Here is a 43239-nt window from a genome sequence, read left to right on the forward strand (position 1 = left end):
TCCAGGGCCACAATAGGGATCTTTGCAAGCCAGCTCGGCCTGATTGCAAAATACGGCCCGGAATACAAGGACATCAATTACATTGTCAAGCTCAATTCAAAATCACATATGGTGAAAACTGACCAGAAGGACCCAAGAAGCATGTCAATGTGGACTGTGCAGGATGCGGTTGACCTAAGGGAAAATGCCGGGCTGAAAATTGTCGGCATTGGCTACACCATCTACCTGGGCAGCGAATATGAAGGCGAAATGCTCAGGGAGGCAGCGCAGGCAATCAAGGCTGCGCATGAAAACGGCATGTTCTCAGTCATATGGATGTACCCGCGCGGCAAGGCCGTGAAGGATGAAAAGGACCCGCACCTTATTGCAGGTGCAACAGGAGTGGCTGCATGCATTGGCGCTGATTTTGTCAAGGTCAATCCTCCAAAAAAAGATGGTGCTGATTCTGCGGAGCTGCTAAAGGAGGCAACACTTTCAGCAGGAAACAGGACAAGGGTTATCTGTGCAGGCGGAAGCAGCGTTGACCCCACCAAATTCCTGGAAACACTTCACAGGCAGATACATATAGGCGGCGTTATGGGCAATGCAACCGGCCGGAACATCCACCAAAAGCCCTTACTGGAGGCAATCCGGCTTTGCAATGCAATCTCGTCAATAACCCTTGGCAATTTCACAGTGGAAAAAGCAATCCAAGTTTATGAAGGCAAGGAAAAATTCGCAATTAAATAGCACAACAAGTGCAACACTGCAGCGCGCAACACTGCAGCGAAAAATTCCAAACCTAGCCTGGCCATGCCGGGATTTCTTTTTAACCATGAGGGCACAATGAGAATCGGCGTAATAAAGGAAATCAAGGACAATGAGAACAGGGTAGGCCTGTCTCCCGAGGGAGCAGCCAGGCTTGTTGCAGAAAATCATGAAGTCCTTGTCCAAGGAAGCGCTGGCGAGGGAAGCGGCTTCTCCGATGAGGATTACGAAAAGGCAGGCGCCAGGATTGCCACAGCTGACGAAGCCTGGTCTTCGGACATTATTGTCAAGGTAAAGGAGCCGATGAATTCGGAATACAAATTTTTCAGGGATGGGCTTGTAATCTACACCTATTTCCATCTTGCGGGCGTTGACCATGGGCTGAGCAACCACCTGCTCGAAAAAAAAGTCACAGCTGTTGCCTATGAGACTGTTGAAGACCACAATGGAAAATTGCCGCTGCTGGCCCCAATGAGCTCAGTCGCTGGCAGGGTCGCTGTCCAGACTGCCGCATACTATCTTGCAAAATTCAACAATGGCTCAGGAAAGCTGATTGGCGGAGTCCCTGGCGTAGACCCTGCGACTGTTGTCATAATTGGAGGCGGCGTTGTTGGCTATAATGCCGCACAAATCGCCATTGGCATGGGCGCTGAAACAATCCTGCTCGATGTCAGTGATGAAAAACTGTATCACCTGAAGCATTCACTGCAAGGCAAGCCGCACATCCTCATCTCCAACAGGCATAACATTTCAGAGGCTGTGAAAAAGGCTGACATCCTGGTTGGGGCGGTTTTGCTTGCTGGCGCAAAGGCTCCGTTCCTGGTGACCGAGGAAATGGTCAAGTCCATGCGGCCAGGCAGTGTTATTGTCGATGTCGCAATTGACCAGGGCGGGTGCATCGAGACAATGAAGCCAACAAGCCACAGCCACCCTGTTTTCATGAAGCATGGCGTCATACACTATGGCGTCACAAACATGCCTGGCGCATTTCCAAGGACTGCGACACAGGCACTGACACATGCAACCTTGCCTTATCTTCTCAAGATAGCCAAGCACGGCCTTGCGGAAACAGCAAGGCATGACCCCGGGTTTGCAAAAGGCATAAACACTTACCGGGGCTATTTTACTTGCAAGCCTGTGGCTGAATCCCTGGGGCAAATGGACAAATTTATGGAGCTCAAGGACTTGCTGGAATAATCCACTCCATCCATTAATGATAAGCTCCCGAAAGAGACAAGTGAGTTAAGATATTCTAAAAGAAATAAAATAATAAAAACATAATAAAAATATTTAGCCTACAATGTCCAATTCCTGCAATGAATCGTCCAGGCCAGTGTCGTCACTAAGTTCGGGAGGCGGAGTTGATGTGTCCCCTGTCTGGTCACTTGCTGTATCTTCAGCATTGCCAGTTGTTTGTTCCTGTGCTGAGTCTGTTGCCTGTTTTGCGCAGGCGCCCATTACAAGCAATCCCACCAATATGGCAATCAAGATTATCCTTTTCATTGTGCGCTCACCTGTGTTCTGGCCTGTTCCTTGAATGCTTCCCATTCATCCTTGACATCCATGATAACCTGCCTTCTTGCTGCCAAAGATGCGGCATTGTTGAACTCCAGCTTTTTCTGCTCCAAAACAGCTATGAAATCTATCACAAGATCTTCACTGACACCCATTTCCTTGAGCCTTTCAGCCCTCTCTTCCAAATTATAGAACCTGAATTTTATCACGCCATAGGCCTTGGCCTTCAAATTGTTAAGGCATGCATCCTTTTCGCTGTCGAGCTTTTCATCGCACGACACTTTTTCTTTTTGCAGGTCTTCAGGAGCTCCCAGGTTCTGCCGCACACAGGCAACCCTGTCCCTGGTTCCCCTCAGGTCCCAGCATGACCTGACTTTCCTGTAGTCCTCAACGCAATGGCCCCTGTCATCCCCTTCCATGGCCCTGCATTCTTCAGGCAGGTAATCATTCTCATTTTCAGCAGCAAGCCTTGTCCTGCATCTAACCCTGTCTCTCATTGTCGCTTCTTCGCTGCACATGAAACCTGCGGGGTTTGCAGAGATAAGCATGGGCTCGCCTGGGCTGTCCCCTTGGGACGATTCCATTTCACCAGTGCCTGTGGATTCTGCACCGCCTTCTGTTGTGCCAGTGCCCCTGGTTGATGCTGTTGCTGTGTCCTCTCTTGGTCCAACTGCTGCCAAAGCCGCGCCAATAATGGCAAATGTTATTAACATTATCAAGAAATAATTTTTCGCTTTCATGCATCATGTCAATTGAGCTGTGTATAAATATTTTTCCCCATATTTTCCCCTTATAATCAGGCCATTTCTCCGATAAGATAAAAGGTAGAAGCCCCAACAATCCTGACTTTAATCCTGCTGCCCATCTTGAAACTATCATGCTTCTTGATTATGATTTGCCTGTAAGCATAATTTCTTCCCACAAGGTCATTGTTTTTCCCGATGCTGTCAACAAGAATCTCACCTTTCCATCCAATCCATCGGTTGTTGTTTTCCCGCGCAATCCTCCTGAACAGCCTTGTCAGCTCTGTTGTCCTGGCTTTCTTTTCATTGCCGTGCACCTGCCCTTCCATCCTGAAGGCAGATGTGCCATCCCTTGCAACAAATCTTGCAATATTCACAATATCCGGCCTTGTCTGGCGCACCAGTTCCAGAGTATCATTGAACTGTCCCCTCGTTTCCCCGGGAAAGCCGCATATGATGTCAGTGCTCAAGGTAATGTCCGGGATTGCTTTCCTGAATTTTTCAACCAACTCCACATAATCCTCGACTTTGTACCTTCGCGCCATCCTCCTAAGCACGTCATTGTTTCCCGCCTGCACTGGAATGTGTATGAATTTGTACACCTTTTCAGACTTGAAGGCTTCAACAAGCTCATCAGCGCACTTCATTACGCCGATTGGATTGGTCATGCCCACCCTGACAAAAAAATCACCGGGAATTTCAGCAATGCGGTTTATCAGCTCGGGCAAATGGCTTTTTTTGTCCCATTCAAACCCATAGTCCCCATTGTCCTGGCTCGTCAGCCAGATTTCCTTGCATCCTTCTTCAACGCTTTGCCTGGCTTCCAGCAGGATTTTTTCCAGGGGATAGGAGAAGATATTGCCTTTCACAAGCTTGGTTGAGCAGTATGTGCAGAATGAGGTGCAGCCCTGGCTTATTGGAATAATGCTGATTATGGATTTGTGCCTGATTTTTGGCAGACTCACCTTAATCTCTTTCTTCCTGTCCATTATCTCAAGGTAAGCCGGGCTTTCCACTGCCTGAGCAACATTTTTGATATTGTCAGTGTTGATTATCGATGTATCCGGGCTTATTTGCCCAATCTTCGGCACCATGGCTTTTGTGACGCACCCGCCGACCACAATCTTCTTTCCCGGGTTATCCCTGCTCACCCTGCTTATTTCAGCCAAGGCCTTTTTTTCACCCTTGACTGTGCAGACATTTACCAGGATCACATCTGATTCGGTTTCGCGGCTGGCTATGCTGTTTCCCGACTCTGCCAGTATGCCGGCCATTATCTCGCTTTCTGCCAGGTTTGCCGAGCATCCAAATGTCTTGATATAGACTGATTTCATGCAGATGAGCCAAATCCTGCGCTATAAAAAACTTGACATAAATTTTATATATCCAGCCAACTGATTCCAGCCTAAAAGAGGTTGCGCATGGAACAGATTTTTCTTGAATTGGCTGTAGCCATTATCATAGCAACGCTTCTTGCAATCCTGCTATCGCTGATAAAGCAGCCGACCATCATCAGCTATCTCATTGCCGGAATAGTGGTGGGCCCTTTCATCCTGGATTTTGTCCATGAAAGCGCAACATTGGATGCCCTGGCAGAGATAGGCATTGCATTCCTTTTGTTTATAGTTGGCCTGAACCTGAACATGAACACGCTGCGGGAAGTGGGCACAGTCTCGCTTATCACGGGAATTGGGCAGATTTTTTTGACTACTGCCTTTGGCTTTTTGATTTGCCATTTCCTTTTCGGATTCTCCGTCATTGTTTCCCTCTATGTGGCGCTGGCCATATCGTTCAGCTCAACAATCATCATTGTAAAACTGCTTTCAGACAAGAAAGACCTTGACACACTGTATGGCAAGGTGGCAGTAGGATTCCTGATAGTCCAGGACATTGTGGCGATTTTTGCCCTTATGGCAGTATCATCCCTTGGAGGGGAAGGAGCACCGGCTCAGGTGATTGTCGCAACAATATTGAAATTGGCAGGCGTTATCTTCCTGCTTTATGTCATCAGCCAATATGTCTTTCCAAAGCTTATACACTTCCTTGCCAGGACGCAGGAATTGCTGTTCCTTTTCAGCATCAGCTGGGCCTTTCTCCTCTCGCTTCTGACTGCTGCGGCTGGATTTTCCATTGAAATCGGCGCATTGTTCGCAGGAATAACCCTCGCGAGCACCAATTTCCATCACGAAATTTCGGGAAAGATACGCAGCCTAAGGGACTTTTTTATTGTCCTTTTTTTCATTTCGCTCGGCGCAAAGCTCACATTTTCGTCCCTGGGCACAGCCATCTTCCCTGCCTTGACGCTTTCAGCATTCATTCTGGTAGGCAATCCCCTCATAGTCATGGCACTCATGGGATTTCTGGGATATAAAAAAAGGACTGGCTTCCTGGCAGGCACTGCAGTGGCCCAAATCAGCGAATTTTCCCTTATCCTCGTAGTGCTTGGGGCAAAAGTGGGGCACCTTTCCCATGACACAATATCATTTATTACACTGGTCGGCATCTTAACCTTGGCCGGCTCAACCTATTTTATCATCTATAACCACCAGATTTACAACTTCCTCAGGAAGCACCTGGGGTCCTTTGAAAAAAAGCTGGCTTTCAGGGAGGAGCAATACAAGTTCCATGACAAGGCAACCAACTACGAAGTAATACTTTTTGGCTATAACCGGATCGGCTACAGCCTTTTGAACTCGCTTCATAAGATGCAGAAAAAATACCTTATAGTTGATTTTGACCCCGACACTATCAAGGCACTGGCCAAGCAGGGAGTCAACAGCATCTATGGCGATGCATCTGACGCTGAATTCCTGGATGACCTTGGGCTGGACCGGGCCCAGCTTGTCATCTCAACCATCCCTGACATGGAAACAAACATGATTATCCTGGAAAAGGCCAAAAACCTCAATCCGAAAATAGGGGTTATTGCCACTGCACACCAGATTGACGAAGCATTAAAGCTGTATGAGTCAGGCGCAGATTACATCATCATGCCCCATTTCCTTGGCGGCCAGCATGCTTCAATGATAATTGAGCAATCGGGTGTGGATGTCGAGAACTTTGTTGAACACAAAATCAGGCACCTGAATGAGCTGCAGCAAAGAAGGGAGCAAGGCCATGAGCATCCTGCCATGCACAGCCATGGGAGATGATTGGATACCCAAGCAAGCGCAAATTTTATATTGTTGGCAAAACAAGGTTTCTGGATGCTTTATATTGAAAAAAAATTCGAGTACGAGTTTGGGAAACGAAAACTGCTCATAACCTTTGACAGTGGCATGTACGGATTCATCTCCGGCATTATTGAACCAACCAACTTTCTTGAGTTCCTTCACGCTGCCTGGAGGAAATGCAAAGCTGCTGGCATGTTCCCCGCAATGGAATTTATGATAAGACGGAAAAGAAAAACGTTTATTGGCCGCGGCTCAAAAGCCGACATGAAGCCCAGTGAAACGTTCCGCGGAATTTACAGGATTTACCTTTACCCTGAGTCCATTTTTCCACTTGAGCAAAATCCAGGATTTGCATGGGCAGTTTCAAGCACACTCAACAAGTTGAGCCGATTCAAGGCCATTGGCGCATTGCTAAGGAAAACAGTGGAGCATGAAATTGCGCATGTGAAGCATTATGCGACGGGCAAGGCCGTGAGGGCAAGAATTCTTGTGCTGGACCGGCAACGGGAAAAAATGAACAAATTCCACGAGCATCTAAATCAGCTTGCTTACAGTGGCACGGGGATATCTTGGAAGCAATCTGGATTGGCTGATGAATTCATATCCTTGAGGATGGATTTGTTTTTCTTCATTGAAAATTTTCAAGCCGAGGGCATTGCCATGTATGCAGAGCTCTGCGTTGAAAAAAGCTCATTTGACATGTACTCAGAAGTGAAAAAGACATATCGCAAAGGCAAAAGATACGTTAAGTCCCTGAAGCTTCGCTTTGAGCCAACCAGTTCCCTTACAGAAGACAGGAAATTCATTCAGGAAATCAAGGAAGGCAGGTCAAGGAGCGCCCCCTACAGAATAGGCCTGCACATGGTTCTGGCAGTCATGCAGCATTTCCGCCTGGACATCGACAGAATAATGCAGCTTTCACCAATTGCATTCATAAAACACTATGAAACTGCTGCCATGGCATTGGATTTGAAGCCATTGGTCAGCGTCAATGGCGGGGCCGGGATTTTTGATTATGCAGAGACTCTCAGGAAAATCATGAAATATTACAAGTCACAGGGCCTGGATGATGTTTATGAGGTATACAGGAAATGGAAACTGGATGACGGATTATCCTGACTCCTTGCTAAATCTTTTTAATGCCATAACAGATTCACCTTATCATGTGCGGCCTTATTGGGATATTCAACATTGAGAATGCAGCTGGCCTGGCAGCCAAAGCCCTGGAAGCCATAAGGAACAGGGGCACAGAGGCCTATGGCATTGCAACAGAGTCATGGATTGAAGTGAAAAAAAGGCCCGAGGACCTTGTCCCTATCAAATCCAGGAACGCAGTTGCCCACTGCCTGCATTCTGTTGTCTCCTATCTCCCCCAGCCACTGAAAGGCAAGGGAATTCTCATTGCCAATTGCGAGATTTACAATTGGAGGGAACTTTCGGCAAGGCACAGGATAAATGCCCAAAACGATGCAGACCTGCTCCTCCAGATGCTTGACAAGCTTGGCGTCGCCAAAACTGTGCCAGAGATTGACGGGGTATTTGCATTCGCATACTGGCGGAATGGCAAGGTCATCCTGGCGCGGGACATTATAGGTGAAAAGCCATTGTGGTACCATTTTGGGGATTCATTCTCATTTTGCTCTGAGAAAAAGGCCCTGGAAAGCCTTGGCTTCTTGGCTTGCTTTGAGCTGAACCCAAGGCAAATCCTGACATATGACATCGGGCAAAACAGAATCTCATTTGCACAGCGAAAATTCTTTTCAATCAAGCCTGAGTCAAGGCTCAAGCCTGGCCGGATTGAAAAAGAAGTCTGCGGGCTGCTGATTAATTCTGTGGCCAAGAGGCTGCCTGACAAGAAATTCGGGCTGCTTTTTTCAGGCGGGGTTGATTCCTCGGCAATTGCGCAAATCCTGAAAAGCCTTGGCATGGACTTTACATGCTATCTGGCAGTCCTGGACGAGCCGGGCCTGAAAACAGGAGATGACCTTGCGTCAGCAGAATATGCTGCCAAGAAAATTGGGCTCAGGCTAAAGGTCAGGCGCCTTTCACTTGATGATGTGCAAAAATACCTTAAAAAAGTTGTTCCGCTGATTGAGGACACCAATGTGACAAAAGCCGGAGTGGCTGTAACTTTTTTCGCAGCCTGTGAAATGGCAAAGGCAGATGGCATCAAGGTCATTTTTTCCGGATTAGGAAGCGAGGAAATATTTGCAGGCTATGACAGGCACAGGAAAAGCCAGAATGTGAACAATGAATGCCTTTCCGGGCTCCTCAAAATGTATGAACGGGACACTTACAGGGATGATGTCATAACCATGGCCAACAGCCTTGAGCTGAGGCTGCCGTTCCTTGACAAAAGGCTGGTTGAATATTCATTGAAGATTCCCGGCCATCTTAAGCTGAATGAGCAGGCGAACAAGATAATTCTGAGAAGAGCGATGATCAGCCTGGGAATGCCGCAGGAAATCGCTTCCAGGAAAAAAAGGGCTGCCCAGTACGGCAGCAGGGTTGATTCCGCAATTGAAAAGCTGGCAAGGAGAAACAGAATAAAGACAAAATCAGAATACCTCCGGCAATTCTATCCACAGAAAAACCTCAGGCTGGGAGTCCTGTTTTCCTCGGGCAAGGACAGCTGCTTTGCAATGCATACAATGCAGAAGCAAAATTATGGAATTTCCTGCCTTATTACAATGAAAAGCGAAAACAAGGATTCATACATGTTCCACACGCCGAATGTGCACATGGCAAGAATGCAGGCAGAGGCAATTGGGCTTCCACTGGTCGAGACGGTGACCTATGGAGAAAAAGAGGCTGAGCTTGAGGACCTTGAAAAAGCGCTTAAAATTGCGCAAAAAAACCATGCCATAGAAGGGGTTGTCACAGGCGCATTGTTCTCCAATTACCAGCGGGAAAGGATTGAGAGGGTGGCTGATTCGCTGGGGCTGAAGATTTTTTCGCCATTATGGCACATGGACCAGGAACTGGAAATGGGCGTCCTGCTGGATGCAGGATTCAAGTTCATATTCAGCAGCGTCGCCGCATTTGGCCTGGACAAGTCTTGGCTCGGCAGGGAAATAGGCCATAAGGACATCAAGAGGCTCGTGGAACTGAACAAAAGGACAGGCCTGAACATCGCCGGAGAAGGGGGAGAATTCGAGTCACTTGTCCTGGACGGCCCGATGTTTCGCAAGGCAATCCAGGTAACCGATTCTGAAATAATTGTGGAAGGGGAGCACAATGCCAGATTTATCGTGAAGGATGCTGTGCTGGCTGAGAAATAGCATGGCCTGGCCTTTCAGGCTGGTCAAACATGAACATCCTCTGAAGGGCAAAAACAAGCTGCTCGCTGGTGAGGCTGCGGGGCAAGGTCTTTGCGGCAAGGCTGGCTATTGCGGGTGACAAATCCTGGAGCGCATGGATTTTAATATCCACTTTGCCTCCATATTTGGGGTCCGGGAAATTCATTTCTGCTGTAACGCCATATGGCAAAATCAATTCGAAATCAGCATCGCCAAAATACCCGTTCTTAGACGGGTCCCATCCCATCTCAGCTATCTTGTCAAGCGGATGGTGGCTTTTTACCTTTCGCCGCCAGTATCCGCCTTCATCCTCAAGCACAGTGTAGCTCAGGCCAGGCCTTCTGTCCCTGTCATACTTTTCCATGGCGTCTCCAAGCCACTGGTGCTCGTAAATCAGTCCAACGCTCATCTCTGAGGGCTCCAGGCTGCGCACCTCATTTGCAAATGCAAGCAACTGCTGCAGCATTCCCTGCTTTTCCCTATTTTCAGCTTCCCATTCTAAAATAACCAGTTTTTGGCCAGGCCCTCTCCAGGCATTAATCAGGACTGCCTGGTCCCCGGGAGAATCTGCATATCTTCCGCTGGAAATCCTGACATCTTCGGCACTGCCTGGCCTGCTGTTGTAGAAGGTCATAAGATAAATCCCATTGTCGATATCCCTTTCCCACCTGGCAATTTCATTGCTATGGTCAGTCACTATTGGCATTTTGCCTTGTTAAATCCCGATATTATTATAGCTTTGCATGAGAAATTGGAAGATTTTACTGAGAATCAGCAAACATTCGTACCAATGCCCAGCGCCTTTCTTCCCAGGATAATCAGCTCATTGGATTTCTCCTCTGATTTTGAGTCTGCTATTATTCTTACGACGCCAGGCTCTGTCTTTGAGTCCCTGAACCATATCCATGAAGAATCATCGGCCCACACTTTTATTCCGCCTGTCTCGTCGCCGGTTTCTGTAACCTTGTAGCCCTTGAAATATTCCCTTATTGAATGTTTCAGGTCCTGCATCCGCTCCTTTGACAGCAGGGCCTTTGTCTGCAGGGTATAGTATTGCGGCAACTTTTCAATTATCTTTGACAGGCTTTTCTTTCCTGTTGCCATTATGCCCAATAGCATGGCCATGCCAAGAATGCCGTCCCTGGATGTCGACGGCGGCACAATCCCGCCTGAGGAGCTTCCCTCCCCTCCGAGGCAGGCCTTTCTTTTTTTCATCTCTTCCATAACATTGGCCTCTCCAACCTCGACCTCATAAATCCTGCCTTTGTGCTTTTTGACGATTTCGCCGACAACCTGGCTTGTCGCGTCATTTGTCACAACAACCCTGTTCTTTGCGCCCGGCAGCATGTAATCAGCCAAAATTGCAAGAAGGTAGTGCCCGGAAATGACCTTCCCTATATTTTCCCCGAATGGGAGCACAAATTCAGCCCTGTCCGCATCGCAGTCAAAGCCAATGCCAAAATCCGCCTTTTCCTCCCTCACAATTTTTCCCATGTACGAAAGCGAATTTTCATTTGGCTCGATTCTCCTGTGGAACTCGCCTGGCTTTGCAGCCACAAGCCTGCCAGTGATTTTCAGGTCAGAGAGGACATCCGCTATGATTTTCCAGGAGCTTCCGCCATTGGGGTCAACAACAAGCCTGAATCCCGCCGACCTTATCCTTTTTACCATCTCCTTGCCAAGCGTGCCGAGAACAAATTCCCTGTATTTCTGCCCAATGTCCATGCTTTTGTTGACGAAATTGCAATTTCCGGCTTTTTTTGCCGGAACTTTTGCCTTTTTTGCTTTTTTGATAATCGCATGCATGGATTCAGCTTTCAGCGCAGCGCCATTGCTGCCCAGGAATTTCCAGCCATTGAACTCAGGCTCATTGTGCGAGGCAGTAATTATGATTCCCCCGTCAGCCTTGTACTTCCGCACGGCCAGCTGTATCATGGGCGTTGTGGCAATCTCCACATCAATTATTTCCTTTGCTGTTTTGCAGCAAACCTCAATCATTGCTTTTTTCAGCGCAGGCCCTGATGCCCTCGTATCCATGCCCACAACAATCCGCGGAGCGTGCTTTGACTGCTTTTTCAGCCAGCTTGCATATGCATGGGCATATCTCCTTGCAATTTCCTCTGTCAAGGCAGCGCCATAAATCCCCCTTATCCCTGAGAATGATTCAACCAGATAGCTCATGGGGCTAATCCTTGTTTCGGGCTTTATATAATTTATCCTCTCCATTGTCTTGATCTGCCTTATTACTGGCATCACTGCAAAATTTATCTCTCATGGCTCGTAGCAAAGCTTTTTATACATAGAAAACAAAAGAATAAGCAGCCATATTTGCCTTTAGGTTTAAGGGCAGGCATATCGCATATCAATTGAGAGGGGTGGGCGCATTGCAGGAAGAAACACAGGAACTTGGCGGCAGCATTGAGCTTACTGGCTTTAAGGACATGGATGGAGCAACCATGGTGGTTCTGAAGAAGATTGTTGGCACATATGCAAGGAAATTCAGCGAACTGTGCAGGAACTTCGAGAAGCTTTCCGTCACCATGAAAAAGGTGCACGAGAGGGAAAAATCTGAAAAGTATGAAGTCCATGCCAAGGTGCTGGACAACGGCAAGCCGATTGTATCGGCGGTAACGGATTTCAACCTCTTTTTTGCAATTGACAGCGCCCTCAAGAAGGTCGAAAAGGAAATCCACAGCTCATGAAGAGACAATCCCCTCATCATGGAATCAAAATGGACTTTTTGCAGGATAAGGCAATCAGTGTAATAGTGCACCCGAATTCTCCAAGGAATGAGATCAAGGCCCAGGACCCTGAAACCGGAGCTTACAGGGTCAATATATCAGCGCCGGCAGAGAAAGGCAGGGCCAACAAAGAGCTGCTGAAATTCCTCAAGAAGGAGACAGGGAGGGAATGCAGGATAATCTCCGGGGCAGGCTCGCGGAAAAAACTACTTAGATTTCTTTAGCTTCCAGAATTTCAATTTCGCCTTGAATGCCACGTATTCACCTGCAAACCAGCCTACACTCCTTTTTATGAATTCGAACAAAAAGGCAAATGCCTTGGGCATAACGGACATGAAAAAGTCATAGACCCCTGTAAATAAAGTTGTAAAAAGCTTTGCAATGCCTGCCCAAAGCACGGATATCAGCTCAATTGCCATATGGCGATGTGATTCAATGGAATTTTTAAAGCTATCCCCTTGCCAATCTTTCAGGAATTTCCTGGCTGGCAAGTGGGTCCCAGCAAAACATATTTAAAGGAGAAGAAATGAGGCTTATTCATGGCTTTGTCAGATCCTGTCCCAATGTCAAAGGTTGTGCTTTATGTGCTAGTCTACGGCACATTGATTGGCCTGGTCGGGTTTTTTGGAGGCTGGATAGCGGGCAACCTGAATGCAGAAAAGCCACTTGAATGCGCTGCCAACAATGCATCCTCAATTTCAGATGCACTGAACGGTGCGCAAACAGCCGAATCCAGCTGCCCCCGATATGGCTGCTATCAGGTGACAAGAGAGGCTGTGTTTGAATTATTGTCAAATGAGTCATCCGGCACTGGCAATTTATTTGGCGGCGATGCCAGCATCAGCATCCCGGTCAAAAACATGGATCCTGAAGGGGGATATTTTATTATAACCATAGGCTGCCAGACCCTGAACAAGCAAAGCGCAGACATTACATCGGAACCGATTTACATTGGGCCAAACCAGACTGGCACCTTCAGCCTTGTGTATGGCATTGAGGCAAGGGAAAACTGGAAATGCGATAATTACAGGGTAAACTCAAGCGTTGTAAAAACGTGCGAACTGACGCAGTTGCCATAATCGCTTCTTATCATACTGGCCGGGGTTTTGACCTTCTCCATCCCTGCATTTGCGGCTCTGCTGCGTTATATCCAAAGCCACGCCAGAAGATACAACCCAAGAATTGCAAGTGCAGAAACCATGGCAGAAACCTTTTCAAGTGCATTCAGCTCAACCTTCAAAATTATCTCATTCCCTGCCCTGGCTTTCATCAATATCAGGTACTCTGTGGATGACAGCACAGGAATCTCTTCCCCTCCCATGTACGCATGCCACCTCGGGAAATAATGTTCCTTAAACACAACCCAGTCCCCATCCTTAAAGTTGCCGGTGATTACAATTTCGTCCTGCTTAATGCGCTTCCATGGCAATGGTTCATATGCAAAGCTTTCCGGCATTTGCTGATAGCCTCCTATGTCATACCACCCCTCTTTTGGCAGCAGGCTCACAGCCACAAAGCCGCCTTCCAGTTTTCTTAAGTCTTCAAGCATTGCCTCAGGCGCCACAATGACTTTTTCAGAATAAAAACTGTAGTTCATCTTAAGTATGACATCACAAAGGTATTCCTTGTTCTGGTAAATCGGATAGGCCTGGCCCTGCATAAGAACCTGGACAACAGACCTGCCAAGCGGCTCGCAGGCATTGACAAAGACGTACTGGTAGCCTCCTGCCCGGAGATAATTCCCGAACTCTATGCTTGTCAAATTTTGCAGGGCAGGGGTAAACCCCCATGAATGGGAGCTGTGAATTTTCGTGTAAACTGTTTTTGACTCATCGAACTGGTTGAATTCGTACCTGGCAGTATACCTGTCTGTCAGTATGTGCACAGCTGGGTCAAAGGCGTTTGAGAATATTGCATAAGTAATCATCCTGCCATCCATCGACAGCTTGCTGATAAAATCCAGCTCAGATGAATACCTTTCACCATTTATGACACTTTCCTTATGTATCCCCGTGAAATTCTCAATCTCAAATGGCACAGTGGCAATGATTCCAATGAGCAGGATGGCCGCAAGCAAAATCCTCAGCCATTTTGATTCCTCATTGATTACAATGGCAATGACTGCTGCAAAAAATACCAGCTGGTGGAACATCAGTATCCTGTCCCCATACTCAATATTGCCAACTGTCGGGAACAGGTTTGCAAATGATGAGACAACCATGGCAATCACGAAGGTTGCCGCCAGGATGCGCGCCATTGTGAAGGAGCCTTTTTTCCAGCGCAGCAATGCCCAGAGAATCGCAAGGGCGCCAAGGGCTGACAGGAATGGCCCCATCTTCTTGTCATCATTTCTCAGCGGGTCAGGGTGCCTGAATGAGAACGGCGTGTCGTCGACGAAAAAATGCCTGAAATATTCCACTATTTCATGGGTGTCAAACCTGACGCTCTGCCCCGCTCCCCTGTTGAAATCACGATAATACAGATTTGGCGCAAGATAGAACAGCAGGACCATGAAAGCAATCACAACCAAAAAAATTTTGATGCGCTCTTGTTTTATATGCCTGGCAAGCTCCTTTCTTCGTGACCATAAGCTGTCTTTCTGCGTCTGCAGCAGCAGCAAAATTGTCCCGGAAAAAATAATAATGCCGAGCGTATTCGCAGGGTGCGTGACTATCATAAGTGCGCCATAAAGAAACATGAGCCCGAACTCATCAAGGCCCCTTGGATTATCCAATGCCATTGACAAGATAAGAAGGCCGATTGGCACAGAAAACATCATCTTATAGCTTTCCAGGAACTGCAGGGACACGAAATTAATGCCAACAGCAGCCGAGGCAAGGCCGAAAATGTATGGCGTGGCAAAAGATTCCTTTTTTGTGCAGCTTGCAATGATGAGGTAAGTGCCCAGCATGATCATGAAAAGGATGAACAGCTGGAATGAATTCCAGAAAAGCACTGGCTCAATCCCGCCAAGGAACATGTACACCAGCCCGATATGGCTGTAAGATGCAGGGGAATCTGCCAAATACGCAAACTCCCCATTTGCCATGTAAGGCTGGTAATGCGGAAATTCGCCAAACTTGCCAATGTCCTTCGGGATAACATAAAATTTCGAATACAGCCAGGTCCCGTTCGAATTGAACAGGTTTCCATCTTCAAGTATGTAGTGGCCGACTGTGAAAATTGCCAGGAAACATATTATCAGGGCCTTTGCTTCCTTCCCATCAACCTTTATGAGGGTTGAATATTTTTTCTGGAAAATGGCCTTGCTAAGCAGCAATGCAGCTGGAAAGAAAAATGTGGCCAGGATAGTCCAGGATGTCAGGGGGATGCGCGCAAAAATTGTAGTAATGTAAACCAGCAGGGTCGCGAACACGGCCAAGCCCCATCCCATCAAGTACCTCTTTATGAATCCAGACTTATTCAGCAAAAGCCCAATGGCAGAAAAGGGAAGGTAGATGGCAAAAAATACAAAGAAGCTGAACACTGCTGAGCCCGCTGCCAGAACATAAAGGAAGTTGCTGATTTCCCTGTCGAGCCTGTTCCTCAAAAAAAATAATACAACCCAAGCTATTGTGGCAGGGATCAATACCGTCTTCAGAACAAAAGACAAAACAACAATATATATGGCCAATAGCCACAATGTTGCATGCTCTGTTGCCCGAATCTTGATAACTTTCATTTTTTAGCAGCAGCCTTCAATTTTATCCTAAGCTATCCCCTGAAAAGCCTTTGCGCAGCTAATTTTTATATCTATTCTTTTGGCGGGCTGCGAATTCAGGCAGTTTAGGCCAATTTTCGAAATATATATAAATTCGTTGCACAACCTGTCAATATTGGTTGGTGGGTTTAATGAAAGTTTTAGTGACCGGTGGCCTTGGACTTATTGGAAGCGCATGCGCAAGCCTATTCCTCTCAAAAAAATGGGAGGTTGTGATTGTGGACAATGACATGCGCGGAAACATTTTCGGCAAGGACGGGAGCACCGCGAAAAACAGGCAGGAGGAATTCTCATCCGGCAAGACGCCCAGAATTGTAAGCGGTGACATCAGGGACAAGGAACTGATGTCCAAGATAATACCTGAAGTGGATGCAATTGCGCACTGCGCGGCCCAGCCATCCCACCCGAAAAGCCTGGAGATGCCTTTGGACGACTTCAGCATCAATGCCTTTGGCACTTTGCAGCTTCTTGAACTGGCAAGGCAGCTTAATCCCAAAATACCCTTTGCATTCCTGTCCTCAAACAAGGTCTACGGGGACCAGCCCAATAATTTCAAGTACAAGGTGTGGAACAAGCGCTTTGAAAACACTGCCTTGAAAAGCTTTGATGAGACATTGTCAATAGACCACTGCGGGCACACGCCCTTTGGCGTCTCCAAAGTTGCAGCTGACCTGTACTGCCAGGAATATGCGCACAATTACGGCCTGAAAACTGCCACTTTCCGGGGCGGCTGCCTGACCGGGAAAAATTCAAGGGCAGTTGAGATGCACGGCTATCTTCCTTACATCATAAAATGCATTCTCTCTGGCCAGAAATACACAATCTATGGAGGGGGGCACAGGGTAAGGGACCAGATACATTCATCAGATGTCGCCAAGGCTGTTTTCCAGTTCATCGACAGCCCAAAAAAAGGCAAGAACGGCAAATACGGCCAGGCCTACAATCTTGGAGGCTGCCGGGAAAACTCAATCTCAATCTTTGAAACAATAGATGCTGTTGAGGCAAAAACAGGCAAGAAGGCAATAACAGCTGAAGGGCCTGAAAGGGAATCTGACCATATCTGGTGGATTTCAGACATGTCCAAGTTCAGGTCGCATTATCCAGGCTGGAAACTGACAAAGGGCCTGGATTTTATTTTCGGGGAGATAATTGACTATTATGCTGATGCGCTTGGCATAAAGAACAAGATCAAGCCAGGTGAGCCTGATTTTTTCAAGAGCAATTTTACTGATGAAAGGTTTCTCGCGTGAAAAGGCAATGCTTTAAATATTTCAGCCCGTGGACGCATATAATCAAATAATACTTGGGTCGGGGAATGAAAATACTTGTGACAGGCGGTGCAGGATTCATTGGCTCATTTCTTGTAGATTCCCTTGTCAATGCAGGCCATGATGTTGTGATTGTTGACAGCCTTGAGCCCCAGGTGCACAATGGCAAGGCACCAGAGTACCTGAACAAAAAAGCAAAATTCATGCAGGGCAATGTCAAGGACAGGAAATTCATGCTAAAGGCAATGGAAGGCGTGGAATTCATCTATCACCACGCGTCTGTTGTTGGAATAGGGCAGTCCAATTATGAGATTGCCAGGTTTGTCAATGACAATAGCCACGGCACAGCTGTAATCCTGGATATCCTGGCAAATGAGAGGCACAATGTCAAAAAAATGGTGATACCAAGCTCGAATACATGCTATGGCGAAGGCATGTACAAATGCGAAAAATGCGGGGAGTTCAAAGGAAGGCTGAGAGCGCAGGAAGACATTACCGGCAATTCCTGGGATGTAAAATGCCCCTCGTGCCATGAGGCCGCTGGCCCAATCCCTGTGCAGGAGGACACGCCTCTTGACTGCAATTCCATCTACTCATACACCAAGCGCGACCAGGAGAACATGGCAATGCACATCGGCAGGATGTACGGCATTCCAATAACAGTTTTCCGGTACTTCAATGTCTATGGGCCAAGGCAAAGCCTGTCCAATCCATACACTGGCGTGAGCGCAATTTTTATCTCGAGGCTCATGGCTGGAAAAGCCCCGGTCATTTATGAGGATGGATTGCAGACGCGGGATTTCATCAGCGTCCATGATGTTGTTGATGCAAGCATGCTGGCAATGAATTCCAGGGCTTCTGACTATGGGATTTTCAATGTGGGGACAGGACAGCCAATCACAATAACCCAGGTCGCCCTTGAGGCTGCAAAGCTGCTGGGGAAAAAAATCAAGCCGGAAATAAGCGGCAAGTTCAGGAAGGGGGATATCAGGCACTGCATCGCAGATATCTCGAAAATCAAGGCCAGGCTGGGCTGGTCGCCTAAAACAGGATTCTCAAGAGGATTTGCGAGCCTGGTCAAGGGCAGTTCCGAAGCAGGGCACCATGACAATTTCGACAAGGCAAGCAGTGAGCTTGAAAAGCGCGGGTTGGCATGATGGCTGGAAAAATCCAATTGTCGATTGTAATCCCTGCGCACAATGAGCACAGCAATCTCCCATTCCTTCTTGAGGACCTGGTAAATCTCAGGGCAAAACTGCCTGAAGCTGAAATAATAGTTGTGGATGACAATAGCCAGGACACCACGCTGAAAATCGCAACGGCATTCTCCCGCAAGCATGATTTCATCAGGGCAATACACCGTGGCAAGGGCGACAATGGCATGGGCGCTGCGCTTAAGGAAGGGACGAAAGCAGCAAAAGGAAAATACGTTGTCTGGCTCATGGGCGACAGGTCGGACAACCTTTCCGCGCTGCCGCAATTTGTAAAAAAGCTTGAGTCAGGCTTTGACATGGTTTTTGGCTCAAGGCACATGAAAGGCGGCTCAAGGGGCGACCTTGCGGTATCCAAGGCAATCCTAAGCCATGGCTACACACTCTGCACCAGGATTTTATTCGGGATAAGGGTGCATGACATCACAAATGCTTTCAGGGCGTTCAGGAAAGAATTATTTGACAGGATTGCGCTGGAATCAGACAACTTTGCGATATCTCCTGAATTTGCAATCAAGGCGCAGCTTGCGGGGTATAAGCTGTGCGAGGTGCCTACAGGTTACAGGGACAGGCAGTCAGGGGTCAGCAAGTTCAAGCTGGTAAGGATGGGAGTGGATTATGTCAGCCTGTTCAAGTACAGGATAACCGGGTACAAGGCTGGAAAGGGAAAAATCAGGGTTAGGTAAACTTTAGGGCAATAGCAGCATTCTGGCTTTATTGTCCTGGAAGATATTTGGCACGGAAGGCAGGGAGACGCTCGCTTTGCTCGGTCTCCCGAACTGCATTTCTTAGGTAAGATTTATAATGCGTCATTAAATCCAATATACTGTGCCGCGGTCGCTTAGCCACAACTGGCCTCAGTTGGCACGGAAGGCAGGGAGACGCTCGCTTTGCTCGGTCTCCCGAACTGCGACTATCGGCAATAGGGACGGGAATCAATAGCGATTATAACTTTAAAATTACATCGCGTCGGGGAATTTTATGTTCCCCCCGTTTTTACCAGATTTTTGTTAAAAATCTGCCGCGGTCGCTTAGCCCGGTATAGCGCTGGATTGCTAGATACTGTATAACTAGTGTCTTAGAAACCTACTATACCATGCAGACATCCAGTGTCCGCAAGGACTCGGGAGTTCAAATCTCCCCCGCGGCGCTTTTCTTATTTTATAAGGAAGTGAAACGCCAAAAAATTAGTCCTTTCCCATAAATTTACCAATATACTCCATTATTTTCTCTTTCTTTTCAATATTTATTGAAACATGCTTTCCATAGCCTGTCTTTTTCAAGTACAAAATCCCCTCTTTAATCAATTCTTCAGAGATTTCCTTAACTCTCCCTTTCAAATCGGGAGGAAAGCTCTTTGCAAGATTCTCAAAGGCAGTGTGGCTATGTTCAAACTTCCCTTTGCGCGTAAGCTTGTGCAAAATCTTTCCTTTAATCTGTGAATCATTCCACGTCATAAGTCCACCAGAATAGACTTTGAAAGGTTAAATTTATATACTTTTCTGTTTATTCAATATCAAGGTAAAAAAATGGAAGAAAAATCGTTATTGCTTAATTTGACGGGAGACTTGCCTTTATTTAGAATAATTGATTTTCTGCTTGAAAACAAAGGGATGGACTACAGCAAGACAGACATCGCCAAGGGTGCAGGGATTTCAAGGGCATCTTTGTTCAATTACTGGATAGAATTGGAAAAACACAGGCTGATAAAAACAACAAGAAGCTTTGGCAAGACAAAGCTGTATACCCTAAACGTTAGCAATCCAATTACACAAAGGATTATTGAGCTTGAGAAAACATTGATAAGCGAAGCCATGAACAAAGCTGTGAAGAAAAAAGAAATTTTGGTTGAAAATTGAGTTATTTTTCTGAAACCTTTATTTTTATATATCTCTATTCTTGTTTGTCAATTTCCCATTCAATTTCTGGATAATGCCTTGGCTTAATTTTCTTGATATTTTTTAATACATACTTTTTGAGTTCTTCCCCATTTTCCTTTGAATAAGCCCGTACGTTTCCATAAAAGAAATAACTTCCTTTTTGACTCTTGACAATAAGTGCACTGATATAATCATTTACCTTCAGCAAGTTTGGAAAATCAATTGTTTTAATTAAGTACTTTTTACTATCTATTACATTCTTAATTAGATAATCTTTTCTGTTAATATGCACAACTTGAAAAAGCGAGTCATTGTATTCAACAAAGTTTCTTATAATCTTTCGGTCATTTTTTGTAAAGAAGTCAAGAGGGAATAGCAGTGCATATTCCATTGGCGTTGCGCCCTTAATTTTTCTTTGAAGCAGAAAATATGATAAGAATCCACTATAATAGGTTGTATCATCTTTTGCTGACTGTGCCTCTTGTGTTGCCTGAAACTCTTTGTTCGCTTTTTGTAACTCTTTAGGGTGCAGATTGTTTATGAAACCAAGCACTTTTCTAATCACTTTTGTTTCTGGCTGTATTTTACCCCTTGTCATAATCAAAGCCCATTTTCTCCAAATCTATTCTCAAATACTTTTCCTGCAGGTCATAAACAGTATTATACAAATAATCATTATCCCATTTTGTAAAAATCCCGATATTTTTATGAATACTTTCTATTAGTTCCATTGGTTTGAGTGATGGCATTGTCATAAAGAAAAAGAAGAAAATTTTATCGTATATCTTTATTGTCACATCAATAAGCTTATATTTTACAGAAATAGCTTTTAAAGCATTTCTTAGCCCTTCTTTTTCCTGTATTGTTTCATCATTCATAGTTTTATGACAGTAGAAATATCCTCCTTGGTGCACTGAGTGGCTGAATTTGTATAATTTTCTTCCTCTTTTATCAACTTCAATCTTCATCTTACATCCAGCCCTTTCATTTTCTTCAGCTTGCTCTGGGGGTTAAATGTCCAGAGCACTTTATCATCGGAGAAGACTATTTTTCCGCTATATGCCAGATAATCCAATATTGCAATCACTGTCTGATGCATCACCTGCTTTGGCAGCTTTCTTTTCAATTCAGCAACCGATATCAGACTATCAGCTTTTTGCAGAGTATCCTCTACCATAAGAACTGTATTTAAGGTGGGGCTTCTTTGTTCTGCATAGTTCCTTGTCTTTAAGGTTATTGTTTGCATATCAACTGATATAATATCAACTGATATATAAACTTTTCTATTTTTATGTTAATTAAATCAGTGAGTTTAATAAACAACTAGGCATTCTCAAGTAAAAAAGTGGTAAGAAAAGGGGGGGGGGCGTTATCATTGTTTATAAAGGAAAAAGATGATACCCCCCCGGCGTTCTAACTCCAAGTCAGAAGACTACCACACTGCCTTTTCATCTTGAAATATGCAAAAATATATAAATTCATGAGCTATTTGGGTGACCATGCCAAAAACATTTCACGTCCTTATCGAGCAAGACGAAGATGGAGTTTACACAGGCAAGGTGCCAGAGCTCCGGGGCTGCCTCAGCCAGGGAGACACCCTAGATGAGCTCATGAAAAACATCAAGGAAGCGATTGAGCTATGCCTCGAGGTCCAATCTGAGAAAAACCAGAAGCTTAGCCAGGACAATATCAGATTTGTGGGTGTGCAGCAGCTCGAGGTGTGAGCCTTGAAGCTGCCGCTGCTTTCTTCCAGGGAACTCTGCAAATTCCTTGAAAAAGAAGGATTCAAGGCGGAAAGACAGAAGGGCAGCCACAGATTTTACAAGCATGCGGACGGAAGAAGCACAGTTGTCCCTGTTCATGCAAACAAGGATATCAGCAGGGGATTGCTTAAGGCAATCCTTGAAGAAATTGGGATGGAAAGGGAAGAATTCTTCAGAAAACTAAAATAGGAATCTGCGCCTTCATGGCCTGATGTCCCCCCCTGGCGCTTTTATTTCTTCTTTTTGCCATAGGGATTGCTTTTCCAAAATTGGGCTGTTGTTTTTGGTTATAGGAGCCTTTATATAAGATGTTCACTTGGGTTTTATCATGGACATGCCCGACCCAAACTTCCCAAAATTGACAAGGAATGAGAAAACAGTCCTAAAAAAAATCATAGAGCAGGCCAAGGTGCCGGATATGGAAATCGCCCAGAAAATGGGGCTCTCGCAGCAGGCGATCTTTAGGATAAGGCACAAGCTCGAAAAGGTCGGGATAATAAAGGGTTATATGCCAATAATAGATTTCAAGAAAATAGGTATTGAGACATTGGTTGTTCTCGGCATAAAATTCAAGGATCCCGTCTGGGAAAAATACTCCGAAGAGCAAATTGCAGAGAAGATACGAAAGATCCCGCAAGTGATAATATGCTACAGGATTCCAGAGTCGGGCGTATCACACCTTCTTATCATGGGGTTCAGGAACATGGACCACAAGGACAGGTACCTCATGTCCTTGCAGACAAAATACTCCAAGGAAATTGAAATAGTAAGCGTCTATCCATTCTCAGTGGACAGAATCATCAAGACAAACAACGTCGGGCTATTGAACATAATCCTTGACAAGGACGAGTTCGGCAGGAATGATTTTTTCTAGGGTAATCAACAATCACCTGACCTGTTGAAGTTGATTTTTACTACCACAGTATATTATACCTTCCCTACTTAATACTGCTATGGTTAAGCCAATTAAGGCATTCAGGTGTAGGCACTGCATGAGGCAGAGCAAGGGCAAGGTCAAACTTGTCGGGCTTACAATGGTATGCCCTTATTGCGGAAAACCAAGTGAGGAGATCAGTTTGGTGAGCAAACTTAGAGCAGCTGAAATCAAAAAGCCGCACAAGGCGGCCGAAATCAAAGAGCTGCTTGTAGATAATCTCGGGGCAGGGATGGATTATCAGAAATCTGCCCTGAGGCTCTACTTTGAGGTGAATTGAGATGTGGCAGACAGATCTGGATTTTATGTACGAAAGTGAGGATGAGACAAAGAGGCGAAGCACGGCTTAGCCCCGGTAAAAGATGACCTGAGCTTGAAACACAAGAAAAATCACAGTGGATGGAAAAATATCGCAATTGTAATGGAGGAATGAAAATGGAAACGACATATCTACATGGAGCACAGGATTATTCACTCGACACTTTTGACGAAAGCATTGATTTTTTTAATGACCGCTATCTGGTCTATTTCGGGGCGAATAACAATACATTTTGAATCAATACTCAGCTAAGAACAGGAGATGAAAAAAATGGAGCAAAAAATGTTTGGCAATAAGGCGCACCGCTTCGGGGTCGAAGCCGTTGGAAACAGCTTCGATGCCCTGTTTGAGCCTGGCAATACAGTGGACTCCAGGAACCGCGAGCAAAAAGAGAATATAATGGGATACTCTTCATCGCCAATTTTCACTCTCAAACAACATTTCTATGGCACAGAGCCTACCCTTAAGAAGGAATCTGGGATACCCCCCAATTTAACTCCTGGGCCAGATGAAACCATAACCAGGAAAGAGGCATCTGTTTCCTGACATTAAACCTTACACACCCACTTCCATAAACCCTGAACTGCCATATCATTATGATTTATTTTTTGGCAATGCCAGTTTTACAAATTCTTTGAAGAAGCATCAACTGATTTATTCACCTGAACATATCCCTTATCCTGATTTTGTGGTGCCGGAAGACCAGGTCATGTATCTCCTCGGAGATTGGCAGGTTGCACAGAACAAAGGGCATTTCCAAACTTGTTCTCACTTGTACACAAATTCTATCGGGAGCGCTTTCAGCCGCCCATATGTCTTCCTGTCCTCCTGGAGCGGGATCCATTCATACAGAAGAAGGTGAACAGGATGCCACAATGCCACCCAGGAGCCGACAAACAGGCTTTCCGAGACAATATGCCAGATAACATGGTTGGGAAAATAATGCTCAACAATGTATGATGCAGCAATAAGCGACATGAATATTACAATCGCAACGCCCAGGATTTTCCTTGCCTTGTAGACGCGCCTGGCCAAATGCACGCCGCTGTCCATGTACTCAAATTCAAAATAATGCCTGAATGCATTCCTGATCTCAGACTCATATTTTTGCAATTTCCTTGGCAGATGGAATACAACATGAACCGGGTCGGTGCTTTGGAAAAAAATAATCTCCTCCTTCAGCCTTTTCGTGATTATTCCATGCAAATCCCTCTGGTGGATTGGCGAGGGATCATGTGTGGCGAGCAATTCGTCCAAGGCAGAGACCGCTATGTCAATGCAATATGTGCCGTTGACTTTCCTGTAATGGCTCAGAAGTTCGTTATCCATGATGTTATAGCACAAACAGCACTATAAATATTTTTCCACAGCAATAGACAAGCTATTCTTGGCGGTTTGACCCCTGCCTTCCCGAACATCCGCCATTTAACGATTAGATATACCACTCACAACGCACCACCCATCTTACCACTCGCTTACGCAACACAGCCTCCCGTGCCACAAGCTTTATTAATCACTCAATGTCGCATTTCCAACACCATGGCAGGCAAAAAAGCGGAAAACAAAAAATCGGGCAGCATAATCCTGGCCAGGGGCCTGACAAAGAAATTCAATGGCCTCACAGCTGTCAACAGCATCAGCTTTTCTGTAAGGAAAGGCGAGATGTTTGCATTTCTCGGGCCGAACGGGGCAGGCAAGACAACCACTATCAAGATGCTGACAACCCTGCTAAAGCCGACAAGTGGCTCAGTGCTTTTGGATGGAAATGACGCGGCAAGGCAGAAAAACCTGGTAAGGAAATCATTTGGCATTGTCTTCCAGGACCCGAGCCTGGATGATGAACTCACAGCCTATGAAAACATGGAGTTCCATGGAATCCTCTATGGCGTTGCAAAAGCATCGAGAAGGCAAAGGATTGAGGATTTGCTCAAGCTGGTTGGCTTATGGGACAGGAAAGATGACCTTGTCAAGAATTCTCCGGCGGAATGAAGCGGAGGCTCGAGATTGCGCGCGGCCTGGTCCATCACCCAAAAATACTTTTCCTTGACGAGCCAACAGTCGGCCTTGACCCGCAGACAAGAAACAGCATGTGGGATTACATTAAGAAACTGAGCAGAAAAGAAAATATGACAGTTTTCTTCACAACCCATTACATGGAAGAGGCAGAAAAGATGGCAGAGACAGTGGCTGTCATAGACAAGGGGGAGATTGTTGCAAAAGGAACTCCTAATGACCTGAAAAACCAGACAAAATCAAAATCCCTTGAAGACGCGTTTCTCATCCTGACTGGCCGCACAATCAGGGAAGAGCAGGCATCTGGCGCAGACAGCATGAGGCAGCATAGGAGGATATGGGGCAGATGAGAGCAATCTACGTGCTTTGGATACGGCAGCTGAAGCGATACTGGCGCTCAAAGCCAAGGATGATAGGCTCCTTGGGCCAGCCAATATTGTTCCTTGTAGCCCTTGGCTTTGGCTTTGGCCCAATCTACCAGAAGGCAGGGGGCGGCAATTATCTTGATTTCCTTGCGCCAGGCATTATCACAATGAGCATACTTTTTGCTGCGATGTTTGCCGGGATTGAGCTTATTTGGGACAGGCAATTTGGGTTCCTTAAAGAAACACTTGTTGCCCCGGTTTCAAGGCTGAGCATTTTCATGGGCAGGACATTCGGCGGAGCGACTGTTGCATTTGCGCAGGGGTTGCTTGTATTCTTGATATCATTGGCAATTGGCTATAAGCCAACAAGCTATGGCATGCTGCCAATAGCCATGCTATTCATGCTCCTGATAGGCCTGCTGTTCACAGCCCTTGGCACCCTCATTGCCACATTTATGGAGGATATGCAGGCCTTTCCCATTATTATAAATTTCATAATCATGCCCTTGTTTTTCCTCTCAGGCGCATTATTCCCGCTGGACAATGTGCCCAATTCCCTGGCATTAACTGCGCGCTACAACCCTCTATCTTATGGTGTGGATGGCCTGAGAGCGGCATTGAGCTCAGCAACGCATTTCGGAGTCGGGCTTGACCTGGCAGTCCTCGCTGCAACTACTGTTGCACTGTTTGGCCTTGGCGCATATTTTTTCTCAAAGATACAGATATAAATATAAAGAAACGGCAGCCATTGCAACGGTATCAGCTTCCTTTGCCGCGATGCAAGGCCAGGACATGAACTATTGTTATTGCTCAGGTATTTAAATTACCGACGCTTATATTTTTCAAATATAAAATTCAGGAATTAACTTAATTAACTTTATAATTTAAATTTCGGGGGGATGCAAATGATTAGGACCATATTGACAACATTGATTGCCTTAATCTTGGTTAGTGGCGTATACGCACCGGCTGGAGTGCCATCATGCACTGCACCGGGAGTCTATATCTCTGGAAATGCTGACAGCTCGATAGTTGTGTGCGACGACCCGTCTGACACCACATGCGAGCAGGATTTTGGAAGCCTGTGCCCGGCAGAATTTCACCTCTGCACAGCTGATGAATACAACACCGGCAATGACAATTGGGATGGCACTACTCCAACCTGGCTTCTCGGGGAAATAACATGCAGGGCAGGCGGCGGAGCAGGACATTACACTGTGTATGGCGGCCTTCCATACTCCCAGGATGTTGCCTGGAACCAGATTGCTGGCTCAGAATTGCCTGAATGCCTTTCCGGATATGGCTGCAATGAGCAGGGATTTTATGCACTCTGCTGCGCAGGCGGCGGATATGTCCCTCCTGATGGCAACGGGGAAATCCCGCCCAATGGCGTGCCTGAATTCGGCATAGTTGCAGCAGCTGGAATACTTGCAGCAGCCGGTTACTTCATCTCCAGAAAGAGAAGATAGAATTATTTTTTCTTTCTATTTTCATTTTCCTTCTTTCTTATGGGCCAATTTCCTTAAAATATTTATAAGATGACTGCTTATTCACCACTGATAATGATGAAAGGCAAATTTTTTCTCAACCTGACAACAACGGGCATGATCCCGACAAAAGAGATGACGCCTCATGTTCCAATAGCTACAGGCGAGATTGTGAGTGAAATAATTGAATGCGCAAAGCTCGGGGCCAACATGGTCCACATCCATGCAAGGGACAGCAATGGCAGTCCAACCTCAAAGAAAGAAGCATATGCTGATATTATAGGAGGAATAAGAAAAAGAAACAAGGATGTTGTGCTTTGTGTCACAACAAGCGGCAGGAATGTTGTGGATTTTGAGGGAAGGTCAGAGGTTCTCGATATCGGGGGAAAATTGAAGCCGGACATGGCCAGCCTAACCCTGAGTTCCTTGAATTTCAACAAGCAGGCAAGCATAAATTCACCTGACATGATAAGGTCGCTTGCCCAGAAAATGCTGGACAAGGGAATCAAGCCCGAGCTGGAAGCCTTTGACCTGGGCATGGTAAATTATGGCAAGTATCTCATACGGAAGGGCTTGATCAGGCCTCCATATTATTTTAACCTCATCCTTGGCAACATTGCATGCGCACAGGCCGACATTCTGCACCTTGGCCTGATGATAAGGGAGCTTCCTGAAAATTCTTTATGGTCAGCCGGCGGCGTAGGCGACCCACAGCTCAGGATGAACATCATGTCGCTTCTGGCAGGCGGCGGAGTCCGGGTCGGTCTGGAAGACAACATCTGGTTTGATGAAGGCAGGACAAAACTCGCCACAAACAGGGCGCTTGTCCAAAGAATAATTTCCATTGCAAGTGACTTGGGCATGTCTCCCTACTCGCACAGGGAAGCAAGGAAAGCCCTTGGCCTAAAATGACAAGACTCAGCAGATTTTTCAACTGGCTCTCGCACCGGGACAAGCACGAAAGCCGCATCCTTACACTTTCCTATTGGCTTCAAAGAAAAGGGATTACTATCACTCCCTTTCACTTAGTGCTTGAGGGAACCGGACTGCTTTCAGGAACAGGCAACAAGCGTGCAGGGATGGAAAAGCTGCCAAAAGGATACAAATTCGTGATTCTAAAGGAAAAGGATGTGGCGCTTATTGCACATATGCCTGGAAGGTACATATTTGAGGAAGAACTCCTGAAGCGCCTTGCAGACGGAAATATCTGCCTGGCCATTCAGCATAAGAAAAAGATTGCGTCATTTGCCTGGTGTGATTTTAAGAAATGCAACAGCGTGACATACCACTTTGCGCTTCAAAAAGGCCAGGCATACATCTTTGATGCATTCACAATGAATGAATACAGGGGCATGGGGCTGGCTGTTAAGCTGAGGCTCCACATCCACAATTACCTGCACAAGAAAAAGATATCCACTATCTATTCCATAACAGAGGCCTTCAATTATCCGGCAATAAGCATGAAGAAAAAAACAGGCGGGATTACAATCTTATCAGGGGTGCACTTCAATTTTTTTAAGAAGGTTGACTTCCGGATTAAGCTGGGAAAGCACATTAATCCTATTAATGCTTAATCCTCATAGCCAATTAACAATGTTATTGGTATATTAATCTCTAATCAGGAGTAAAGCTTTAAATATAATGAACCATTAGAAAATTGACACATATTAATTCATTAAGCATGGGGGTGCGTATAATGAAGAAGATTGTGAGTTTGGTAATTCTTTTGACAGTTCTGGCCCTGCCGCTCGGTGTTTTTGCAGATGGGCCTTGTGACAGCGCTACGCAAGCCGACCAATGTGCATACGTTGACATTGGCTCGCTTCCACCATTTGCAGACGATACTGCAACGGCCGAAGGGGTTAATACAGGCCTGGATTGTGGAAATGTGTTAATCCTGTCGTCCGGAGAGCCATTGGACGGGGATGGGGAAATTAGCACAGACATGAGCAATCCTGGCTGTGGAACCAATCCAGACGGATATGACACATACGACTGCGTAGATATCCTTGGATTTACTCCAGATGTCAACAGCATTGTCCTGGCAGTTTCTTCTGAATGGCCTGAATATCAAGGATCAGACTACACTGACTGGATGAGAATAGGCGGCATTGTTGATGTCTCAATTGATGATTGGGGAACAGCAAACCTCATACCCTATGGCCCTTCCAACAGCGGAACCAAGACACTGGCCACACTGGGAGCCGGCGAGGCAGTTGATCTAAGGGTAGCTGATTCAGGCGATGAAATTTACGACACAGCCTTGATAGTCATTCCATTGGAATGCTTCGAAGATGAGCCAGAGCCGCTCTTGTGCGGAGATGGCCAGGTCCAGCCAGGAGAGGAATGCGACGATGGCAACACAGATGATGGTGATGGATGCTCATCAGTCTGCCTTATTGAAGAGGAAGGCGATCCATTCTGCGGCGACGGAAACCTTGACACATTTGAGCAGTGCGACGATGGCAACAATGCCGACGGCGATGGCTGCTCAGCAAAGTGCCAGTTCGAGAACGTTCCGCCAGACGGCGAAGTGCCTGAGTTCACAACAATCGGCGTGACTCTTGCTTTGGCGGGCGCAGCGGGCATTGCACTGTCAAGGAGAAGGAAGTAAGCATTGGCTTATTTTTTCTTTTTTTATTTTCTTTTAATTCTAAACTCTTTATCCATATCATCTCTCTGTCTCTTCACAATGGTAAAGCTTTATAAAGAATAAGCCCTATTAATCTTATATATTAATTTTGTCTATATTTGAAAAAGAAGGCACATCAGGGGGGTGCATAAGATGAAGACATTTTTAATGTACGGAATATTATTTCTGTTAGTTGTTTCGGCAGCATCAGCGGTGCCTGGAGACAATCTCCGGCAAATTATCGGGGCTTATTCGGAGCCATGCGGCATCAACACGGGCATTGCATTTGATGGCACTAACTTATTGATGAGTTGCTGGTCCCACAATGTTCTTGATGTTCTAAGCCCGGCAGATGGCAGTCTTGTGGGCACAGTTACTGTCCCTGGTTATGATGGCCTAATGGCGATGGCCTGGGATGCATCACGCAACAAGCTATGGATGTGTGCTGAACATAATGATGTTATCCTTGTTGATACAAGTGATGGCAGCAGCGTATTCATGTTCACCGCACCTAATTCATGCACAGATGGTTTGGCGTATGACGGATCCGATGATACCGTTTGGACAAGCGGTGATGTTCACTCAACAATCTACCATTACCAAACTGACGGTACAGAGATAGGGTCATTTAGCATGAGCGGCAAGATTGGCAGCTGTGGAAACTCTGGCATTGCAGTTGGCGGAGACAAGCTATATCTGGCCAACAACGGGTGCAGCCAAATTTACGAGGCATCAAAAGACCTGAGCAGTTCTGTATTATTCGCCAGTTTTCCAGAGAGATTGGAGGACATGGAGTGCGATGACATAACCTTTGCCGGTGATGGCGTTGGCGCTATCTGGAGCCAGGATGCATATGACAGAATAATCAATGCATACGAGATTCCACAAGGACAATGCGGCTTTGGAGGTCTTCCACCACCGCCAGACTGTGATGGAGATTGCCCACCACCGCCAGACGGCGAAGTGCCTGAGTTCACAACAATCGGCGTGACTCTTGCTTTGGCAGGCGCAGCGGGCATTGCACTGTCAAGGAGAAGGAAGTAAGCATTGGCTTATTTTTTCTTTTTTTCTTTCTTTTTTCTGTTTCTTGTTTCCCAAAACCATTTTTATCCTTTTTATCCGATAGCTTTTTAATTTCAGCGCCAAAAGCTAGTCAACATGCATATCTCTTCCAGGACAAATGGGTTGGGCACAGAAAATGCCTTTGTCGTCCTTGCAGACGTCAACAGGCGCATAAGGGAAGGCCAGGACATCATCAGTTTTTGCATTGGCCAGCCTGATTTTGACACCCCTCAAAATATCAAGGATGCGGCAATCGACGCGCTCAGAAAAGGCAAGACAGGATACACTGACTCTGCAGGGGTTCACGAGGTCAGGGAAGCAATAGCACATCACCTTTCAACATCCAGGCGCATTCAAGTTAAACCTGAGGATGTCGTAATTGCCAACGGGGCCAAGCCGTTCATTGCATTTGCAATACTCTCAACAACAGATTATGGCAAGGGTGATGAAGTTATTTATCCAAATCCCGGATTTCCGATTTACGAATCCCAGATTATTGCCAATGGCGCTGTGCCAGTCCAACTGCCACTGACAGAGAAAAAGGGATTTGGCTTTGAGATTGGTGAACTGAAAAAAAGGATAACCGCGAAAACCAGAATGCTCATCATTAACACCCCCCAGAATCCAACAGGAGGCATTCTCAGCGGGGAAGACCTGAACGAGGTCGCAAGGCTTGCAAAGAAGCATGACTTCTGGGTATTTTCAGATGAAATATACAGCCAGATTGTCTATGACGGCGAATTCAGGAGCATTGCGTCCATTCCAGGAATGTTTGAGCGCACGATAATACTGGACGGCGCTTCCAAGGCTTATGCAATGACAGGCTGGAGAATGGGCTTTGCCGCCAATCCTGTCATGGCCCCGCATATGGCAAAATGGATGACCAACATGGAGTCATGCGCAAACCACATTGCACAGTATGCCATGAAAGAGGCATTCAGCGGGCCACAGAAAGAAACAGCAAAAATGGTGGCCACTTTCAAGAAGAGAAGGGACCTCATTGTGAAATTATTGAATGATATCGGCGGCGTCAGCTGCCTGTCGCCCGGAGGGGCATTCTATGCCTTCCCTAATGTGACGCAGGCATGCAAACGGCTCAAGCTCAGGAATGCCGAGGAATTGCGGAAACTTCTTTTAGAGAACGGCGTGGCTGTATTGGCAGACACCCATTTCGGCAAGAAAGACCCGAATGAGACACAACATTATATCAGGCTCTCTTATGCAACTTCCACGGAGAATATAATTGAAGGATGCAAAAGAATGAAAAAAACAATAGAAGGGGAAAAATAACCAACTATGCCCCGACTGAATTTCTTCATGAATTTGCCAGCTTAATCCTTGCTGCCTTTCACTTTCAGCTTCAGCATAATGGGCTTAAGAAGCGGCGGGGTAATGAATGTTGTCAGCATAATCATTATTACCAGAACGCCATACAAGGAGGCGTCTATCAATCCAGAGGTCAGGCCAAAGGTCGCGAATATAAGGCCGACTTCGCCCCTTGGAATCATGCCAATGCCTATTGCCCACGGGTTGGCCTTCTTTCCAATAACAGCAATCCCTGATGCCAGCTTGCCGGCAATGGCAATAAGCGTCAACACAATTATAAAGCCAAGATTGCTTAAATTGGCAAGGACATGGACATCAATATATGCCCCTGCCTGAATGAAGAATAATGGAACAAACATATCAGCTACTGGCTGTATCCTTTCATGGATGTGTTCTTTCTGCTCTGTCCTTTCCAGTATCAATCCAGCAGCAAAAGCCCCTACAATTGTTGCCAGGCCGATAAGGTTTGCCATAACTGCCAGGATGAGGCTCAATGCAAATGCAAAAACAATCACGCTTCCCCTCACCTGCATCCTGTTGATATAGCGGAATAGCCACGGCGTAAACTTTATCCCAACCCATGTTGTCAAAACAAGAAAGAGCACCGAGACAAACGTAATCTTTCCAATGCCAAATATTGAAACCTTGCCTAACTCAACTATCCCTGTGACAATTGAAAGTATAATCAAGCCAATAACATCATCAATAACCGCAGCTCCAAGAATTATCCTTCCTTCTTCAGTATCAATCCTCTTGATATCTGAAAGTACCCTCATTGTGATGCCGACGCTGGTTGCTGTGAGTGTTGCGCCAATGAACAAGGCCACAGTGCTGGGATGCCCGGATAGAGCAAAATATGCATAGCCGGTAATCAATGGGACAGCAACACCTACACACGCAACTAAAGTGGCTGTCATGCCGGATTTTAAGAGCTTGTAAACATTTGATTCCAACCCAACCTCAAATAAAAGGAGTATGACCCCTATCTCTGCCAGAAATGTAAAAACCTCATTTTCTCCGGGCTGTAGAATGTGCAAAAGGCTTGGCCCCATGACAATCCCGACCATGAGCTCTCCAAGCACGGCACTTTGGCCCATTTTCTCAAATAATTCCCCTATAATTTTAGCCAGAATGAGTGCCAGGATGATTGTCAGCAATGTTATGATAAATATTTCCATACCTATTGAATTAGGGATTAATATTATAAAGCTTTCTAGTCTTCTAAATACGAAAATCTTTTTATTGTCAGCTGACAAACCTTCTCATATGAAGCATATACTGCTGTATCTTATAGCCGGCACGCGCGGCGGCGAGACACGGGCCAGAATAATAAATTTTCTGCGCAAAAAGCCATCAAATGCACACAAGCTCGCCAAGTCATTAAAACTTGACTATAAAACCATCACACACCATCTCGAAATACTGATTGACAACAAAATTCTGGGGGTCACAACACAGAAAAAATACGGGGCAGTATACTACCTGGATGAGTTTTTTGAGAAGGAAATCAGCACTTTCGACGAGATTGTGGCGAAATTTGGGCAAGATTTGGGAAAAAGTAATTAAATAACTGAGAGTTCCATGGAGGTTAGGCAAATGACAATAATAATGCAGGCCACAACAGCGCTGACATTTTTGTCCATTGCTTTGCTGGCAGTGTTGTTGCGGATTTACTGGCAAAATTATGCAAAAATAAAGTCAAAGTTTACAATAGGCTTGATGCTGTTTGCCGGAGTATTCCTTGTGCAAAACATGGTGTCGTTTTATTTTTTTGTGACCATGATGCCCTATTTTGTCCAAGCAGTTGAAATGCATGTGTTCCTGCTTTCACTGCTGCAGTCGATAGCATTTTCAGTAATGCTCTGGAATGCCTGGAAGTAAAAATGATTTAAGTTTAATAGGTGAAAATCAAGGTGATATGGATGGTTGAGGTTAGCTTAATAGCAGCATTTATCGGCGGAATTATATCATTTTTGAGCCCGTGTGTTCTTCCCCTTATTCCTGGATTTTTAGCCTACCTCTCTGGCACCTCGTTGGGCGATACGGGCAAGGGCTCCAGGGCTAAGATGTTTCTCAACAGCGTATTTTTTGTCCTTGGATTTTCATCTGTATTTGCGCTGCTTGGCGTGCTTCTCAACACAGTTCTTGAGTCATCATCTTACAGCGTCCAGACATGGCTTGGCCGAATCGGGGGGATTATAATAATCTTTTTCGGGCTTTATCTCCTTGGGCTAATCAAAATTCCATTCCTTGAACGCGACCATAAGCTGAAAGTCACTACGAAATTCAGCATCAGCTATGTAACATCATTTGTATTCGGGGCTGCATTTGCAGTTGGCTGGAGCCCGTGCGTGGGCGCAGTGCTTGGCTCAATACTGGCGCTGGCAGCGAGCCAGCCAGGCATGAGCTTTGCATTGCTCGCAGTTTATGCTCTTGGACTTGGCCTTCCATTCCTAATAGTGGGATTATTTTCTGGTCAGGCAATTACCCTGATAAACAAATCAGAAAAATTCCTGAAATATTTCAACATTGTTGTGGGAATATTCCTGCTGATACTCGGCGTGTTGGTATTTACCGGCACACTGAATTTAGTTGCAAATTTCAGCTTCGTAAACAATTTTTTACTTAGATAATTAGCTAATGAATCAATATACAAGTCAAGACCAGACGTGATAAAATGAAAAAAATGCAAAGAAACATTTGGCTGGGAATAACTATCATGTTGCTGGTAGCTTTTGGCACGTATGTCAGCTCTAAAAAAACAGGCAACCCCCTTGAGCAGGGGCCTGTTGAAACTGACAATTTACAATCCGGCCAGGCAAGCCAGGGAGAGAATTCACAAAGCGCAAATTCTGGCGCACAAGCGCAAACAACTGCAGGTGTCACTCCTGATGATTCTAATGGGCCAAAAGACCCGAGAATTGTTGAAAAAGAATCCAGATTCCCGCGATATGTTGAATTAACTGGAACACAAAAGCAATTCAACACCGACCATGACATCACAATAGGCGAATACATTGGAAAAAAGGTAATTATTGTTGATTTCTGGACATACAGTTGCATAAATTGCCAGAGAACTTTGCCCTACATCACATCCTGGTGGGATAAGTACAAGGATCAGGGGCTTTTAATTATAGGGGTCCACACCCCTGAATTTGACTTTGAAAAAGACGCGGACAACCTGCAAAAGGCAATTGAGAAATTTGGCGTTGAATATCCGGTTGTGCAGGACAACAACTTCCAGACATGGAGGGCTTACAAAAACAGGTACTGGCCAAGAAAATATATGATTGACATTGATGGATTCATTGTGTATGACCACATTGGCGAAGGGGCATACAAGGAAACCGAACAGCTGATCCAGCAGCTTCTTGAAGAGAGAAAGGAAGTCCTGGGGGAAGCTGCAGACATACCCAAAAGCATCACTTCATTTGAATCTGATTCGGGGCAAATTGCTGTAAGGGCCGCCATCTCGCCGGAAATGTATTTTGGATATGGCACCCTGCGGGGCAATTTTGGAAATACAGCGGGGCCGATGGCAGGTGAAACAGCTGAATACACTCTTCCGGCGGAAATGGCTGTGGATAATTTTTATCTGGAGGGAAATTGGCTGAGCAATAAAGATAATCTTGAAACAACAGGCCCGACCAGCAAAATGCTCCTTAAATACAGGGGAAGACAGGTTAACATAGTGGCGGGCGCCATGAAAAGCTCCACGCTTTCTCTTAAAATAGATGGAAATCCACTAACCTCAGACCAAATGGGAACAGATGTAAATGAAGATGGCACTGTTGTCATAAGCCCATTTGGGTTATATGGGCTTGTTCAGGGTGAATATGGCACGCATACATTGGAAATCACAGCTCAAGACCCGGGCATAATGCTGTATACTTTTACTTTCGGCTAGACAGAAACCTCTATGATACATATTTGATTGCGTAAAATCCGCCGACTAAAAGAATCAATCCCAGCAGGGCCAGCCATTCAAAATATTTCTCAATTATCTCCTTAATCCTTGGCCCAAAGAAATAGAGCATCGCTGCAACGAGGAAATATCTCAACCCTCTTCCTAATATTGAGGCCAAAACAAGCGTGTGGATTGGTATGCTCCACACTCCTGCTGCAATTGTGAATACCTTATACGGGATTGGGGTCAGGGCTGCTGCAAGAATATATAAAAACGCATTGCTTTCATAGTAGCTGCCGACCAATGCAAATTTTGCCTGGTAGCCGAGAGTCTCGATTATCCTGTGCCCTACTGTCTCGTACAATCCATGGCCAATATACCAGCCAAAAATGCCGCCCAGCACCGAAAATGTCGTTGTCAGGAATGCATAGAAGAATGCCCGTTTGGGCTTTGAAAGAGAAAGCGGCATCATCAATATATCCGGAGGGATTGGGAAAAAGGATGACTCAACAAATGCCAGGATGCACAAGGCAGCTGTCGCATACTTCTTGTCAGCCCAGGCCAACACCCAATTATATAGCCTTTTCATTATGCCGAATGTGTAGAAATGGAAGATATTCTTCTTCTCCACCCGGGATGCTGATCTCTCCTTGGCCATGCAAAAAAAAGAACAGACCTCAGTATAAAAAGGTTTAGGCAGGATATCCAAGACTGTTCGCAAGGCAAACCAAGCAGGAAGCCTTAAAATCTGCATTTTCCACCAGTCCATGGCTGGCGGCAGAAAACCATTAGGCGCTCCAGAAAGTGGAAAATGCAGGGCCTGAACGAGCGATCCCAGTGAACGGAGTGAGCGGGCATGCAGCCGGTCTGTGACCGCTTGTGGTCGCGAGTGATTGACAAGTGAAGTGCTGTCTCGGGAGGTCGCAGGCACATTGAAAAAGTGGAATTTCAAAGTATCCGAAATTTATAATTATCACCTTAAAGATCCAAGAATAAAGAAGGGATACACTATTATTAATAGAATTGAGCTGAATGGTCAGGCTAACTTTGATTTATGGCTCAGAAAAGTTAGATTTCTCAGTCCGAAGCACCTTGAAAAAATCAGAAAATGGAAGGAAAAATAGCGGGGGGTAGATTTGAATTCGGTGACAGTCCTTCCAACTGCCTCTACCGACCTGTGGGTTATGAGCCCACCGGGCACTCCTGACTGCCCTACCCCGCTATAAAATTATTCAAGCTGTCAGACGTTTATAAATGTCACGATTTTCCACCAGTGGTTTTTGACACTTTAGGTTTTCACAGGCACATTCAAAGGAGTAACATCACATTTTTTAAACACCTCCTGACTTCCGTAGGAGAATGGGGGATGAATTGTCGTCTGCAGTAGATGTACAGCAAACAACTGCTCAGTCAGAGCCACAGCTTCGTATTCAGCCCAAAGATATTGCGAGGTGGCTTGGAGCTGCTTTTGATTTTGTGCTCAAGCACAAGTTTGCCTGTCTGCTTGTTCTTGTTTTGCTGCTGCAGGTGCTTCCTAATTATGGATATTTGCCGTGGGGCGGGATTTGGATGCGGATGCAGACACAGGGGATGGCGCACGCATACCAGCTTGCCACAAGGGATGTTACTGAGGAAATGCTTGGAAAGATTGAACAGAAGGTTGGTGAAAAACTGCCTGAGAAGAACATCAATGAGCGAAAGGCGCTTGCTGCTCAGGAGTTTTTTCGGCGGAGGGAGTATTACTGGCAATTGATGCAGAGCAGGATTGATCAAAAGGCACTGGAGTTTCGGGCTTCATTTGCTTACGAGCAGGGTGGAAAAATGTTTTCCTATCCTTATGATGTTGACTCATTTTACTTTTTGAGGTTTGCAAGGAATATTGTGGAAAAAGGGATGAGAGGAGAGGTTGTTAAGGAGGGAAAAACTTATGATGCGCTTGCCACCGCTCCTTTGGGCAGCCCTATTGATGAAGCGACTCTTCACGTTTATTCAATGGCTTTTCTGTACAGGATTTTTCGGCTTGTTGACAGGAGTGTTCCTTTTTTGGAGGCAGCTGCTTTTCTTCCGGTTGCATTGGCAGTATTGACAATTATTTTTGCATTTTTGCTCGGGTATGGCATGCACGGGCCTGTGGCAGGTTTTTTTTCAGCGCTGCTTGTTGGCATTATGGGAAATGGCGTTGGAAGAACTTTATGGGGCAATCCAGACACTGATGGTTACTCACTATTTTTTCCATTGTTGATAGTAATGATTTTTTTTATTGGATTAAAAGCAAGTGCAAGCAAGCAGTTGATGTTTGCTGCACTTTGCGGATTTTTACTTGCTGTTTTTGCTCTTCTTTGGCCCGGCTGGTGGTTTTTGTTTGATGTTATGATTGTAGTTCTGACACTTAATGTGTTGTACAAAATTTTCTATGACAGGCGCTCTGCGACACAATCAGTTATGTTGCTTGCAGTGCTTTTGGTGTCCACTGGTTTTTTTGTAACGCTTTTCATAAAGTTTGAATATTTCTCTTCCAGTTTTGGAAACTTTTTGCAGTACCAAAAAAGCATCACAAGCCCGTTAAGATTCAACATTTGGCCTAATGTTTACACGACAGTGGGTGAGCTTCAGGGAGTTTCGCTTAAGGAAGGGATTATTTCGCTTGGTGGTTTTTTTATTGTTGCAGCAGCACTTTTTTCATTTTTGTTTGTCGCATTAAAACAAAGAGATTCTCCTGAGGGAGTTACGTGTTTTGTGCTTTTGTTGTGGCTTATGGGAATGCTGTACGCATCAACACAGGGCTTGAGGTTTTTGTTGCTGGCAGTTGCTCCAGTCGCGCTTGGTTTTGGAATTTTTTCAGCCAAGCTTGCATCCTTTGCTGAAAATAAAAAGTTGTCGAAATTTCTGTTCACAGGGATAGTTATTTTCCTGCTTGGAATTATCATGATGTCAAAACAGGCACAGGAGTCGTATGCGCTTTCTGTTAACGAGGAACCTTATGTGGATGATGCGTTGTGGTCATTGCTTGAAACCATTAAGGCAAGTAGTCTGCCTGATGCGATAATAACTTCATGGTGGGATTTGGGGCACATATTCAAGTATGTTGCTGAACGTCCGGTGACAGTTGATGGCGGCTCCCAACATAGAACAATCACTTATTGGGTTGGTAAGATACTTGCAACAGACAATGAAAAAGAGGCGGTTGGCATTCTTCGTATGCTTGACTGCGGCTCAACCCGTGCTTATGAAATTCTGGAAAACAAAACTGCCGATGCATTAAAGGCAGTTGGCATTCTTGATAAGATTCTGTTGATGGACAAGGAGTCAGCTGAGCAGGAGCTCAGGATGCAAAACATTGATCCTGCTGATTTAATTCCGCACGTAAAGTGCACTCCTCCTCAGGCGTTTGTCATTGTTTCTGCAGACATGGTGAAAAAAGCAGAAGTTTGGGGTATGTTTGGTGCGTGGAATTTTACAAAAGCAATGGAAGTAAGTCTTGCACACAACACCCCCCAGGAAAAAGGAATTGAAAATTTGCAAAATTATTTTGGGCTTGACAAAAGAGAGGTGCAGGAAACGTATGACAGGATAAACTCTTTTATGGACGCAAAGGAATACATTGCGCCAAAGCCATACTATGACGTGGAAGGCGCAAGGTGCATAAATGACACTGATGGGCTTTTGTGCGCCAATGGGCTGAGATTGAATATTTCTTCAATGGAATCTGTTGGCGTAAAAACAGGAAAAAAATATGGAGTGGTTTATCCAACAAGTGATGGTGAGCTTAAGGTGTCATCGAACGCAAGCATTTATCAGCTGATAATACCTTTTGGTGAAAGGACTGAAAACGTAATTTCATCGTCTGAATTGAAGACAAGCATTTTTACGCGGCTTTATTTCTACAGAGGACATGGGCTCAGGCATTTCAAACTTCTCGCATGGAAGCCCTCTATGACAAAAGGACACTATTTTGCATACAGGATTGATTGGGATGGAAGCGAGCCGTTTATTCTTCCAGAAGCGTATCAGGTAAGCAAGTAGTGCTGCTTTTTCATATTAGTTTCGCTGAATGGTACTTGTTTACCATAGCTTCTCACAAATTTGCCCTGAGTGAAGCGCCGAAGGCGCGGAACTCGGGCAAATTCGTAGAAAGTTATTTAAACCTAATATAAACCTTATCCGGAAAACGGTGGTAGTATGATTAAAAAATTAATGGGTTGGCTGTCTGGTTTTTTCAGTTCTCAAAAAAAGAACATTAAGCTTGGAATTTATGGTCCTCCTAATTCTGGAAAAACAACGCTTGCAAACAAGATTTGTCAGGACTGGCTTGGGCAGGACATGGGTTCTGTGTCGAGCATTGCTCATGAAACGCGTGAAATTCAGATAAAGGAGCAAATTAGCATTAAGGCAAAGGATGGAAGGGAGTTGTTGTTTAACCTTGTTGATACTCCTGGCATTGCAACAAGGATTGATTATGAAGATTTTATCAAGTCAGGAATGACTGAAGGAAAAGCAAAAAAAAGAGCAAAAGAGGCGACAAGAGGAGTGATTGATGCCATCAAATGGCTGGATGAAATGGATGTTGTGCTTGTGGTGCTTGATGCTGCAACTGATCCTTATTCGCAGGTCAACATTACAATAATAGGAAACCTTGCAGCACGCAACATTCCAGTTCTTATTGTGGCGAACAAGATTGACCTGCGTAAGGCAAATATGAAGAAAATACAGGCAGCTTTCCCGCAATATGAAGTGATTGGCATCTCTGCTAAGTACGGCAAGAACGTAAACGAGTTTTATGAATCTCTCTTCAGGCTCGCAGGAAGGTGAACAATGGTCACGCTGCAATTTGTGCCATACACTGACATAGAACAACTGTCAAGTGTGGGGCGAATAAGGCATTTGCTTAACATAGCAAAGCAGAATAAGATTGTGCTTTTGCAGGGCAGGCTTAAAAAAGAAGAGGAAGCGGAATTAATCAAGGTTACAATGGAGGAGATTAATAGACAATTCAGGGGTATTGAGCTTGCAGTAATAAACCCGCAACAAAGCCAAATCGGCGGGTTCACAAAAGTAAAATACGACATCCTTGGAATGCTCCTTGGTGACAGAAGCGGACTCACAATAATAGGTCCAGCAAGTGTTGTTAAAGCAATATCAAAAGACCCAAACAAGATAGAATTATACACCAGAAATGCAAAAAAGAGAAAGAAATGAGACAAAGTAGTAGAAACTCTTAAAAACCCCTGTTAACTAAAATAAATATATGCCTCATCAATGCGTTCGCTGCAGCACTATTTATGAAGACGGCGCTTCTGAAATACTGAAAGGGTGTTCCTGCGGTGCAAGATTGTTTTTCTACATTAAAAAAGAGCGGCTTGAAGATGCGCAAAAGGAGCTTGAGGCAAATCTTTCTGTCGAACAAAAACAGCAGATAGAGGAAGACGTGTTTGACATGCTGAATATAGACAAGAAATATGAGCTTGACCTTGTGCATTTGTTTAAAGGAGACCCTCTTATTTTCAAGCTTGCAGAGGGAAAATACGTAATAGACGTAGCAGAAACATTTGCAAGGATGAGAAAAAAGTAAAATTTTCTCGAGTTCAACTGAGCTTTACTCAGTTTCACACGAGAAAATTCAAAACGAGTTACGGTAAATGTAATAATAATTGTTCCACGGTAAAGCTAAACGTTAAATCAAAACGTAAAACAAACCGTAGCATTATTTTGCTCCCACAGCCATTTTGGAATTTTCGCGTATGAGTGAGCGATAGTGAACGAATACAGAAAATTCGTACATTGAGACTTGCTAACAAGTACAAAAAAGTAAAGTTTATATATCTGCAGACTACCACTATGTTTATCACATTTAAAATGAGGTGAAAAAATGGATGAAAATAAAGTTCCACTGTTAGTATTTGGGCTTGTTGTGATTGTTGCAGCAATAGGACTTGTGCTGTTGTACTCAGGCAGCGGGGCTACTGGAAAAATTGTTACTATGGCTGGCTGCGATTCTCCTTCGACACCAGTGCTGACAAGGCGCTTGTGACAAAGCACCAGGAGTGGATGATTATGGTTATGAAACATGGTGTTGCAGTCCTCCGGCAAATGTGCCTGTGAGTGAAAGGTATGAAGGCGTGCCAATTCTTGGGTACGATTAATTTTTTTTATTATAATTATTTTCTTAAATATTTAACAAGTTTTTCTGAGTCAGACAAGAATTCTTTAGATCTGAAATCTTCCTGTTGTTCATACATTTCTTTTTTTCGCTCATAGAGTTCTTTTTGGGCAGCTTCAATAAAGTTTTCCTGGTATTGTGTTTTTTCCTGCTTTTGGATTTCAGTTTCATAAAATATTGCGCTTAACCTTTTGTAAATTTCCTCTGCAGGCTTTTCATGCAGTCTTTGATGTATTTGGTCTGGTGTTGGCACTTGTGCGACCTGTTCAAGTGTTGAAATTTTGTCGTCTTTTTTCACGATTTCTTCAACAGATTGCACTACTTTAGGCGTCTCAATTTTTTCAAGAACTTGGGCTGCTTTTTTTGCTTCTTCCAGTGCTTCTGCAACATCTTCAATGTCTTTTTTGGTTTCTTCCTGTGCTTTCTTAAGCCGTGCCTGTAGTTCCTGCAGTACTTTGACGCGTTCCTGTGGGGGAAGTTTGTTAATAGATTCAAGATTTATTGCCACAAATAAACTGTTGGAGGATGATTTAATAATTTATGTGTTTGTCGTACATGGTAGCAGGTCTGAATGTACGAATTTTCTGTATTCGCTCGGCTTCGCCTCGCTCATACGCGAAAATTCCAAAACTCCGGAGCAAAACCTCCATAGCGTTTACTTCGTAGCGTTATCTCCCGTAGCATTGGAAAATTCCTGAGAAAACGTTCTCGTCCCCAGAGCTAGCCAGAATTAGCAGCAAAGATTGCGTGCATTTGGGGTCGAGAACGTTTTGTGAGCCTGCGAACTCGGAATTTTCGTGAGCGGCAGAATTATATACTCCACACTCTTTCAGAAATGCATGTCTGAAAAAGCAGGTGTTGCGGTGTTGATTCTTGTTGCTGTTGTTGCAGTTGGTGGCTTGATTAACAGCACTAATTCTTCAACTGCGCTTGTGTCTGCAGCGCCAAGTTGTGCACAAATGGATGCATCATACAA

At 45.3% G+C, this 43239-nt stretch carries 49 protein-coding genes, 2 tRNA genes and 1 pseudogene (1 of these 52 only partly in view); 36 read left to right on the plus strand and 16 right to left on the minus strand.

The annotated features are described in order from the left end of the window. Both J4227_04145 and ald read left to right on the plus strand, forming a co-directional pair. A protein-coding gene (locus J4227_04145) for an aldolase (GenBank protein MBS3109693.1) crosses the window boundary here: on the plus strand, positions 1 to 729 show its 3' portion. The gene continues 240 nt to the left of window position 1, outside the view; only the last 729 of its 969 coding nucleotides appear in the window; its start codon lies beyond the left edge, outside the window; its stop codon occupies positions 727 to 729. Between the two features lie 96 nt (positions 730 to 825). Beyond that, positions 826 to 1944, plus strand: coding sequence for an alanine dehydrogenase (gene ald / locus J4227_04150; protein ID MBS3109694.1), 1119 nt, complete (start codon positions 826 to 828; stop codon positions 1942 to 1944). Between the two features lie 93 nt (positions 1945 to 2037). Here ald and J4227_04155 read toward each other — a convergent pair whose 3' ends face one another. Genes J4227_04155 through J4227_04165 form a run of 3 tightly spaced genes read right to left on the minus strand, consistent with a single transcriptional unit; the run spans position 2038 to position 4339 of the window. Continuing rightward, the gene (locus J4227_04155; GenBank protein MBS3109695.1) at positions 2038 to 2250 is read right to left on the minus strand and encodes a hypothetical protein; all 213 of its coding nucleotides are present in this window, start codon (positions 2248 to 2250) and stop codon (positions 2038 to 2040) included. Then, entirely contained in the window at positions 2247 to 3002 is a 756-nt protein-coding gene (locus tag J4227_04160; protein ID MBS3109696.1) for a hypothetical protein, read from the minus strand. Before J4227_04160 ends, J4227_04155 begins: the two co-directional genes overlap by 4 nt. Before the next feature lie 56 nt (positions 3003 to 3058). Next, positions 3059 to 4339, minus strand: a complete 1281-nt coding sequence (locus tag J4227_04165) for a tRNA (N(6)-L-threonylcarbamoyladenosine(37)-C(2))-methylthiotransferase (protein ID MBS3109697.1) — start codon at positions 4337 to 4339, stop codon at positions 3059 to 3061. Positions 4340 to 4426: 87 nt separating this feature from the next. Between J4227_04165 and J4227_04170 the strand changes: the two genes are divergently transcribed. Genes J4227_04170 through J4227_04180 form a run of 3 tightly spaced genes read left to right on the plus strand, consistent with a single transcriptional unit; the run spans position 4427 to position 9459 of the window. Further along, the gene (locus J4227_04170) at positions 4427 to 6157 is read left to right on the plus strand and encodes a cation:proton antiporter (GenBank protein MBS3109698.1); all 1731 of its coding nucleotides are present in this window, start codon (positions 4427 to 4429) and stop codon (positions 6155 to 6157) included. 54 nt (positions 6158 to 6211) lie between these two features. After that, positions 6212 to 7297, plus strand: a complete 1086-nt coding sequence (locus tag J4227_04175; GenBank protein MBS3109699.1) for a hypothetical protein — start codon at positions 6212 to 6214, stop codon at positions 7295 to 7297. 44 nt (positions 7298 to 7341) lie between these two features. After that, positions 7342 to 9459, plus strand: coding sequence for a diphthine--ammonia ligase (locus J4227_04180; protein MBS3109700.1), 2118 nt, complete (start codon positions 7342 to 7344; stop codon positions 9457 to 9459). Here J4227_04180 and J4227_04185 read toward each other — a convergent pair. Then, on the minus strand, positions 9425 to 10183 hold the full coding sequence (locus J4227_04185; GenBank protein MBS3109701.1) for a hypothetical protein: 759 nt from the start codon (positions 10181 to 10183) through the stop codon (positions 9425 to 9427). The two genes, J4227_04180 and J4227_04185, sit on opposite strands and share 35 nt — an antisense overlap. A gap of 65 nt (positions 10184 to 10248) precedes the next feature. Then, a complete protein-coding gene (locus J4227_04190; GenBank protein ID MBS3109702.1) occupies positions 10249 to 11658 on the minus strand; it encodes a hypothetical protein in 1410 nt (469 codons plus the stop codon). Between the two features lie 203 nt (positions 11659 to 11861). On the opposite strand from J4227_04190, the gene J4227_04195 reads away from it, so the two are divergent. Next, complete coding sequence (locus tag J4227_04195) at positions 11862 to 12179, plus strand: hypothetical protein (GenBank protein ID MBS3109703.1); 318 nt, start codon at positions 11862 to 11864, stop codon at positions 12177 to 12179. A gap of 29 nt (positions 12180 to 12208) precedes the next feature. After that, positions 12209 to 12442 (plus strand): DUF167 domain-containing protein, encoded by a 234-nt coding sequence (locus tag J4227_04200; protein ID MBS3109704.1) that lies wholly within the window; start codon positions 12209 to 12211, stop codon positions 12440 to 12442. On the opposite strand, the gene J4227_04205 is transcribed toward J4227_04200, so the two are convergent. Continuing rightward, the gene (locus J4227_04205) at positions 12425 to 12637 is read right to left on the minus strand and encodes a hypothetical protein (GenBank protein MBS3109705.1); all 213 of its coding nucleotides are present in this window, start codon (positions 12635 to 12637) and stop codon (positions 12425 to 12427) included. The two genes, J4227_04200 and J4227_04205, sit on opposite strands and share 18 nt — an antisense overlap. Positions 12638 to 12757: 120 nt before the next feature. Here J4227_04205 and J4227_04210 point away from each other — a divergent pair, with 120 nt between their 5' ends. Beyond that, a complete protein-coding gene (locus J4227_04210; GenBank protein MBS3109706.1) occupies positions 12758 to 13297 on the plus strand; it encodes a hypothetical protein in 540 nt (179 codons plus the stop codon). Between the two features lie 65 nt (positions 13298 to 13362). Here J4227_04210 and J4227_04215 read toward each other — a convergent pair whose 3' ends face one another. Beyond that, on the minus strand, positions 13363 to 15900 hold the full coding sequence (locus J4227_04215) for a hypothetical protein (GenBank protein ID MBS3109707.1): 2538 nt from the start codon (positions 15898 to 15900) through the stop codon (positions 13363 to 13365). A 170-nt stretch (positions 15901 to 16070) separates the two neighbouring features. Here J4227_04215 and J4227_04220 point away from each other — a divergent pair, with 170 nt between their 5' ends. The 4 genes from J4227_04220 (at position 16071) to J4227_04235 (ending at position 19568) form a co-directional block, all read left to right on the plus strand. Then, the gene (locus J4227_04220) at positions 16071 to 17189 is read left to right on the plus strand and encodes an NAD-dependent epimerase/dehydratase family protein (GenBank protein MBS3109708.1); all 1119 of its coding nucleotides are present in this window, start codon (positions 16071 to 16073) and stop codon (positions 17187 to 17189) included. A gap of 65 nt (positions 17190 to 17254) precedes the next feature. Further along, the gene (locus J4227_04225; GenBank protein ID MBS3109709.1) at positions 17255 to 18364 is read left to right on the plus strand and encodes an NAD-dependent epimerase/dehydratase family protein; all 1110 of its coding nucleotides are present in this window, start codon (positions 17255 to 17257) and stop codon (positions 18362 to 18364) included. Continuing rightward, positions 18364 to 19104 carry a glycosyltransferase gene (locus tag J4227_04230; protein MBS3109710.1) on the plus strand — a complete coding sequence of 247 codons (741 nt, stop codon included), beginning with the start codon at positions 18364 to 18366 and terminating at the stop codon, positions 19102 to 19104. The genes J4227_04225 and J4227_04230 overlap by 1 nt, the downstream gene beginning before the upstream one ends. 334 nt (positions 19105 to 19438) lie before the next feature. Then, a tRNA-Ser gene (locus J4227_04235) sits at positions 19439 to 19568 on the plus strand. A gap of 37 nt (positions 19569 to 19605) precedes the next feature. On the opposite strand, the gene J4227_04240 is transcribed toward J4227_04235, so the two are convergent. Beyond that, positions 19606 to 19875 (minus strand): hypothetical protein, encoded by a 270-nt coding sequence (locus J4227_04240; GenBank protein ID MBS3109711.1) that lies wholly within the window; start codon positions 19873 to 19875, stop codon positions 19606 to 19608. A 72-nt stretch (positions 19876 to 19947) separates the two neighbouring features. Here J4227_04240 and J4227_04245 point away from each other — a divergent pair, with 72 nt between their 5' ends. Continuing rightward, on the plus strand, positions 19948 to 20277 hold the full coding sequence (locus J4227_04245; GenBank protein ID MBS3109712.1) for a hypothetical protein: 330 nt from the start codon (positions 19948 to 19950) through the stop codon (positions 20275 to 20277). Between the two features lie 34 nt (positions 20278 to 20311). Here J4227_04245 and J4227_04250 read toward each other — a convergent pair whose 3' ends face one another. From J4227_04250 to J4227_04260, 3 genes are read right to left on the minus strand one after another with little or no spacing between them, the layout of a single operon-like run. Next, the gene (locus J4227_04250) at positions 20312 to 20896 is read right to left on the minus strand and encodes a hypothetical protein (GenBank protein ID MBS3109713.1); all 585 of its coding nucleotides are present in this window, start codon (positions 20894 to 20896) and stop codon (positions 20312 to 20314) included. Continuing rightward, on the minus strand, positions 20883 to 21266 hold the full coding sequence (locus tag J4227_04255) for a hypothetical protein (protein MBS3109714.1): 384 nt from the start codon (positions 21264 to 21266) through the stop codon (positions 20883 to 20885). Before J4227_04255 ends, J4227_04250 begins: the two co-directional genes overlap by 14 nt. Beyond that, positions 21263 to 21544, minus strand: a complete 282-nt coding sequence (locus J4227_04260; GenBank protein ID MBS3109715.1) for a hypothetical protein — start codon at positions 21542 to 21544, stop codon at positions 21263 to 21265. The genes J4227_04255 and J4227_04260 overlap by 4 nt, the downstream gene beginning before the upstream one ends. Positions 21545 to 21791: 247 nt before the next feature. Here J4227_04260 and J4227_04265 point away from each other — a divergent pair, with 247 nt between their 5' ends. The 5 genes from J4227_04265 (at position 21792) to J4227_04285 (ending at position 23860) form a co-directional block, all read left to right on the plus strand. Then, a complete protein-coding gene (locus tag J4227_04265) occupies positions 21792 to 22022 on the plus strand; it encodes a type II toxin-antitoxin system HicB family antitoxin (GenBank protein MBS3109716.1) in 231 nt (76 codons plus the stop codon). Between the two features lie 3 nt (positions 22023 to 22025). Beyond that, positions 22026 to 22250, plus strand: coding sequence for a type II toxin-antitoxin system HicA family toxin (locus tag J4227_04270; protein MBS3109717.1), 225 nt, complete (start codon positions 22026 to 22028; stop codon positions 22248 to 22250). 139 nt (positions 22251 to 22389) lie between these two features. Next, entirely contained in the window at positions 22390 to 22935 is a 546-nt protein-coding gene (locus J4227_04275; protein ID MBS3109718.1) for a hypothetical protein, read from the plus strand. 118 nt (positions 22936 to 23053) lie between these two features. Further along, entirely contained in the window at positions 23054 to 23275 is a 222-nt protein-coding gene (locus J4227_04280; GenBank protein ID MBS3109719.1) for a hypothetical protein, read from the plus strand. A gap of 309 nt (positions 23276 to 23584) precedes the next feature. Further along, positions 23585 to 23860, plus strand: coding sequence for a hypothetical protein (locus J4227_04285; protein ID MBS3109720.1), 276 nt, complete (start codon positions 23585 to 23587; stop codon positions 23858 to 23860). A 222-nt stretch (positions 23861 to 24082) separates the two neighbouring features. On the opposite strand, the gene J4227_04290 is transcribed toward J4227_04285, so the two are convergent. Beyond that, positions 24083 to 24643: a hypothetical protein gene (locus J4227_04290; protein ID MBS3109721.1), complete on the minus strand. Its 561-nt coding sequence runs from the start codon at positions 24641 to 24643 to the stop codon at positions 24083 to 24085. 210 nt (positions 24644 to 24853) lie between these two features. On the opposite strand from J4227_04290, the pseudogene J4227_04295 reads away from it, so the two are divergent. The 8 genes and pseudogenes from J4227_04295 (at position 24854) to J4227_04330 (ending at position 32163) form a co-directional block, all read left to right on the plus strand. Further along, positions 24854 to 25677: pseudogene (locus J4227_04295) on the plus strand (ATP-binding cassette domain-containing protein). Then, positions 25674 to 26420, plus strand: a complete 747-nt coding sequence (locus tag J4227_04300) for an ABC transporter permease (protein ID MBS3109722.1) — start codon at positions 25674 to 25676, stop codon at positions 26418 to 26420. Before J4227_04295 ends, J4227_04300 begins: the two are co-directional and overlap by 4 nt. Before the next feature lie 177 nt (positions 26421 to 26597). Continuing rightward, a complete protein-coding gene (locus tag J4227_04305) occupies positions 26598 to 27161 on the plus strand; it encodes a hypothetical protein (GenBank protein MBS3109723.1) in 564 nt (187 codons plus the stop codon). Between the two features lie 96 nt (positions 27162 to 27257). Beyond that, positions 27258 to 28091, plus strand: a complete 834-nt coding sequence (locus J4227_04310) for a 3-keto-5-aminohexanoate cleavage protein (GenBank protein ID MBS3109724.1) — start codon at positions 27258 to 27260, stop codon at positions 28089 to 28091. Then, positions 28088 to 28753 carry a hypothetical protein gene (locus J4227_04315; GenBank protein MBS3109725.1) on the plus strand — a complete coding sequence of 222 codons (666 nt, stop codon included), beginning with the start codon at positions 28088 to 28090 and terminating at the stop codon, positions 28751 to 28753. The genes J4227_04310 and J4227_04315 overlap by 4 nt, the downstream gene beginning before the upstream one ends. Positions 28754 to 28860: 107 nt before the next feature. Further along, on the plus strand, positions 28861 to 29793 hold the full coding sequence (locus J4227_04320) for a DUF4215 domain-containing protein (protein MBS3109726.1): 933 nt from the start codon (positions 28861 to 28863) through the stop codon (positions 29791 to 29793). A gap of 171 nt (positions 29794 to 29964) precedes the next feature. Beyond that, complete coding sequence (locus J4227_04325; protein ID MBS3109727.1) at positions 29965 to 30855, plus strand: hypothetical protein; 891 nt, start codon at positions 29965 to 29967, stop codon at positions 30853 to 30855. A gap of 114 nt (positions 30856 to 30969) precedes the next feature. Next, a complete protein-coding gene (locus J4227_04330) occupies positions 30970 to 32163 on the plus strand; it encodes a pyridoxal phosphate-dependent aminotransferase (protein MBS3109728.1) in 1194 nt (397 codons plus the stop codon). 41 nt (positions 32164 to 32204) lie between these two features. Here the strand turns inward: J4227_04330 and J4227_04335 are convergent, their stop codons facing one another. Continuing rightward, positions 32205 to 33377 (minus strand): cation:proton antiporter, encoded by a 1173-nt coding sequence (locus J4227_04335; GenBank protein MBS3109729.1) that lies wholly within the window; start codon positions 33375 to 33377, stop codon positions 32205 to 32207. Positions 33378 to 33465: 88 nt separating this feature from the next. Between J4227_04335 and J4227_04340 the strand changes: the two genes are divergently transcribed. Genes J4227_04340 through J4227_04355 form a run of 4 tightly spaced genes read left to right on the plus strand, consistent with a single transcriptional unit; the run spans position 33466 to position 36106 of the window. Continuing rightward, positions 33466 to 33765 (plus strand): winged helix-turn-helix transcriptional regulator, encoded by a 300-nt coding sequence (locus J4227_04340; protein ID MBS3109730.1) that lies wholly within the window; start codon positions 33466 to 33468, stop codon positions 33763 to 33765. Positions 33766 to 33795: 30 nt separating this feature from the next. Further along, positions 33796 to 34080 (plus strand): hypothetical protein, encoded by a 285-nt coding sequence (locus tag J4227_04345; protein MBS3109731.1) that lies wholly within the window; start codon positions 33796 to 33798, stop codon positions 34078 to 34080. Between the two features lie 41 nt (positions 34081 to 34121). After that, positions 34122 to 34832, plus strand: coding sequence for a sulfite exporter TauE/SafE family protein (locus tag J4227_04350; GenBank protein ID MBS3109732.1), 711 nt, complete (start codon positions 34122 to 34124; stop codon positions 34830 to 34832). 44 nt (positions 34833 to 34876) lie between these two features. Next, the gene (locus J4227_04355) at positions 34877 to 36106 is read left to right on the plus strand and encodes a redoxin domain-containing protein (protein ID MBS3109733.1); all 1230 of its coding nucleotides are present in this window, start codon (positions 34877 to 34879) and stop codon (positions 36104 to 36106) included. Between the two features lie 10 nt (positions 36107 to 36116). Here the strand turns inward: J4227_04355 and J4227_04360 are convergent, their stop codons facing one another. Next, entirely contained in the window at positions 36117 to 36764 is a 648-nt protein-coding gene (locus tag J4227_04360; GenBank protein ID MBS3109734.1) for a DedA family protein, read from the minus strand. A 235-nt stretch (positions 36765 to 36999) separates the two neighbouring features. Here J4227_04360 and J4227_04365 point away from each other — a divergent pair, with 235 nt between their 5' ends. Next, positions 37000 to 37230 (plus strand): hypothetical protein, encoded by a 231-nt coding sequence (locus J4227_04365; protein MBS3109735.1) that lies wholly within the window; start codon positions 37000 to 37002, stop codon positions 37228 to 37230. On the opposite strand, the gene J4227_04370 is transcribed toward J4227_04365, so the two are convergent. Continuing rightward, positions 37228 to 37328, minus strand: a tRNA-Met gene (locus J4227_04370). The genes J4227_04365 and J4227_04370 overlap by 3 nt on opposite strands. Before the next feature lie 137 nt (positions 37329 to 37465). On the opposite strand from J4227_04370, the gene J4227_04375 reads away from it, so the two are divergent. The 5 genes from J4227_04375 (at position 37466) to J4227_04395 (ending at position 42134) form a co-directional block, all read left to right on the plus strand. Beyond that, entirely contained in the window at positions 37466 to 40129 is a 2664-nt protein-coding gene (locus J4227_04375) for a hypothetical protein (protein ID MBS3109736.1), read from the plus strand. A 156-nt stretch (positions 40130 to 40285) separates the two neighbouring features. Continuing rightward, positions 40286 to 40915: a 50S ribosome-binding GTPase gene (locus tag J4227_04380; protein ID MBS3109737.1), complete on the plus strand. Its 630-nt coding sequence runs from the start codon at positions 40286 to 40288 to the stop codon at positions 40913 to 40915. A gap of 3 nt (positions 40916 to 40918) precedes the next feature. After that, complete coding sequence (locus J4227_04385; protein MBS3109738.1) at positions 40919 to 41302, plus strand: DUF2073 domain-containing protein; 384 nt, start codon at positions 40919 to 40921, stop codon at positions 41300 to 41302. A 49-nt stretch (positions 41303 to 41351) separates the two neighbouring features. Next, a complete protein-coding gene (locus tag J4227_04390; GenBank protein MBS3109739.1) occupies positions 41352 to 41675 on the plus strand; it encodes a hypothetical protein in 324 nt (107 codons plus the stop codon). 297 nt (positions 41676 to 41972) lie between these two features. After that, positions 41973 to 42134, plus strand: coding sequence for a hypothetical protein (locus J4227_04395; protein ID MBS3109740.1), 162 nt, complete (start codon positions 41973 to 41975; stop codon positions 42132 to 42134). A gap of 127 nt (positions 42135 to 42261) precedes the next feature. Here the strand turns inward: J4227_04395 and J4227_04400 are convergent, their stop codons facing one another. Beyond that, a complete protein-coding gene (locus J4227_04400; protein ID MBS3109741.1) occupies positions 42262 to 42771 on the minus strand; it encodes a hypothetical protein in 510 nt (169 codons plus the stop codon). Positions 42772 to 43239 lie beyond the last annotated feature (468 nt).

This window comes from Candidatus Woesearchaeota archaeon, assembly GCA_018303405.1.
Taxonomy (GTDB): domain Archaea; phylum Nanobdellota; class Nanobdellia; order Woesearchaeales; family JABMPP01; genus JAGVYD01.

Excerpts from the sequence above, each read along its gene's own strand:
- ald (MBS3109694.1), top strand. The coding sequence starts at position 826 with ATGAGAATCGGCGTAATAAAGGAAATCAAGGACAATGAGAACAGGGTA.
- J4227_04155 (MBS3109695.1), bottom strand. The coding sequence starts at position 2,250 with ATGAAAAGGATAATCTTGATTGCCATATTGGTGGGATTGCTTGTAATG.
- J4227_04160 (MBS3109696.1), bottom strand. The coding sequence starts at position 3,002 with ATGAAAGCGAAAAATTATTTCTTGATAATGTTAATAACATTTGCCATT.
- J4227_04165 (MBS3109697.1), bottom strand. The coding sequence starts at position 4,339 with ATGAAATCAGTCTATATCAAGACATTTGGATGCTCGGCAAACCTGGCA.
- J4227_04170 (MBS3109698.1), top strand. The coding sequence starts at position 4,427 with ATGGAACAGATTTTTCTTGAATTGGCTGTAGCCATTATCATAGCAACG.
- J4227_04175 (MBS3109699.1), top strand. The coding sequence starts at position 6,212 with ATGCTTTATATTGAAAAAAAATTCGAGTACGAGTTTGGGAAACGAAAA.
- J4227_04180 (MBS3109700.1), top strand. The coding sequence starts at position 7,342 with ATGTGCGGCCTTATTGGGATATTCAACATTGAGAATGCAGCTGGCCTG.
- J4227_04185 (MBS3109701.1), bottom strand. The coding sequence starts at position 10,183 with ATGCCAATAGTGACTGACCATAGCAATGAAATTGCCAGGTGGGAAAGG.
- J4227_04190 (MBS3109702.1), bottom strand. The coding sequence starts at position 11,658 with ATGAGCTATCTGGTTGAATCATTCTCAGGGATAAGGGGGATTTATGGC.
- J4227_04200 (MBS3109704.1), top strand. The coding sequence starts at position 12,209 with ATGGACTTTTTGCAGGATAAGGCAATCAGTGTAATAGTGCACCCGAAT.
- J4227_04205 (MBS3109705.1), bottom strand. The coding sequence starts at position 12,637 with ATGGCAATTGAGCTGATATCCGTGCTTTGGGCAGGCATTGCAAAGCTT.
- J4227_04210 (MBS3109706.1), top strand. The coding sequence starts at position 12,758 with ATGGCTTTGTCAGATCCTGTCCCAATGTCAAAGGTTGTGCTTTATGTG.
- J4227_04215 (MBS3109707.1), bottom strand. The coding sequence starts at position 15,900 with ATGAAAGTTATCAAGATTCGGGCAACAGAGCATGCAACATTGTGGCTA.
- J4227_04220 (MBS3109708.1), top strand. The coding sequence starts at position 16,071 with ATGAAAGTTTTAGTGACCGGTGGCCTTGGACTTATTGGAAGCGCATGC.
- J4227_04225 (MBS3109709.1), top strand. The coding sequence starts at position 17,255 with ATGAAAATACTTGTGACAGGCGGTGCAGGATTCATTGGCTCATTTCTT.
- J4227_04230 (MBS3109710.1), top strand. The coding sequence starts at position 18,364 with ATGGCTGGAAAAATCCAATTGTCGATTGTAATCCCTGCGCACAATGAG.
- J4227_04240 (MBS3109711.1), bottom strand. The coding sequence starts at position 19,875 with ATGACGTGGAATGATTCACAGATTAAAGGAAAGATTTTGCACAAGCTT.
- J4227_04245 (MBS3109712.1), top strand. The coding sequence starts at position 19,948 with ATGGAAGAAAAATCGTTATTGCTTAATTTGACGGGAGACTTGCCTTTA.
- J4227_04250 (MBS3109713.1), bottom strand. The coding sequence starts at position 20,896 with ATGACAAGGGGTAAAATACAGCCAGAAACAAAAGTGATTAGAAAAGTG.
- J4227_04255 (MBS3109714.1), bottom strand. The coding sequence starts at position 21,266 with ATGAAGATTGAAGTTGATAAAAGAGGAAGAAAATTATACAAATTCAGC.
- J4227_04260 (MBS3109715.1), bottom strand. The coding sequence starts at position 21,544 with ATGCAAACAATAACCTTAAAGACAAGGAACTATGCAGAACAAAGAAGC.
- J4227_04275 (MBS3109718.1), top strand. The coding sequence starts at position 22,390 with ATGGACATGCCCGACCCAAACTTCCCAAAATTGACAAGGAATGAGAAA.
- J4227_04280 (MBS3109719.1), top strand. The coding sequence starts at position 23,054 with ATGAGGCAGAGCAAGGGCAAGGTCAAACTTGTCGGGCTTACAATGGTA.
- J4227_04285 (MBS3109720.1), top strand. The coding sequence starts at position 23,585 with ATGGAGCAAAAAATGTTTGGCAATAAGGCGCACCGCTTCGGGGTCGAA.
- J4227_04290 (MBS3109721.1), bottom strand. The coding sequence starts at position 24,643 with ATGGATAACGAACTTCTGAGCCATTACAGGAAAGTCAACGGCACATAT.
- J4227_04300 (MBS3109722.1), top strand. The coding sequence starts at position 25,674 with ATGAGAGCAATCTACGTGCTTTGGATACGGCAGCTGAAGCGATACTGG.
- J4227_04305 (MBS3109723.1), top strand. The coding sequence starts at position 26,598 with ATGATTAGGACCATATTGACAACATTGATTGCCTTAATCTTGGTTAGT.
- J4227_04310 (MBS3109724.1), top strand. The coding sequence starts at position 27,258 with ATGAAAGGCAAATTTTTTCTCAACCTGACAACAACGGGCATGATCCCG.
- J4227_04315 (MBS3109725.1), top strand. The coding sequence starts at position 28,088 with ATGACAAGACTCAGCAGATTTTTCAACTGGCTCTCGCACCGGGACAAG.
- J4227_04320 (MBS3109726.1), top strand. The coding sequence starts at position 28,861 with ATGGGGGTGCGTATAATGAAGAAGATTGTGAGTTTGGTAATTCTTTTG.
- J4227_04325 (MBS3109727.1), top strand. The coding sequence starts at position 29,965 with ATGAAGACATTTTTAATGTACGGAATATTATTTCTGTTAGTTGTTTCG.
- J4227_04330 (MBS3109728.1), top strand. The coding sequence starts at position 30,970 with ATGCATATCTCTTCCAGGACAAATGGGTTGGGCACAGAAAATGCCTTT.
- J4227_04335 (MBS3109729.1), bottom strand. The coding sequence starts at position 33,377 with ATGGAAATATTTATCATAACATTGCTGACAATCATCCTGGCACTCATT.
- J4227_04340 (MBS3109730.1), top strand. The coding sequence starts at position 33,466 with ATGAAGCATATACTGCTGTATCTTATAGCCGGCACGCGCGGCGGCGAG.
- J4227_04345 (MBS3109731.1), top strand. The coding sequence starts at position 33,796 with ATGACAATAATAATGCAGGCCACAACAGCGCTGACATTTTTGTCCATT.
- J4227_04350 (MBS3109732.1), top strand. The coding sequence starts at position 34,122 with ATGGTTGAGGTTAGCTTAATAGCAGCATTTATCGGCGGAATTATATCA.
- J4227_04355 (MBS3109733.1), top strand. The coding sequence starts at position 34,877 with ATGAAAAAAATGCAAAGAAACATTTGGCTGGGAATAACTATCATGTTG.
- J4227_04360 (MBS3109734.1), bottom strand. The coding sequence starts at position 36,764 with ATGGCCAAGGAGAGATCAGCATCCCGGGTGGAGAAGAAGAATATCTTC.
- J4227_04375 (MBS3109736.1), top strand. The coding sequence starts at position 37,466 with ATGGGGGATGAATTGTCGTCTGCAGTAGATGTACAGCAAACAACTGCT.
- J4227_04380 (MBS3109737.1), top strand. The coding sequence starts at position 40,286 with ATGATTAAAAAATTAATGGGTTGGCTGTCTGGTTTTTTCAGTTCTCAA.
- J4227_04385 (MBS3109738.1), top strand. The coding sequence starts at position 40,919 with ATGGTCACGCTGCAATTTGTGCCATACACTGACATAGAACAACTGTCA.
- J4227_04390 (MBS3109739.1), top strand. The coding sequence starts at position 41,352 with ATGCCTCATCAATGCGTTCGCTGCAGCACTATTTATGAAGACGGCGCT.
- J4227_04395 (MBS3109740.1), top strand. The coding sequence starts at position 41,973 with ATGGATGAAAATAAAGTTCCACTGTTAGTATTTGGGCTTGTTGTGATT.